Source organism: Paenibacillus tundrae, from assembly GCF_036884255.1.
Classification (GTDB): Bacteria; Bacillota; Bacilli; order Paenibacillales; family Paenibacillaceae; genus Paenibacillus.
The window spans coordinates 2,386,174-2,443,844 of record NZ_CP145605.1; the positions used below are offsets into that span (position 1 = coordinate 2,386,174).

Below are 57,671 nucleotides of genomic sequence, written 5' to 3' on the forward strand. Positions count from 1 at the left end.
AGTCCAGGAACGATGGTACGCGTAGGTAAAGCTGATTACAGTGCAGATCCAAATGCCAAATCAATCGGTTTATCCAACGATGGTGGAACGACATGGTATAAAGCCAATGCTGAGCCTGCCGGCACAGCAGGGGGTGGCACTGTAGCGATCTCAGCAGATGGAAATCGTCTGGTCTGGAGCACGTCAGATAAAGGTGTGTATTACTCTGCGACGAGTGGTAACTCATGGATCGCAAGCTCTGGCATACCTGCACAGGCTAAAGTCATATCCGACCGTGTCAATCCAAATAAGTTTTATGCATTTGCCGCAGGTAAAATCTACGTAAGTGTCAATGGTGGAGCATCGTTCACGACTTCGGCAGCAACGGGTCTTCCTGTGGATGGTAATTCAGATCTGGATGCCGTTCCAGGCATTGAGGGAGAAATCTGGTTTGCGGGTGGTAATGAGGAAAGTGGCCCTTATGGACTATGGCGTTCTACAGATTCGGGAGCTAGCTTTAGCAAATTGTCTAATGTGGAGGAAGCTGATAGCATTGGTTTCGGTAAAGCAGCTCCCGGACAGGATGTGGTTGCTCTCTACACAATCGCCCAAATTGATGGTACACGTGGCTTCTTCCGTTCAGATGACGGCGGTGCAAGCTGGGTCCGCATTAACGATGACCAGCACCAGTATGCTCGTGTAACCACCATTACTGGAGACCCTCGAATTTACGGAAGGGTGTACTTGGGAACGAATGGACGTGGCATCCTATACGCTGATCCAGTTGGTGGGAACAATGGTGGAGGTGGAAATCCTCCTGTATCGAATTCTTCCATTCATCCGTTGACAGCTGAATTTGATCTGGCTACAGAACATCAGGCTGATATTTCGATTAACTTGACACTAAACGGAAATACGTTAAGTTCGATCCGTGTAGGCAACAGTACACTGACCGAAGGTACAGATTATACCTTTACAGGCAGCCAAGTGATTTTAAGCAAAACGTATCTAGCCACACTACCTGTGGGCAAGACCGCATTCCGTTTTGTGTTTAGTGCAGGTAACGATGCCAATTTCAATCTGAATGTTAAAAAAACAACTACACCTCATCCAGAGCCAACGGGTACTGTGCGAATCGAAATGTATAATGCGTCAACAGCCGCAACAGGCAGTTCGATTAATCCTAAATTTAAGTTAACCAATACAGGTACCACAGCGCTTAATCTGGCAGACGTAAAGATCCGTTATTATTACACCATTAACGGTAATGAACCGCAGAACTTTTTCTGTGATTGGGCAACCGTTGGTGGCGCGAATGTGACGGGTACCTTCAGTGCCCTTCCAACACCGGTAACCGGAGCGGATTCTGTTCTTGAAATCGGATTTACGAGTTCAGCAGGTACACTTGCTCCGGGTCAAAGTACAGAAATTCAAACACGCTTCTCCAAAAACAATTGGACTAATTATACGCAGACCGATGACTATTCCTTCGCTAGTAGCCATTCCACATATGAGGATTGGTCTAAAGTAACTGGTTATATTGCTGGAAATCTGCAATGGGGGATTGAACCTTAGTAGGTAATCAAGGTAATATAAGAAGTCCTGAGACGCCAAAATGCTTCAACTTGGCCGGGGCTTCTTTTTTTGTCGAAAAATAGTGTAATATAGGTATATACTATAGGGATCTCTGTTACTTTTGACCTCAGAGCCAAAAGAAAATTATGGAAGCTTCATAGGATATAAAAAGAGGTGTAAATACACTGATTTTTGTGTAACCGCTAACACGTAACTGCGGCATACACGATATGAATAAGGTATAATTTGTAGAGATATAGAGGGAACACTAGATAAGGGGGTCGCGATCATGAACCGGTTGTGTAAGGTATTGATTGTTGACGATGAATTTCTTGTAAGACAAGGGATTAAGCATCATATGAATTGGGAGGCCGAAGGCTTTCAGATCGTAGGCGAAGCCTCCAATGGTGAAGAAGGACTTGAGCAGGTTCGTATGCTGAATCCGGATATTGTTATTACCGACATTGTGATGCCTGTCATGGATGGTGAGATGTTTGTTCGTACATTAAAAGCACGTCATCCACAGATCGAAGTAATCGTACTTAGCAGCTTCAGTGAATTTGAATATGTTCGCTCGACCCTTCAGCATGGAGCGGCAGATTATATTTTGAAACCCAAATTGGATACGAATGAATTGTTAGAGGTGCTTCAGCGCACGGCGGGCAAAATTCCCGAACTGCAGTTTGAACCTTCGCATGATGGTTGGCGTCTTGGACAATTAATGGAGAAAATGCTCTCAGGCTTCACCCTCGGTGAGGATGAAGAGATGGATGTCGTGCAAGAGACGTTTCCGCACACGTGCTTCCGTCTGCTTGTGTTCCGACTCAAGGATTCCACTACGAAGCAGCATACGCTTATAGACAAAGAATCGATGGCATTGGCGCTGAAGAAACATCTGCCAGATGTAGAGTACGCGCTTGTACCTACTCAAGGTGAGCTACCTGTCGTATTGTTTAATGTTGATCCTGTGAAGGATGATTGGATAGTTGACCGGATCAAACATCTAGCTGTTGACCATGAAGCAGGAGAACCCGGTTCTTCGTGGGCGCTGAGCGATAGCTTTAGTTCTTTTGAAGCGATGGGTGAAGTGTATCGGAATCATCTGGTCAAACTGATGGAGTATCGTTTTTATTTTGAGGATCGTCCTCTCCTGGTGTACAGTGAGCTTCCACCTCTGCATCCAGCTGGTTATCAGTTTAATGTGAATATGTTCTTGCAGCATATTAAACGCAATCGCACAGAGGCAGCGAGAGAATATTTGCAGGATCATGCGAAGACTCTTGGCAGAGACTATATTGCAGATGTGTTTGGCATTAAGTCATTCCTCGGTAATCTCATCTTCAACGTGACGATCACTCTCTCTGATATGGATGTTCAGTCGAGCGCGTTAGAAGAGAGCAAGTACACGTATTTCAAAAATGTAGACGGGTCAACCACGCTTCGTGAAGCGATTGATGTACTGGATTCATTCATGAGAGAAGTGCAAGCTTGTACTTCTGGTGAAGGTAGTCGTAGAAGTGATCCCAACATGAAGATGTTGTTGGAATATATGCATGAGCATTTTGACAGGCCCCTTGGTCTTGCTGACGTAGCGAAGCATTTTCATTTTAATCCATCTTACTTATCCAGTTATTTCTCTTCTCACAAAAAAGAAGGTTTTAACGAATATCTGAACAAAATTCGAATTGAAAAGGCAGAGGAGCTCCTACGATCGGATGATGTGACGATCTCTGAGATCAGCAGCATGGTAGGTTATTCGGATCATAGTTACTTTTGCAAAGTGTTCAAAAAATTTACCGGACTATCACCAAGCCGATACCGGCGCAAATTCTGGGCTTAAAGTCAGAAGGATTAGATCATGAAGAAATGGATGAATCGTTTATCGAGCCTGGGATTATTCCCTAAATTATTTCTAGTAATGGTCGTCAGCATCGTTCTGGTCTCTGTGCTTATTCTGTGGACGACCATTCATATGTCAACCAACTTATTTACAGATACGTTTAGCATAACGAACTCGAAGGTGCTTAGTCAGATTAAAACGAATTTTGAATCGTTTAATGATGCAGTTGCTGCTGTTACCAACAATGTAGCGCAGAGTGGAGCCATTCGTGGTTTCCTGTCGGAAGGCGATGCAGATTCCATCTCCATGGCAAAATCCTTCTATAATATGAGGGAAACGATGAATCGCGTTCAGACCATAACCGAATCATATGAAGTAGGGATTACGATTGTTGGGATCAATGGACGGAGCTATTCCACCAACCGGGCTCATCTTCAGATGTCAGTGGATGAATTGAAGCAGCAGCCGATTACTGTTCAAGCGGCCGAGTCCCCGAGTCGTCTTATCATTGATGATTTTCATAATGAGACTGATACGGGCAAACTTCAGATGATCTCTGCAACTAAAGCGCTGACAGATCGAATGCGTAGCCGAATATACGGAACAGTGTATGTCACCATGAGAGAAGATGCATTCCGGCAGTTCTATACCAGCTTTACAAGTCGAGGTAATGATGTCGTCATCATGAACGAAAAGGGCGAGATCGTGTCTTCTAATCGGGAGGATTGGATTGGAACAACACAGCAGGAGTTGCTGTCCTACGCCCAGGAGATGAACGGAAGTTCCTCCAAAAACATTAATGCACGTGTAATGGGACAGGATAGCATCATTTTGTCCGAGTATCTGCCTTTCTATCGATTCTACCTGGTTAATGTGGTGGATAAAGAGCTCGCTATGGGTCAACTCATCGATATGAAGACCGTAGCTCTTATCTGTGCAGCTATTGTAGTAGGTGCCTTAATTCTGGTATTCCTGATTACAAGTCAGATTACCAAGTCACTGCGTAGATTGGTGAAGCAGATGTCCAACATTACGAAGAGTGATCTCGACAACTATATCCCGGTAAGTGGTAGTTACGAGAGCAAGCAACTAGGTCATGCTTATAACTACATGCTTGATGAACTCCATGATTACGTGGATCAGTTAGTACAGACACAACGAGATCAGCGTAATGCAGAGCTTGCGGCCTTACAGAGCCAGATTAACCCACACTTTTTGTACAACACACTCGCTTCTGTCAAAGTCCTAGTGCAGCAGGGCAATAAGGATCGCGCAGCAGAAACGATTAATGCACTTATTGGACTGCTACAGAATACGATCAGCGATGTAAGTGAGACGGTCACAGTCGAACAAGAAGTGGAGAATCTGAAGAATTACGTCTTCATCAATCACGTTAGATATGGAGGGCGGATCAAAGCAGCCTTCTATGTGGCTCCTGATTGTAATCACTATCATGTACCTAAGCTCGTCATTCAGCCTTTTATCGAGAATGCCTTTTTCCATGGATTTATCAAAAAGGAAACGGGTACAATTCATGTCTTGGTCTCTAGAGCAGGCGAATCCCTTATCTGCGAAATCATGGACAATGGTGACGGGATTGAAGGGCTTAATATGGGCGAGACGTTACCTAACCCGAAAAACAACCGTCAACTATTCAGTGGTATTGGTATTCGTAATGTACACGACCGGATCGAGCTGTTATATGGGGCACCCTATGGTGTCACGATTATGAGTAATGTGGGAGAAGGAACACGAGTTACCGTTACGCTTCCTTTGATTACGAACTGAATAAAATGGCGTGTAACCAATAGAAACATTGCTATATCGCAGTGTTGTCTGAAGCCCCTCGTTCTCTGGAAGTGTCAGAGAACGAGGGGCTTTTATATGCTTTATTTAAAATGAAAATGCACATTTGTAATATATCTAGATTGAGAAATTACAAAATCAAAAGAAATTACAAAAAACTAAATTTAGTGCAAGCGGTTTCTGTAAAGGTTTTCATTGTGGCAATAAGATGACAAATCCGTACAAAATTATTACTAACGAATGAAGATATGGGAATGATAAGATGAATACATCGGAAGCAACCGCTTTCAGAAAACGTAAACAAATTTACACACAAAGAGGTCGAAGGGGAGTTGAATGATTTGAAAAAAATGTGGGTATTGATGCTCGCTACAGTATTGTTATTGTCCGCATGTTCATCCGGCGGTGACGGAGGTTCTGCAGCTGGTGGTGGTGACGAGAAAGCGAACGAAATCACAATTTGGGCTTGGGACAAAGCATTTAACGTTGCAGCAATGGAAACTGCAAAAGAAGCATATGCAAAAGAAAATCCTGATTTGAAAGTAAATATCATTGAGTACGCGCAAGCGGACATCATTCAAAAGCTGAACACTGGACTTAACTCCGGAACAAGCAGCGGTCTTCCAAACATCGTTCTGATTGAAGACTACCGTGCGCAAAGCTTCCTGAATGCATACCCTGATGCGTTCAAAGATTTGTCTTCCAACATCACAGCTTCCGATTTTGCAGATTACAAACTCGGACCAACAGCTTTTGATGGCAAACAATACGGAGTTCCATTTGACTCTGGTGTTGCAGGTCTTTACTACAGAACAGACTTGCTTGAGCAAGCAGGTTACAAAGCTGCTGACTTGCAAGACATCACTTGGGATGACTACATCGAAATTGGTAAAGCTGTAAAAGAAAAAACAGGTAAAGAACTTCTTTCTCTTGATCCAAATGACCTCGGAATCATTCGTATGATGATTCAAACAGCAGGCAAATGGTATTCAGCAGAAGATGGTAAAACACCTGACCTGGCAAACAATGCTGCTCTGAAAGAAGCTTTCACGACTTACAAAGCGATGATGGATGCAAACATTGTTAAATTGCACTCTGACTGGAGCCAATTCATTGCAAACATGAATAATGGTAGCGTAGCTTCCGTTCCTACTGGTAACTGGATTTCACCATCTATCCGTCAAGAAGCTTCCCAATCTGGCCAATGGGCTGTAGCACCTATGCCGAAAATGGCTGGTCAACCAAACTCTGTACATGCAACAAACTTGGGTGGTAGCTCATGGTATGTAATGGACGTTCCTGGTGCAGATCAAGCAGCTGACTTTGTGGCAAAAACATTTGGTTCTGACAAACAATTGTATCAAGATTTGTTGAACAACATCGGTGCAATCGGTACGTACAAACCAGCAGTTGATGGCGATGCTTATGCTAAAGCAGATGAGTTCTTCGGTGGACAAAAAATCTTCACTGATTTCGCTAAATGGACTACAGAAATTCCAAGCGTAAACTATGGTATCAACACTTATGCAATCGAAGATATCCTAGTTGTTGAAATGCAAAACTTCCTGAACGGCAAAGCAATTGACGACGTTCTGGCTGATGCACAAAAACAAGCTGAAGCACAATTTAACTAAGATATCCAAGGTAACTTAAAGAACCCAATGATACATCGGAGCCATCTCCCATGTCCGGCACAAGTTGAACTGAACCGGACACGGCGAGAGGCTCTGTGGGTTCTACCCATGTTCCATGGAGAGAGAGGAGCCATACTGTGAAAGCCATGAATACAGGAGACAGTCTCCAAAAGAAAAATAATTTGACTGGATGGGCTTTTGTTTTGCTGGCTGTTGTCGGAATTGTTGCATTTTACTTCTATCCGATGGTCCAAGCGCTGCTCTTATCTTTCAAGTCTGGTGTAGGAGCCAATCTTGAATTTACGGGCCTTTCTAACTACAAAAGATTGTTCATTGATACAACGTTCCGTACAGCATTATTCAATACGTTCATTTACTTGATCATTCAAGTTCCTGTAATGATTATTCTCGGTTTGTTTATTTCCGTATTGCTGAATGACAGCACATTGCGCTTCCGGAGCTTCTTCCGTACAGCGATTTTCTTGCCTTGTGTAACTTCACTTGTAGCTTACTCTGTTGTATTCAAATATTTGTTTGCTCCAGACGGTATGGTTAACCAAGCATTAATGGGCTTGCACATTATTGGCGATCCTATTCAATGGATTACAGACCCGTTCTGGGCTAAAATTACGATCATAATCGCCGTTACTTGGCGTTGGACCGGATATAATATGATTTTCTATCTGTCATCTTTGCAAAACATCGATCAATCGATCTATGAAGCAGCAAGAATTGACGGAGCTAATGCATTCACTCAATTCTTCAAAATTACTGTACCTTTGCTCAAACCGATTATCCTCTTCACATCGATCACATCAACGATTGGTACACTGCAAATCTTCGATGAGATTATGAATATTACCAAAGGTGGTCCGGGTAACGCGACCATGTCGATCTCACAATATATCTACAACCTTTCGTTCAAATATTCACCAGACTTCGGTTATGCAGCAACAGTTTCGTATTCCATCGTAATTTTGATCATTATTTTGTCCATTATCCAGTTTAAAGTGGCAGGTGATAATAAAAATGGCTAAAGCTAAAGCAAAACGGATTTTCACATACGTGTTCTTATCCATCGTCGCCTTTGTATCCATTTTCCCATTTTTCTGGATGCTGGTCAGTGCAACAAATGCATCAGTTGATGTAACGAAGGGTAGATTGCTGCCAGGTTCAGCTTTCCTTGATAACTTCAGCAAGCTGCTTGATTCGACAAATCTAGTGCAGGCTCTGGGGAACTCAGCCCTGATATCAATCATTTCCACTGTGCTGGCATTGTTAATCGGCTCCATGGCTGGTTATGGTTTTGAAGTATACCGCACGAAGTCCCGTGATATCGTGTTTAATATTCTATTGTTGTCCATGATGATTCCATTTGCAGCGATCATGGTACCACTATATCGTATGTTCGCAACGATCTCTGGGGTTACTCCAGTTATCGGAATTAACACAATGGCAGCTGTTATCCTGCCAACGATTGCCACAGCGTTCCTGATCTTCTTCTTCCGTCAGAACACCAAAATGTTCCCGAAAGATTTGCTGGAAGCTGGTCGTATTGATGGTCTGAGTGAACTTGGGATCTTCCTGAAGATCTACATGCCAACAATGAAAACAACATATGCAGCAGCTGCAATCATTACATTCATGAGCAGCTGGAATAACTATCTGTGGCCACTCATTGTGTTACAGACACCTGATCAACAGACCATTCCATTGCTGATCTCGAACCTCGGTGCAGGTTATGCTCCGGATTACGGAGTAATCATGACAGCGATTGTTATTGCAACACTGCCTACAGCAATTGTATTCTTCATCATGCAGAAACACTTTGTTGCAGGTATGGTTGGTTCCGTTAAATAATGAAAACAGCATAAACTGTCCAGAATGGACAGAGTGCAAGAGGAGAGAAGAGGACGCCAGAGATGGCGTGCCTCTGTCTTTCTGTTTGTTTAGGGAAATAGTTGCGTCGAGAGTATATAAAACAAGCAAATTTTCGTTCTAAAGGGAGAGAGAGCCGATGAAAGCAACACAAGCAGATATCAATTGGTTGGGAGACGTTAGTGTATTTGAGGTAAATCGTCTTCATGCTTACTCTGATCACCGATACTATAGAACCATGGAAGAGGCTGTTACTTCAGGTCAAATGAACATGCGCTACGATCTGAACGGAACCTGGAAATTTAACTATGCGGTTCGTCCAGACAGCCGTCCTGAGTTTTTCTACAAGTCCGACTTCTCCAGTGAGGGTTGGGACGATATTGAAGTTCCAGGACATATTCAGCTTCAAGGATACGGTCAGATGCAATATGTAAATACTCAGTATCCATGGGATGGATTGAATGAACTGCGTCCACCAGCATTACCACAGGACAAAAATCCAGTCGGAAGTTATATTCGTTCGTTCCACCTGCCAACAGGCTGGCAGAACAACCCTGTATATATTTCGTTCCAAGGCGTAGAGTCTGCATTCTACGTGTGGCTTAACGGGCAATTCGTAGGATACGGTGAGGATAGCTTCACTCCATCGGACTTTGATCTCACGCCATTCCTTCAGGAAGGCGAGAACAAGTTGGCGGTTGAAGTTTATCAACGTAGTACAGGTAGCTGGCTAGAGGATCAAGACTTCTGGCGTTTCTCCGGTATCTTCAGAGATGTGTATCTGTACACAGTACCTGCTGCCCATGTTCGCGATGTACATGTTCGCACTGATCTGGACAAAACGTACACGAATGGTACGTTGCAGGTTAATCTGAAGCTTGAAGGTCAAGCGGCTGCAGGAGCTAAGGTTGAAGCTGAACTACGCGATGCAGAAGGAAACACAGTCAAAACGTTTGCATCCGATGTGAAAGACGGGTTGGTTAGTCTTCGTGAAGAGATCGGTAAAGTAAACCTGTGGAGTGCAGAAATTCCGTACTTGTACCGTCTCTATATTCGTGTATATGATGCCAATGGAGCATTGGTTGAAGTCGTTCCTCAGGCTGTTGGATTCCGTACATTTGAAATGATTGACAAAGTGATGCACATCAATGGTAAACGCATCGTGTTCAAAGGTGTGAATCGCCATGAGTTCAACCCGCGTCGTGGACGTGCTGTAACGAAGGAAGACATGTTATGGGATGTTCGTACGATCAAACAGAACAATATGAACGCTGTACGTACATCACACTATCCGAACCAAAGTCTGTGGTATGAGCTGTGTGATGAATACGGACTGTATGTTATTGACGAAATGAACTTGGAAACACACGGATCTTGGCAGAAGCTGGGTGTGGTTGAGCCTTCTTGGGTTATTCCAGGCGACAAACCAGAGTGGCATGATATCGTTATGGATCGCGCAATCTCCATGGTTGAACGAGATAAAAACCATCCGTCGATTATTATCTGGTCTTGCGGTAACGAATCCCACGGTGGTGAAGTGATCTATAAAGTATCCCAGTACTTTAAATCTGCTGATCCAACACGTCTGGTTCATTATGAAGGTGTCTTCCATGATCGTCGTTTCAACGATACAAGTGATATGGAATCCCGTATGTATGCGAAGCCGGCTGACATTGAGGAGTTCCTCAACGCTAACCCAGATAAGCCATATATTAGCTGTGAGTACATGCATGCTATGGGTAACTCCATTGGTGGTATGCATAAATACACAGAGCTTGAAGACAAGTACCCAATGTATCAAGGTGGCTTCATCTGGGATTACATTGACCAATCCGTATACAAGAAAGACCGTTACGGCAAAGAATTCCTTGCCTACGGCGGAGACTTCGGAGATCGCCCTTCGGATTATTCCTTCTGTGGTAACGGAATTGTGCACGCAGATCGTAAAGTGACTGCTAAAATGCAGGAGGTTAAATTCCTGTATCAAAATATTAAGCTCTTCCCGGATCGTAATGCGGTTAAAATTGTTAATGATAACTTGTTCGCGGATACATCTGAACTTGAACTGGTTTACAGCTTGGAGCGCGAAGGCCATGAAGTCGTTCGCGGTACGCTCGAAGTGAACGTTCAGCCGCAAAGCGAAACAGTGGTGAACCTTCCAATTGATGTGGAAGGGCTGTCCGCAGCTGAATATGCTGTGAATACAGCATTCGTTCTGAAATCTGCTACATTGTGGGCAGACCAAGGAGAAGAGGTTGCATTCGGACAATTTATTTTCAAACAAGAGAATAGTTCAAATGAGACGACTTCCGTTGATGCAAATCAAGTTCATGAGATTCGCGTGGTAGAAGGCGATGTTCACATCGGGGTACGTGTTGGACAGACACATGTCTTGTTCTCCAAAGCTTTCGGAACACTAGTATCCCTTCAATTCTCAGGACGTGAAACGATTGCTCAACCTCCACTGCCATTGTTCTGGCGTGCAACGACAGACAATGACAAAGGAACTGCAATGGGCTTCGAGCTTGGCGCATGGTATGCAGCAAGTTTGATGCCAAGATGTGTAGAATGGAAAGCAGAACAGCAATCCAACGCGTACCGTATTGAATTCACTTATAAGCTGAACATCTCCGCTGATGTGCAAGTGAAGGTTGCTTATACAGTACGTCATGATGGAAGTGTACATGTTCATAACGCATACAAAGGAACAGCAGGATTGCCTGAGCTTCCAATCCATGCACTGTCCTTCAAAACATCACCAGAATTCAGCAACGTCGAGTGGCTTGCACTCGGACCAGAAGAGAACTATGCTGACCGTGCTTTCGGCGCGCGTCTGGGCATCCATGCAAGCACTGTTGCAGATACAGTTGCTCCTTACCTTGTTCCACAGGAGTCTGGTAATCGTACAGGCGTACGCTGGGCAAAAGTAACGGATCATGCGGGACGTGGATTCAAGATCGAGGCAGCTTCTGCTCCGGTTGAACTCAACGTTTCTCCATATACAGCATTTGAGTTGGAAAATGCACAACACGCGTATGAGTTGCCTCCTGTGCACTATACTGTCGTGACTGTTGCTGGTAAACAAATGGGTGTCGGCGGTGACGATAGCTGGGGAGCTCCGGTTCATCCAGAGTACCGAATTGCATCCAATGGTGAATTGGAGTTCGAATTCGTGATTCGTTCACTTTAATAGAAATAAGCAGTAAAGAGGTCTCCATCCGATGGAGGCCTCTTTCTTTTGGTGTAGGCTAATGCGGATGAACATTTTTCCATTGAAACCGTATCCAGACAAACTCGTATTAAATTAGATAGTAGACATCGCATAATGGGGGGATTACATGATGAGTAGAAAAGCGAAAACGGGAGTATGGGTTACCTCTTTAGCTGTACTCGGCATTATCGTGGGGTGCTTCATATGGTATTTCAATACCGCTTCCGGAGAACGTGCACTCAAAACGATGAGATCGAATAATGCGGGTGGTCTTGAACGAGTAGTCAAAGTGTACAGCGATTCTGGTGAGTTGATCCATACGTACGAGGGCAAAATCGATCTACAAGATACGGAGTATGGCAATAAAGTATTATTTGATCTGGACGGTAAACGTATCGTTATCTATAATGCGACGGTGATCAGTGAGGAGAAGTGATGTAATTATTAATGTAACTGATGTAATACCTTCTTCTGAAAAGGAGGCGTTGGTGTGAACACGGGAATAGTGCTGCTTACGATGCTTGGTATGAGTGCCTTTTACGGTCTGATTGGATATTTCCTGATCGGATTTGTGGCTAGGAAAATATGGAGGCATTCCTTAGATCGTTATCAAATTATACAGATTCTCCTCGTTCTATCCATAGTATTTGTCATTGTGCAAGCCATTCGATATCAAAGTTGGGCTCTGGCCTTGCCTATAACAGGCATTCTGGTGCCTATGATTAGTATGATGACAACGTATAGGAGAAAACAAGCAAAAAAACATATGGAATAACCATAAACGCCAAAGCAGATGGTAGAATCTTTATTTTATTGGTAAGATAGGGAAAATAGATGCGGAGTAAAGCGGGGAACTAAGAAATGTATCTTTTGTCTGGATTCATCGTATTGTTAGGTGGAATAGCGATGTTGGTCTTGTGCTGTGTGCTGGTATACTTCTTCATATCTCTTGTTTCTCGCAAAGGCTTCAAGCGGATACTGCAAAAACATGACATTATCGAAATCATGGTGTGGACGGGGTTGATCCTCTTATCGGCGATGTTGATTGTGCAACAATCATGGTTTGTACTTTTACCCATTGTGTTGTTGATGATGACGATGATCAAATTACGACGTACCAATCGGAAACTAAGAGCTATACTTGGCGAGGATACCTAAATATGCCTCCGTATACAATGACACATACTATATAGATTAACGAGTGAAGGTTGACTAAATGACCTATATTAGTCGGCCTTTTTTAATATGGAATTAACGTAGACATATTCTTACATTGAAGAAAAAAAGGTTTACATAATCTACGAAATACTAATCTGGAGGGTATTATGGAATTTCAACCAATCTACATACATGGGAAATTAACGATACCAAAGATCGAGCTCAATCTGGATAGCAATACAGTGGTTGGCATTATAACAGACTTGAAACGAAAGCAGCTTTTGATGGATCAATTGGTCGATCAAGCGCAATATCATTTGCTTCGAGTACAACAAGGCGAATATATGAATCTAAGGGTAGAAGAGCTAATTACGTTTCTAATTCGAGTAACGGAAAGGACGGATCGTGTTGCTAAGTTAATCGATTATTTTGCTTTACAAGGTGAGCGGAAGGTAAAAATGAAGCATCTAAGCCCGTCGAGAAGAATGTATGTGACATTGCTGCGCGTATTTTTTGCACATCAGCCCACCCTTGTATTGGAGGAGCCTTATTTCTATCTGGAAGAAGACGATCGTCGTCATTTCAAGCAGATTTTAGATGATCTTTCAAAAGGCAAACAGATCTTGATTCTAACTTCGAATTTAGAGGATGCGATGATATCGTGTGATACAATTTATCGTCTGAACGAAGCGGGATTTCATCCACTGGACATTCGTGATACAGAAGTTGATGAACAGGGGGTACAGGAACAAGATCAAGCGAATATAACGCTGCAGAAAATTTATACGAAAAAAAATGATAAAGTAATTTTATTTAATCCGCCTGAAATTGATTACATAGAAAGTCTGAATGGTTCGATTCTTGTCCATGTTGGTGGAGAAAGTTTTGACTGTGCTCTGACGTTAACCGAGCTTGAACAGCGATTGTTGAATTTCGGATTTTTTAGATGTCATCGTTCTTACATCGTGAACCTACAAAAAGTTAGAGAGATTATTACCTGGACGAAGAATAGCTATAGCTTGAGACTAGACACAGGCAAAGATGCGGTAGTCCCATTATCGCGTTCCAAATTACAAGAATTAAAAGTACATCTCAACATTTGATTTCCGGGGAAATATCTAGGGTGTGTCTGAACACTCCGGAGGGAGCAGATCTTATTGAATTTTCGTTCCAAGCAAGGAAGTTTTCCGCAGGCGTGTCGGGGCACGTCAAGGGAAAGTGACGTAGCAGGGGGCGAAAAGGCGGTAGAAGATGCACTTCAGCGAGTTTTGGGACACACCCTGATATCCATTCAGTCCATATGGGTACCATTCAGATGCGCACAGCTACATTTCAGCGAGTTTTGATGGTTGATAGCATGTAATCTTAATATGCTGAGAACATCAACGGTAAGGAAGTGATCTGAATGAACATGATTCAAGTCGAGCATATTCGAAAGAGATTTGGTGATAAAGATGCATTATCAGAAGTCTCTTTTTCGATTCCCCGAGGTGAAATTTTTGGTTTTCTTGGCCCGAGTGGTTCAGGAAAAACAACATTAATTAAGATATTAACTGCGCAGTTAACTCCAACGAGTGGAAAGGCTAAGGTGTTTGACCAGTCGGCATCGATGATGTATCAATCGGCTCAGAAGATGCGTTTTGGTATGTTGTCTGATACCAGCGGACTATATGAGAGGTTAACGGTAGAAGAAAATCTAGAGTTATATCGTCAGTTATATGATCTCTCTCCGTCCTCGATTGATAAAGTATTGCAATTCGTGAATTTAGTTGGAGAACGTAAAAAGAAGGTTCATCTCTTGTCGAAAGGAATGCGTCAGCGTGTTCTTTTGGCATGCGCGGTGATCCATGAGCCGGAATTATTATTTTTGGATGAACCTACCTCGGCCTTAGATCCAGTGAACTCTTTACATATCTATAAAGGGCTGCGTTACTTAAACGAGAAAGGAACTACGATTTTCCTAACAACACATGACATGGCAGAAGCTGAATTGTTATGTGACCGTATAGCGATTTTGTATGAAGGGAAAATTCAAACCATTGGAAAGCCCAAGGAGCTAAAAAAACAACATCGGGAAAACATCATATCTGTCGAACTATTTAATGGGGAATCGTACGAGCTTCCGATGAATGCAGAAACAGCTAACCTCATTGCAGATTGGATGAAACAAGGACGAATTGATCGAGTAGAAACAAAAGAGCCGAGTCTTGGCGAGATCTTTATCAAACTGACAGGAAGTGAGTTACTATGAGTATCTCATTAAAGCGTATTCGAGCAATATTTATTAAGGATTACAAAGAATTCTCACGTAATTACGGCATTTCCGTTATTTTAATTATTCCAATTGTCTTTGCCTTTCTATTTCGTGGTGCTGATTCGTCTTCGGGAGCTATTGCTTTTCTTCTCAATTGCTCATTTGTAATTCTGACTTGTCTAGCACAAGCTTGTTTAATAGCTGAAGAAAAGGAACGTAATACATTGCGTTCTTTAATGATGACCCCTGCGACAACCACTGATGTTTTAATTGGAAAAAGTGCTTTGGTGTTTGTCATGTCTGGTGTTGTTCTCGCAATCGTTACATACATATTGGGGTACGAGCCAGCTAGTATGTGGGCGTATGTGGCAGCACTCTTCATATCGACTATCCTATATACTGCAATCGGAACGATATGTGGTCTGTTCTCTAAGACGCTACTTGAGGCATCGTTAACTATACTTCCTGTAGCGACCATATTTGCTGGGGCACCTTGGGGAGCGCAACTTGTGAATGACTATCCGATCTTTAAACTGCTGGAGTACATGCCAAGCAGTCAATTTGTACATTTATTAAGCGTCTCTCCTGCGGGCTATACGATGGGAGAACTATTGAAGCCACTGCTTATTATTTTGGTATGGACGATTGTATTAACAATCGTATCTGTAATTCTATATCAGCGACGGTTAAAGGATGAGTAGATAAATAAACGCTTAGGAAGCGTTCTAATTTAACTTACGTTAGTCATCATCGAATCATTTCGTTTTGCCAAGGGGGGCTGAATGTGCGAAATACCGTCGTGAAGTTGGTACAAGAGTTCAAAGACCGTGATTCCAGACAGAGGCTGGAAGGCTACCGAAGCATCGTTAACTTGATTAGAAAACAGGACTTAGAAGCATGGGACGATGGACAATTACAAGCTGAATTTCTCCGATTGCAAAGAGAGGCTAACTCGGGCACAGCCTTAGAGGAATTACTTGTTGATCTCTATGCATTGGTCTGTGAGGTCGCGAAGAGACAGCTTGATATGCAGCCATATGATGTGCAGATAATAGCTGCGATTGCACTACATGAGAGTGTACTGATCGAGCAGCAAACCGGGGAAGGGAAAACCCTATCTGCTGTGATGACCGCTTGTTTGAATGCATTGACTGGTCACGGGGTTCATGTGCTGACGTTTAACGATTATTTAGCACATCGCGATGCGAAGTGGATGGAGCCAATCTATCGATTTCTAGGCTTAACAGTAAGTTCGGTTCAAGCGGGTATGAGTCTGAGCGAGAAACGTGGAGCCTATGCCAAGGATATAACGTATGTTACGGCTAAAGAAGCCGGATTTGACTACTTGCGGGATACCATTGCATTATCCAAAGACGAACTGGTTCATCGTCCTTTCCATTACGTTATTATCGACGAGGCAGATTCCTTACTACTTGATGAAGCGAGGGTTCCATTAGTTATCAGTGGCGCATCAGGTACTTCTAGCGATGACTTTATTCAATTTGCTGAAGTGGTTCGACAGCTCGTGCCATTAGAGCATTTTCATTTCGACGAATTCCAACGTAACGTATATTTGAATGAAGCAGGCTCAGCAAGAGCAGAGTCATTGCTTGAATGTGGCAATTTATACGACAGCCATAACAGTCATTTGTTAACGTCATTAAATTGTGCGTTACATGCCGAAACGTTGCTAAGAAGAGATGTCGATTACATCGTTAGAGATGGTGGAATAGAGCTGATTGAAGAATTTACGGGTCGTGTGGCAGAGAATCGATACTTACCTGAAGGACTGCAAACGGCACTTATGGCAAAGGAAGGACTGCAATCAAAAGTTGGCGGGAAGATCCTTGGAACGATTACGATTCAACACTTTATTAGTCTGTATCCAAGAATTAGCGGAATGACGGCTACAGCGCTCGCTTCCAGCATGGAATTTAAAAGGATGTATGAACTTGAGGTTGTTGAGATTCCGCCCAACCAAACAAATAAACGAATCGATCATCCACATAGAATATACACACACCAAGAAGCCAAACTCAAAGCACTGGTGCAAGAAATCGTGACTGTTCATGCAACGGGGCGTCCAATGCTTATAGGTACGTCAAGCGTTCAAGAGTCTGACAAGCTAGCGGAGGCACTAACTGTTGCGGGCGTAGATTGCCATATTTTGAATGCAAAGAATGATGCGAAAGAGGCTCAAATGATTGCCAGAGCCGGAGAAATTGGCGCTGTAACGGTGTCGACCAATATGGCAGGACGTGGTGTCGATATTCGACTTGGGGGAGGCGATCTTACTCAAGTAGACCGAGTTTCGAAACTGGGTGGGTTGTATGTCATTGGGACACATATGAACGAAAGTTTGCGGATAGATAACCAGCTACGTGGACGCTCTGGTCGCCAAGGAGACCCTGGGGATTCTGTTTTTTATGTAAGTTTAGAGGATGATTTGTTAGTTCAATTCGGCATTCATGATGCGATTCGGGTGCCTAAGCAAGATGAGGTTCTCGATGCGCCGATAGTACACAACAAATTAGAACATACTCAGCGTGTTATGATGGGGCAAAACTTCGATCTTCAGCAGGAACTGAACCGTTATTCGGATATGATAGAAGATCAGAGACGAATTCTACATAAGGAAAGGTTCTCTATACTGAATGGGGATTTACCGATGAGTCCTTCGGAGCAGCGGGTTCGCCTTTTTTATATCGATGAGTTCTGGGCAGACCATCTAGCATATGCATCTTATATGCGGGAAAGCATCCACCTGGAGAGCCTTACTAACCAGAATCCATTGGATGAATTCCACAGACATATCACCGAAGCATTTGAACAACTTCCGGCTAAAATAGCTAAGGAGTCGGCAAATATGCTAACAAGGCTCGATGGGTCGAATGATCCAGCCAAATGGGAGCAGTTCGGTCTAAAGAGTCCTACCTCCACTAATACCTATATGATCAGCGATCAGTACATGGATTACTTACAGAATCGCAGTTCTTGGAATGCGGGCACTATCGTTGCTTTTTGGATCCGTAGGATGTTAAAGCCAGTATTCGGGTGGTCCAAATTTTGATCAGGTCAACAGCACACGAACAACAAAATAAAAACCTACCAGAAATCGCTCTGATAGGCTTTTATTCGGAGACCTCTTTCGAGGTCTCCTTTCATGGGAGAGGAGAAACCGGACGAAGAGCTTATGGGGAAACGTAAGTCTTCTCCGCGGTTGTCTACGACACTTGTGATGTCGATAATTATAGAATAGCCAGGAGATTTCCTTTTTATACATAATTGTCAATAATGAATCAACAATTCTTTTCGGTTTATTCGTAATCAATAAAAGCGACTATTTTTCAAACTCATCCCGATTGTGGTACGATAGCTGTATCAATAAACTTACATAGAGAGAATAGGTGACTCATTCGTGAGAGTGGTATCTGGAAGTGCAAAAGGTAGACCGTTGAAGGCGGTTCCGGGCACAGGAACGCGGCCGACCACCGACAAGGTGAAGGAAGCGTTATTTAGTATGATAGGCCCTTATTTCGAGGGTGGAACGGCATTGGATCTGTTTGCGGGCAGTGGTGGTCTCGGAATTGAGGCGCTGAGCCGTGGCATGGACAAGGCTGTTTTTGTTGATTTGGAACCAAAAAGTATTGAAGTCATTCGTATGAATCTGACAGCAACGAAGCTGGAGAATCAGGCAGCAATATATCGAAATGATGCAGGGCGTGCGTTAAAGGCTCTTGCTAAGCGGAGCACCACATTTGATCTCGTGTTTCTTGATCCCCCTTATCGAATGAAGAACGGGGATGAACTTATGCTTACGATGCATGAACTGGAGCTGCTTGAACAGGGTGCAACCATCGTGCTTGAATATGAATCTAAACATCTGTACCCTGAACAATTCGGCCCGTTTGAACAAACGCGCAAGGCATTGTACGGGGAAACTGCGGTTTCCATTTATCATTATGCACCTCATGCATCCGAAGATGGAGAATCTAGCACAGCGGAAGAGGAGGATCTCCATGAGTGAAATGATACATCGTCAAGAACGGATTGCCGTTTATCCAGGTAGCTTCGATCCTGTAACGATGGGACATCTGGACATTATCGCAAGAGCATCGAAGCAGTTTGACCGTGTGATTGTGGCGGTGCTGAATAATATGAGCAAAAACCCACTGTTTACGGTGGAGGAGCGCAAGCAATTAATTACGGAAGTGACTCGTCATCTGCCTAATGTTGAGGTGGATAGCTTCCGCGACCTAACGGCCAATTATGTACGCCAAAAGGAAGCGCAAGTTATCGTGCGGGGTATTCGCTCGGTCACTGATTTTGAATATGAATTGCAGCTGGCTTCCACCAATAGTAAATTGAATCCAGATGCAGAGACGATTTTCATGATGACGAATCCGAAGTATTCGTATCTCAGCTCCAGTATTGTAAAAGAAATTGCGCATTACAATGGAGATGTAACAGATCTGGTATCCCCTGAAGTAGAAGCTGCGCTCCGTCAGAAAATTAGCGAGAAAAACGCCCGTTGAACAAGCGAATCAGTCCCGAAAGACTGATCATAACGACGAGCAGCAGAGCAAGACTGAACATGGCTACCGGAATAGCGTACCCAATGAACGCTAGGCTTGAACTGTTGCTGAACAGGGGGAACCACGGCGGTACAGCCGGCAACCCGATGTTCGTATTGGTTTGAAACGTAGTCCAGACCTCTGTACTGTATCGACTAAAAGGTGCCCATAGAACAAGGCTCATGGCAAAAGCGATGAGTCCATGTATCAACCGTATGGAAACAAAGTCAATCATACTCCTTGCCGCAAGCCCGACTGATTTTAGAACGGCAGAGACCTGCAAATGGGAGCATAGCCCACCCCAGCCTAATACGGCTGCAATGAGAGCGATCATGGTTACAGACGCCAAAGGGGCTTGACTTAGATGGTAGATTCCAAGATGTACTTCCAGCAGAGATGGCCATAAGGCAACCGAAGAACCGGGTGTGAGATAAAGGCTTAGCAGTCGAATGAATACCGCAAATACAATCATAAATCCTCCGGTCATCATCAAGGTCTGAACGGCTTGGGAGACCGTGTCACCAAGTAGCTTACCGAATCCTCGTCCGTCACGGCTACGAGCCTCGCGAGCTGCAAGATTCATACGCAGCCAAAGTGTGTGGCGGGGAACGGTAGCCTTGGAAGATAACATGGAATGTATTTCTGTATGTGCTGATTCTGAAGGATGTGGCGATAAATCTGAGGCCGACCTTGTGCCAATGCTTGCTGCCCGACCTACTGGCAATAGGCGAATACCGATCATGGCGGCGATCCATCCGCTAATCCAATGTATACCGAGTAGAAAGTATCCGGCTACAGGCTGGTGAAGAAAAGCTGTACCCAAGACGATGATAATCATCATTGGATTGGAGAAATGAGCAATGGCTGCCAAGACACCCGCCTGTTTGGCGGTTATTTGTCGATCTTGTACAAGTCGTGCGGCTGTATCGGCTCCTGCAGGGAATCCCCCACACATGCCTACAGCTATGGCTAGTCCAGTCTGACCGGGTAACCGAAACAAACGTTGCATGAGTGGTCCTAACAGAACGCCTAGTGCATCGGTAAACCCAAATGCGGTTAGCATCTGGGAAAGCATGAGAAAGGGCAGCATGGCGGGGAAAATAATTTTCCACCAAATATCAAGCCCTTGAATGGAAGCATCGAAGGCTTCTTTGGGAGATAATACAACGGCAACAACGAGCAACATTGCACCACTACTTAGAAAAATGGTTCGTAACAGGCCCGAACGGGTAACCTCGGTCTGCATATTCATCAATTCACCTCATAGGATATAGCGCCGCGTTTACACACAGGCTGCTGGATGGATGTGGACGGCCGAATGGCGTCCGTAGACGGTTCGGCCTTGACCGGATAAGCGGCTGCTCACAGCGGCCTATCCGGCCTGTACCATTGTATGCAAGTTGATGAGAGTGTTAGACTTATAAATATTTAAGAAACGTAAAGAACGGGGGCTCATGCGATGAATCGGATTCGGAAATCTGGAGGTTTCAAAGCGTCGATCTTTGTGATCGTGGTAGCTCTGATTCTCTATGTTGCAGTTTACATGCCAACGCCGTATATCATTTATCTGCCTGGCAGTGCGGATGAGATCAAACCGATGGTAACGGTCAAGGGTGGAGACAAGGAGGAAAAGGGCGTATTTATGATGACGACGGTGTCAGCTACATATGCCAACGTGTTCCTACTTGGAACGTCCTTGTTTAATCGAAATGCTCAAATTGATAAAAAAGAAGATCGCTTACGTGGCAAAAGTGAAGCGGAATACTCTGCAGAGCAAGTATGGTTCATGAGTGACTCCCAATCCTCTGCGATGGAAGCGGCATATGAGAAGGCCGGTATCCAATATTCCATCGTTCCTGAGCATATCTTCGTATTTGGCCTTTCACAGGATCCTAAACCGCAAGGGGACATTAAGCCTGGAGATACCATTTTGGGTGTGGATGGAACAGCAACACCTGATAATACGATATTATCGGCGCAATTAAAGGGAAGAAAACCAGGAGATACGGTTGAAATGCAATTAGAGCGCGGCGGGGAAACAATTAGCCGTGAAGTTCAACTTGTAGAAGTGACGGACAACAAAACGGGGGAAAAGCGTCCAGGCTTAGGGGTAATGATTGGTACGGTTCAAAAAGTGAAGCCGGAAGATCCCGATAAACAGATCACATTTACAAGTACGCAAGTAGGCGGACCGTCTGCAGGGTTAATGTTCACATTGGAGATCTATAACCAATTGACGTCTGGTGATCTGACCAAAGGTCATCGTATCGCAGGTACGGGCACCATTACGAAGGATGGTACGGTTGGTCCAATTGGGGGCGTGATCCACAAAATTGTGGCTGCAGATCGGAAGGACGCGGAGATCTTCTTCGTACCCAAAGATAACTATAAGGAAGCCGAAGCAAAAGCAAAACAGATTGATACAAAAATGAAACTGGTTCCTGTTAGCAACGTTGACGATGCACTGGCTTACCTAAAAACGTTATCTGTGAAATCTTAATTAAGCATAGAGGGTTGTTTACATGAGAGGCTATTGCATAGCCTCTTTTCGTATTATTCGTATTATCAGGTTAGCCAGTAATTAATGGTTGGCCTTTTTTTATAGTCGTTTTACGATGGTGGGAGCCGGGAGAACGTAGCTCTTTTAGGAGGATCAACCCCGTACAAAAGACTGTTCTCCCACGACCTCCAAAAGACCATGTTTTTTTGTGCCTTGATTGGGCGGAATATCGTACCAATGCTCAAGTTTGTAAGTAGATCTGATGGTACGAATGAGCATCTGGATGCGCCAAGAAAGGCAAGAGGTGCTGTAATTCAAACGGTGTGAATAGAAACTGATTAGGGTGTATTGGGGATGGGGATCATTGAAGAGAGCGGTGTCTGATGGGTTTAGTTCCAAGCAAGGGTATACACGTAGGCATTCAGGGGGACGTCAACAAGGGAAAGTGACACGATAGGGTACGGGCGGGGTGGGGCGTAATAGGCGGTGCTCGTGCTCTTAAATGAGTGTGATCTTTGAAGTCGCGACTCTAAATTATGTACTAGTTCTAACGAACTCAGTCAGCGTTATTCACGGAAAAATGGCATTCAGGAGATGCTAACGAATCGTAGACACGCTAATGTACCTTTTGGACGCGAAAATTAGGTTCATTCCGTGGTAATTTGCAATATAACGTTTCTCAGGTTCATTACCATTTCCATTCGTTGTGAAATGGCGGAATAAGGTCTCTCAGATTCGTTAACAGCGATGAGACAGTGTAGGGAGAGAGGCTCCGTTCATGCCCGTTCATGAATAGACTATGCCTGATCAAAAAAACCTTCAATTGAGCAGAATTCACCTGCTACAGTGGAAGGTTTTTTTTGGTTGTTGAGCACAATATGACTCTTTTTTTTGACCAAGGGTTTTCAGGCATGATTATCGTACCGTTAGTTCGTGTAACAACAAGGGTTTAACCAAAGCAAAACGATATTTAGGAACTGAATATCTCTGGTAAGCTCAATCAGTAGTACTTACATATCCTCAATGATAGAATATCCCGCAGTTTCAGTATGTTTATATTCCTAATTTAGTATCGTATCGGTGGATCATAATAATCGCTGTACATCGTTCTTGTATCCTTGTCAGTGTAAGCAAGGGCATATGCTGCCTGAGCCTGTATATCCAGTTCAAGCTGGCTATGATTGAAGGTAGCTGGCTTGATCACGACGGGCAGAGATGCAGAACGTTTCATTTGTTTGAGCAGGCTCTGACCTTTCGAGCTGAAGCCAAGGACTCGAAGGTAACCTGGCCCCTCAGCCAAGATGCTGGGGGATAACTCAGTCTTGGAGTGGTTTAACAGCACATGTGTTAACATCCGTTGCAGCTTGGTACGCGTATATCGCTTGGTCTTCAATGCATGAAGCAAGGCATCGACTGAAGGCTCTGCGAGCTGAGACAGGGTACGAATCAGCCGATGCTCTAGTCCTTCAGTGACCTCGGCGATGCTGGCTAGCTCGGAGGCACGGCGGGTCGCCGCGATGTGCAGCAGCGGATGGACAAAGCGCTCCCAATGCACGGGAGCGCGCCGGGTTTGCCATTCGCGCTGGAGAATGGCAAGGGTTGCCGCCGGCACGTACTGCGCGGCGGCTTCAGGCCCGTCCGCCATCAGCAGGCGGCGGACGGCTGTTGCACTGGCGATCGCCCCCGGCCCGGGCGTCGCCTCGTGATACGCGGCACCGGTACGCGCCGCGGTAAAGGGCTGGATCGCGCTGCCTAACCGTTCCAGCGCGATCAGGTAGTGCAGCCCAAGCGAATTGTTGGGCTGTTCCAGCAGTGCAGCGGCGTCGCGTGCATCGACGCCGCCAGGCGCCAGTGCCGCCGCCGCGCCTGCGTACGCGGCGGGGTAGCTGGCGCCCTCCCGCAGGCGGCGCGCGATATCCTCGCGCAGCCCTGCGGGCTCCACAGCCAGCACGCGCGCAATGCGCTGCAGGCTGTCCAGGTCCCCCGACTCGCTGCCGAAGCAGAGCGAGTTGACAACCCCGGTATGGTGCAGCAATGCCACCGCACCATACGCAAACCACTCCGCCGGTTGCACTGCATAGGCAACCGGCAGTTCAAGCACGAGATCGGCGCCAGCATGAAGCGCCATCTCGGTGCGTGCCCTTTTACCTACGATGGCGGGTTCGCCGCGTTGGAGGAAAGGGCCGCTCATCACAGCAACGACAGCATCCGCCCCGCTAAGCCGCCGAGCTTCGCTTAGATGGTAGACATGCCCGTTATGCAGCGGATTATATTCAACAATGACACCAACGGCCTTCATATGTATGTATGCTCCTTTTCCAGAAAATCTTTTCAACATGCGCCTGTAACGTTTGGCTCAATCACATAGAGGCATTTATCTTCTACCATAATAGGTCAGGTGGGTCTGATGTTCAAATTGCAGGAGTCATACGTACCCAAAAAGGCATCACTCTTGCATCGTAAGATGCTTAAGCATGCCTCTTGAAGGGTTAACCCGTCATTTTATTGTGAAAGCGCAAGTTATACGTTATACACCTTCTGGAGAAGGGGCAAGCTGTGCCTTTGGACCAAAGAATTCATAATGGATCTGGTCAGGCGATACGCCAATTTCATCTAGTGCCGCATAAACGCTCTGCATGAATGGGACAGACCCACACATGTAAAATGTTGCATCCAAGTGATCTACAATCTGACGAAGCCAGTCGGCATCCATGTAACCTTCCTTGTGATAACATGAGATATCGCGATCAGAGCTGCTCGGCTGGGTGTAACAATAGTACGCACGAACATTGTCGTTGTTCTCAGCGAGTTGGTTTACGTGTTCACGGAATGCATGGTTGGCGCTATCTACATTGGCATGTATAAATGTGATTGGACGTTTATCGTTCTTTTGCACAAGGGTATTCAGCATACTAATCATTGGCGTAATACCCACTCCGCCACTAAGGAGTACAATTGGGCGTGGTTCTTCTGCGTGAAGCGTAAAGTCACCGGCCGGAGCGGATAACTCAACAACAGAGCCTTCTGTAACGTGTTCATGAAGATATGTGGAGATTACCCCATCTGGACGATCCGTGGAACCCTGTTCTCTTTTGACGGAAATACGGTAATAAGGTTTATCAGGTGCATCAGAAAGGCTATACTGACGTATCTGGGTAAATGCATGACCCTCTGGATGAATTTTGATACTGATATATTGTCCCGGTTCATGACTGGAAATGGGCAGACCATCCTCTGGATACAAGTAGAAGGAGGTAATGATGTCGCTCTCTTGCACTCTCTTCGCCACTTTGAACGAACGGAAGCCTTCCCATCCACCCGTTTGCTGCTCTGCTGTAGCATACATATCCTGCTCGATTCCAATAAAGGCGTCTGCAATGACTTGGTAGGCTTCGCCCCATGCCGTTATAATTTCATCGGTTGCTGCGTCACCAAGCACGTCTTTAATCGCTTGAAGCAGATACGTGCCAACAATAGCATACTGCTCGGGAACAATGCCAAGGCTACGGTGTTTATGAGCGACTTGACGTACGGCAGGTAAGATGGAGGCAAGATTGTCAATATGCAGGGCGGCTGTATATACCATGTTTGCAAGGGCTGCCTGTTGACGTCCTTGTTTTTGGTTGGCATGGTTGAATATATTCAGCAGTTCTGGATGCGCAGTGAACATGGTTTTATAGAAATGGCGGGTAATGGCTTCACCGTGCACTTCGAGTACAGGTACTGTGGATTTGATGACCTTAATCGTGTTTTCACTTAACATGAAATTCCCTCCCGATATAAGATGAAAATATTAGAGTCTGTTAGCAAAAAAAAGTCTGTCATGTGGTCAGCTAAGCGGCTTCACTAGCGTCGTCGTAAGATTTAGTTGGAAGCGGAAGCGGAGGTGGTCAAAGGAGGTTTCCTTCATCTCCATTAGAAAACGTTCGTTCAATATCTAACGCAGTAGCACGATAATCCGTAGTCTTCATTTTGGCTTCGTTCCATTTCTTTCGTACCGATCGCTAGACTCGTTAAGTTAATAGTAGAATAAATTCGTCTTGGATGCTTAAGGTGTTTCGGTTTACAACAAGTATAGATACGGAGTATGGAGGGGCGTGTGACATAGATCACACTAAATATCAACGAATTGTGACCGATACTTCCTGCAATAGATGCTTGTAGTTAGAGCGAAGTAAGCCTATAATGTTTCAATGTGCGTATTTGGTTGGAGATCATCGATTTTTTAAAATAGGGTGTAAAGTTAAAAGTGTTGACAAACCTCTTGAAAAATCGGTATAATGATTTTTGTTTGTTAAGTCAATTTCATAATAGTTTTAATGATATAGCGTCAGAATACATACAGTCAGGCAATGAAGTAGTTATATCTCAGCTTGATCTGTATACATGTCGTAAAGCGTTTGACAACAATTATGAGATTGGTTTCGTTTGGAGTGATGGAAATGTTAATGCCATTTCGCAAAGTGGCAACCAGTGATCGTCCCGTACAGTTCAATGAACAGTGGGATATTAAGGAACTGGTTTCTAACCGACAAGATATCACAGCCGTTACCCCGCTGACTGCGGATTTATCTGCAGAACAGAGAGAGGGAAGCGTTGTGGATGTTCATGGCAAACTGACAGTAGGAGCGGACATGTTATGCTCCAGATGTCTTAAGCCGATTAATGAACATTTTCATATTGATTTTCATGAGCAATTCAAGCAGGGAAAACAACCAGAGGAATTGCACGAAGACGACGATATTTTCTATGTGGATGAAGATAGCGTTGATCTGAAGGCTTATGCCGAAGGGACTTTTCTGCTACATCTTCCGTTTGTACCACTCTGTAGCGATACATGCAAAGGGTTATGCCCTAAGTGTGGCCACGAGTTGAACGAAGGTGACTGCGGTTGTGATAACGAAGTTATTGACCCGCGGCTTGCAGGGCTCAAGGATTTTTTTAAATGAGCATGATTGAAAATCGAACGTAACAACTACCTGCAAAGGTTGATTTTGATAAGGAGGTGGGAATAATGGCAGTACCTCAACGGAGAACGTCCAAGACGCGTCGCGACAAACGTCGCACTCACTTTAAATTGGCTGTACCGGGCATGGTGAAATGTGAGCAATGTGGCGAACTGAAACTGAGTCACCACGTTTGCAAAGTGTGCGGAACGTACAAAGCAAGAGAGATCATCTCTCAATAATAGCTAGCTAATAAGTAGTACTTCATTTCGGTGGAGTGCTACTTTTTCTTTTTCAATTTCCTTTCTATTCTATATGGATGGAACTCAAACGCTTTGCTGCTTTACGCTATTTCTTTTCTCTGCGTTCTTGAGATGCTAGTTCAATCTATATAGATATTTTCCCGTATAGGCCGCGGGATTTCATATAATACGGGCGAGTGGAGCGAAGGTTGAGAAGTGCGGATTGTTTTTGGTGGATCAGTCTTTCTTTTTGACACGGGATGAGATATACTATAGTTTAGTACCAGGTTCTAAGATTTGACGTTACATAGATATGAGTTATAACTTGTACGAAGAAGTGCCCTGAATTTAGGGCGTAATTATAGATTAATAAGCATCAAGGATAGAACTGACCGGATGGGCGGTTCCGTAAACGATATAGCTGGGGGGTGTCAGGCATCGAACGTGTACCGAAAAGACAGAGGCAGCAACAGTTGACCAAAATGATCGAAGACAACCCGTTTGTAACGGATCAAGAGCTTACACGACAGTTAAAAGTGAGTATTCAGACGATCCGTCTCGACAGGCTGGAGCTTGGCATACCTGAGCTTCGGGAACGGATGAAACTAATGGCAGAGCGCTCATACGATCAGGTTCGCTCTTTGCCTCTGCATGAGATTATCGGTGATATTGTAGACTTGCAGTTGGATAAGAGTGGAATCTCCTTGTTTGAGATTAAGGAGGAGCATGTCTTTTCCAGAACGGGTATTGCTCGGGGTCACTATGTTTTTGCCCAGGCGAACTCCCTTGCTGTAGCGGTGATTAATGATGAGATCGCGTTGACCGCATCGGCAGACATTCGTTTTGTGCGTTCTGTTCATCTGGCTGAGAAATGTATTGCCAAGGCCTATGTCAGATCAATCTCAGGTCAAAAGGGAAAAGCCAAAGTTGAAGTGTTCACTTATGTGGGGGAAGAGATGGTGTTCCAAGGCAACTTTGTTATCTACCGTTCGGGTGGAGAAGACAGCGTAGAGGGAGGTCAACTGGTATGAAGATTGTCATTGATGCTATGGGAGGCGATAATGCCCCTGCGGCAACGGTCGAAGGGGCGATCGCAGCCGCCACAGAATGGACGGATACACAGATCGTTCTGGTTGGCGACGAAGCCCAAATTGAACCGCTTCTGAGTCAAGCTGCGGTTAAGCCTGCGAATCTGTCCATTCGTCATGCTTCTGAAGTTATCGGTTCGGATGATGAACCTGTGAGAGCTGTCCGCCGTAAAAAGGATGCTTCCATGGTCGTAGCCGGAAGGATGCTGAAGGAAGGTGAAGCAGATGCCATGATCTCTGCGGGCAATACCGGAGCACTCATGACAACCGGATTACTAGTTGTAGGTCGCATGGATGGCATCGAGCGTCCAGCACTCGCACCGATGATTCCAACGATTGATGATGTAGGTGTACTTGCATTGGATCTTGGCGCTAACATGGATGCGAAGCCAGAGCATCTTGCGCAGTATGGACTTATGGGTAGTTTGTATAGACAGAAGGTTCAAGGTGTTGACTCACCGCGAGTGGGTTTGTTGAATGTAGGTACAGAGCCTGGTAAAGGAAACGAACTCACGAAGCATGCCTACCCTTTGCTAGAGCAGTTGCCGATTCGCTTCGTAGGTAATGTTGAAGCTCGTGACGTACTGACAGGTGCATGTGATGTGCTTGTCTGCGACGGGTTTGCAGGAAATATATTGTTGAAATCGCTGGAAGGCACAGCAGGTGCCATTTTTACTCTGCTCAAAGAACAGTTCTCATCGTCACTCAAAAGCAAATTGGCTGCTGCTGTGCTTATGCCTGAGCTGAGAGGTCTGAAACGGAAACTGGATTATACCGAGCATGGCGGCGCGCCGCTTCTCGGTTTAAGCAGACTAGTTGTTAAGAGTCATGGGTCGGCCGATGGGAATGCGATCAAAAATGCAGTGCGTCAAGCAAGGATCGCAGTACAGAATCAGCTAGTGGAGAGCATATCTAAGGAAATTAGCGGGAAGTGAGTGACGACATGAATAATTTGCGCCCGGTTGGGGTTATTGGTACGGGGAAATATGTGCCTGAGAAAATTTTGACAAACAGCGATCTTGAAAAAATGGTAGATACAAATGACGAGTGGATCGTCAGTCGAACAGGGATCAAAGAGCGTCACATCGCTGCACCGGATCAAGCCACTTCAGATCTGGCATATGAAGCTGCGATCAAAGCATTGGAATCTGCGGGCATGACAGGCAGCGATTTGGATCTAATCATCGTTGCAACGATTACACCAGATTCTGCGTTCCCTTCTACTGCTTGTATTCTTCAAGATAAATTAGGCGCTAAAGGTGCGGCTGCGTTCGACCTGTCTGCTGCTTGCTCTGGTTTTGTATATGGACTTGCGACAGCAACAAGCTTTATCAAAAGTGGTCTTTACAATAATGCACTTGTTATTGGTGCAGACTGTCTGTCCCGGATTACGGATTACACGGATCGGAATACCTGTGTACTGTTCGGAGATGGCGCAGGCGCAGTAATCGTTGGAGAAGTACCTGAAGGCCGTGGATTCAAATCATTTGATCTAGGTGCTGAAGGTGCGGGCGGCAGCTTGCTTCAACTGGAAGGTGGAGGTTCACGCCTACCGGCTTCTGCAGAGACCATTGAGAACAAAAAGCATTACATCTACATGAATGGTCGGGAAGTATTTAAATTTGCGGTACGTGTTATGGGAACGGCTACGCTAGAAGTGCTGAACAAAGCAGGTCTGGATCGCTCAGACGTAGATTTGTTTGTTCCACATCAAGCTAATATTCGTATCATTCAATCCGCGATGCAACGACTGGATCTTCCAGAAGAAAAAGTAGTTGTGAACGTAGATAAATATGCTAACACATCAGCGGCCTCTATCCCTCTTGCTTTGGTTGAAGCTGCTGAAGAAGGACGCATGAAAGCTGGAGATACCGTACTGATGGTTGGATTCGGCGGCGGACTGACATGGGGAGCATCTGTACTCGTTTGGTAAATTAGATAGCTTGGAGAGATGAATCTGATGAGTAAAATAGCATTTGTATTTCCCGGTCAGGGATCACAGGCGGTAGGTATGGCAAAGGAAGCGTATGAGACGGTTCCAGCGTCAAAAGAAATTTTTGAAGTAGCTGATCAAACGCTTGGCTTTTCGCTGAGCAACCTGATATTTGAAGGACCGGAGACCGAGTTGAAACAGACATCAAATACACAACCGGCTCTGTTGACAGCAAGTATTGCTTGGCTTGAGGCATTTAAAGAAAAAGGGATTCAAGCGGATTACATGGCTGGACATAGCTTGGGAGAATACAGCGCACTAGTGGCGGCAGGCGTATTGTCGTTTGCTGATGCGGTAAGTATTGTCCGAGCACGTGGTCAGTATATGGAGCAGGCTGTGCCTGGTGGACAGGGAGCGATGGCTGCAGTATTGGGTGCGGATCGGGAAGCGCTGGGGGTGCTTTGCCGTGACGTATCTGAAAGTGGACATGTCGTAGAACTGGCGAACATGAACTGCCCAGGTCAAATTGTTATTTCAGGTGTTAAAGAAGGCGTTGCTGCAGTAGCGGAACGTGTGAAAGAAGCGGGCGGCAAACGTGCAATTGCACTGGAAGTCAGTGGACCGTTCCACTCTTCCTTGATGAAGGATGCGGCAGAGAAACTAGCAGATAAACTTAAAACTGTTTCTTTCGCACCAGCTAACGTTCCTGTTGTGGCTAATGTGACTGCACAGCCGGTAGAAGATGGACAAGTTCAACAATTGTTGACAGAACAGGTCTATTCTCCCGTATTATGGGAAGACAGTGTGACATGGCTTATTGAGCAAGGTGTAGACACGTTTATCGAGATTGGTTCGGGAAGTGTACTAACGGGTTTAATTAAAAAGACAGATAAAACCGTGAAATTATACAACGTAAACAGTCTTGAAACGCTTGAAGCAACGGTTGCTGCCTTGCAATAAAAAAAACGTGAAGAAGCGAAGCGTTCGCCTGAAAGCTTTTCTTAAAGAAAGCTACATCGAAAGCATACGCTATCATCCGATTTTCCCTTTGGAAAAGGGGATCAAAAAAATCTAGGGATAACAGCGATCGGAACGTTGTTCTGTCATCAGAGTGGTAAGTGGTAACTCTATATTTGGGAGAGGAGGAACGATTATGTCTAAACCGTTAGAAGGAAAAAATGCATTGGTTACAGGCGCATCCCGTGGAATTGGACGCAGTATCGCGCTTGCTCTGGCGGAAGCGGGTGCCAACGTTGCCGTGAACTATGCAGGCAGCCAAGCGGCTGCTGAGGAGGTAGCGGAAGCGATCCGTGCCAAAGGGGTCAAAGCAATTACCGTTCAGGCTAATGTGGGTCAGATGGACGAGGCTGAACAAATGGTCAAAGCCACGCTTGAAGAGTGGGGTAATGTCGATATTCTTGTTAACAACGCTGGAATTACTCGTGATAACCTGATTATGCGTATGAAAGAAGAAGAGTTTGATCAGGTTATTGAGACGAATCTAAAAGGTGTATTTAACTGCCTGAAGGCAGTTACGCGCCCGATGATGAAGCAGCGGTCAGGAAGAATTATTAATATTTCCTCTGTTGTAGGTGTACTTGGTAATGCAGGTCAAGCTAACTATGTTGCTGCTAAGGCAGGCGTCATTGGTTTGACGAAAGCATCTGCTCGTGAACTCGCTTCACGAGGCATCACAGTGAACTGTGTTGCACCAGGTTTCATTGAAACAGATATGACGAAAGAACTGTCCCAGGAATTGGTTGATGGCATGCTAAGTGGTATTCCATTGTCCCGTCTGGGTCAGCCGGATGAAATTGCTGGCGTCGTAACATTCTTGGCATCAGAAGCTTCATCTTATATGACAGGTCAGACACTTCATGTCGATGGCGGCATGTACATGTAATTCTTTCCTGACGTGAATAATAGTCGGGGAACAGGCGCTGGACGATCCGAAATGCCGGAAAAAGGCCGGATTCCCCGGCCGGGAGCCGCATATGTCTTCTATGGCATTTTGCCTGCGATTCTCGTATAATACCAAGGAGGAGGTGAACCGGATGTCCGATGTATTGGAGCGTGTAAAACGCATCGTCGTCGACCGCTTGGGCGCAGACGAAGCTGAAGTTACACTTGAAGCATCTTTCAAAGAAGATTTGGGTGCTGATTCTTTGGATGTAGTGGAATTGGTCATGGAATTGGAAGATGAATTCGATTTGGAAATCTCTGATGAAGATGCAGAAAAAATCACGACCGTAGGTGAAGTTGTAAACTACATACAATCTCATACCTAAAGTCAATTCAGTCCCGCACCTGTTTTCGAACAGGCGGGACTTCTCATCATTCATTGGTTTTTCTCATTCCGCAGGTAGCGTAGGTTAAGTCAGGAATTCTTCTTGATTTCTTACGTGTCTCCTGCGGATTTTTCACAAAAATACTTGCGTAAAGCAGTCGATATAGAGGTGAGTCGGTTTGAAACAAAGAGTAGTAATTACCGGAATGGGCGTAATGACATCGCTCGGAAAAGATTTAGAGACGTTCTGGGGAAGTTTAATGGCAGGTAAGTCCGGAATCTCTCAGATTGAGGCATTTGATGTAAGTGAATATACTACTCAAATTGCTGCCGAAATCAAGGATTTCAACCCGGAAGAATATATGGATCGTAAGGACGCACGCAAAATGGATCGTTTTGTTCAGTTTGCTGTAGCTGCCGGCTTCAAAGCTGTGGAAGACAGCGGATTAAAAATTGACGAGAACATTGATGCAGAGCGTTTTGGTGTATCGATCGGATCGGGTATCGGTGGATTGGGTACTTGGGAAGATCAGCATAACGCATTGCTGCAAAAAGGCCCTAAACGTGTTAGCCCGTTCTTCATCCCAATGATGATTTCGAATATGGCTTCTGGTCAAATGTCGATCTCTCTTGGTGCAAAAGGACCGAACATTAACGTAGTAACTGCTTGTGCTACAGGAACACACTCCATTGGAGATTCCTTCAAGTTGATTGCTAACGGTGATGCAGATGCAATGATCTGTGGAGGAGCTGAAGCAACGATCCGTCCAACTGGACTTGCTGGTTTCTGTGCAATGCGTGCGATGTCTACACGTAATGATGATCCAGCTCATTCTAGCCGTCCGTTTGATACGGGACGTGATGGATTCGTTATGGGTGAAGGTGCTGGTATTCTGATTTTGGAATCACTGGAACACGCTCAAAAACGTGGTGCACGTATCTATGGTGAAGTCATTGGTTACGGATTGACTGGGGATGCACATCACATGACAGAACCAGATCCAGATGGAGCAGCTCGTTGTATGAAGATGGCGCTTCGCAATGCAGGTATTGAACCTGAAGAAGTGGACTATATCAATGCTCACGGAACATCCACACCTGTAGGTGACCGCTCAGAGACGCTGGCAATCAAGAAAGCGTTTGGAGATCATGCGTACAGGCTGGCTGTGAGTTCCACTAAATCGATGACGGGTCACATGCTTGGTGCTGCTGGTGGGGTTGAAGCGGTAATCTGTGGATTGTCTCTGACACATCAGACACTTGCTCCAACGATCAATCTGGAGAACCAAGATCCAGAATGTGATCTTGACTATGTACCAAATGTTCCGCGTCAAACGAAAGTTAATATTGCAATGTCCAATTCATTTGGATTCGGCGGTCACAATGCCACCATTATTCTCAAAAAATTTGAAGCATAAGGGGCTAGTTCAATTTGAGTGAAGATCTGAAGCAATTACAGCACAAACTTCAAATCAAATTTGACAACAGGCAGCTTTTAAAACAAGCGTTTACCCATGCTTCGTATGTAAACGAACACCGGTTCAGTCAGCATCAGGATAACGAACGCTTGGAGTTTCTAGGCGATGCGGTATTGGAGTTGACTGTTTCGGAATACTTGTATCATTTGTATCCTAACCGTCCGGAAGGTGAACTAACGAAGCTGCGGGCATCTATTGTCTGTGAACCTTCCCTTGTCAAATTTGCTGAAGCATTGGGTTTTGGACAGTATGTACTTCTTGGAAAAGGTGAGGAACTGACTGGAGGACGGACGCGGCCAGCGCTGCTAGCTGATGTGTTTGAATCCTTCATCGGTGCATTATATCTGGATCAGGGACTGGAACCGGTTAGGACGTTTCTGGATCAGCATGTATTTCCGTTAATTGTTCTGGGCGGCAAGTTGCAAATGAGCGATTACAAAACGGAGTTGCAGGAACTCACACAGCATCACAATATGGGATCTTTGGAATATCGAATTGTTGAAGAACGGGGTCCTGCCCATGAAAGGGAGTTTGTCTCCGAGGTCCATATGGGTCAAGAACGGCTTGGCAGAGGTACAGGACGTTCCAAAAAAGAAGCTGAACAGCAGGCTGCATCAGCAGCGCTGGAACGATTGAAGCTTCCGGAAGCCTGAGGCTTTACCGATAGCGCATAGACAAACGAAGAGCAAAGAGCAGCCCCGCGGGTCCGCCCCGGCGGAATGATTAGCCGGACTGCTTTTTGCTCTTTTTTTTGTAAAGAGAGGTTAGGGTGCAGTTTCCCCTAATTCAAGGATATGCGCTGCAACAACTGAAATTTGCAAGAGGAGGTGACGGGAAGCCCTATGTTTCTTAAACGTATTGAACTGGGTGGATTCAAGTCATTCGCCGACAAAACAGAGATGGAATTCGTTCGTGGCATAACTGCGGTTGTGGGCCCGAACGGTAGTGGGAAAAGTAATATATCTGACGGAATTCGCTGGGTATTGGGGGAGCAAAGTGCTAAATCACTACGTGGTGGCAAAATGGAAGATATTATTTTTGCTGGTAGTGATGCGCGAAAAGCCGTCAATTATGGTGAAGTTTCATTAACCCTCGATAACGAGGATCATGCGCTTGCCTTAGATTTTGGTGAGGTGACCGTGACACGTCGTGTACATCGTAGCGGAGATAGTGAATATTTTATTAATAAGCAATCATGTCGTTTGAAAGATATTACAGAATTGTTCATGGATACAGGGATCGGTAAAGAAGCCTACTCGATTATTGGACAGGGACGAATTGAAGAGATTCTAAGTACCCGGTCAGAGGATCGCAGGGGGATCTTCGAAGAGGCATCTGGTATCGTCAAATATAAATCTCGTAAACGGGATGCTACACGCAAGCTGGATGAAACAGAGCAAAATTTGCTGCGGATTCATGACCTCGTTACTGAACTAGAAGATCAGATTGGCCCGCTCAGAGAACAGTCGGAGAAGGCAATTCACTATAAGGAATTACGGAGTCAGTTGAAATCTCAAGAAATTTCGATGTATGTGTATCAGATTGAACAAATCCATGCTTCCTGGAGCAAGGCTAATGAACGTTTACAATCGTTAAAACAGGAAGAGGTTGGTCTCGCTGCAATTGTCTCAACACATGATGCAAAGCTAGAGAGCGATCGTAATGCGTTACGTACGCTCGAAGCTGAGACGGAGCGACTGCAATCGGAGCTCCTACAATTCAGTGAAGCAACCGAGAAGAGTGAAGGACACGGAGAATTATTAAAAGAACGAGCACGCAATCTGCAAACAAACCATGAGCAATTGACCGTGACAGTTGCAGCCAGTGAAGAAAAGCACCGCGAGCGTGAGGCTGAGTTGCTCTCTCTTCGTGAGAAGTTCGCTAAGCTGGAGAAAGAACTTACGGATGTGAGAAACAGCCTGTCCGAGGAAGAGGCGAAGCTCATTGGGGTGACTGGAGGTATCAGTCAACAGCAAGAGGAGAGTCTCAAAGGTAATTTGCTCGAATTAATGAATCAGATGGCGCAGACACGAAACGAAATTCGTTATGTGGATCAGCAAAAGGAAACGCTGGAACGACGCATGAGTCGTGCATCCGAAGAATCTGGCAAATGGGAAGGGCAAAAGGAAACGTTAGAGCAGCGTAAAGCGGAAATCGAGAAAAAGGTTGCACGTCTGGGCAAGGAAATTAGTGAACTTCGCGGTGGATACATTACCGAGAGTGAACGACTTCAATCCTTGCAGAAGCTGCTGGAAGAGAGTCGGGGAACCGTTCGGAAATGGGAGCAAAAGCGTGAAGCTCAAGTTTCCAGACGTGATACGATGAAAGAAATGCAGGATGATTTTGATGGATTTATGCTCGGCGTTAAAGAAGTGCTGAAGGCGTCCCGTAAAGGTACACTGAGCGGGGTTCATGGCGCGGTGGCTGAGCTGATCAAAGTGCCTGAAAAGATTGAACTTGCGGTAGAGACGGCGATGGGTGCGTCTGTGCAACATATCGTCATGGAGAATGAATCGGTCTCCAGGCAGGCGATTTCTTTCCTGAAGCAACGTCAACTAGGTAGAGCTACATTCCTACCCCTTGATGTCATTCGTCCTCGTACCATTGGTGCTAATGAGCGCTCGATGATTGAAGGTATGGATGGATTTGTGGGTATTGGTGCCGATCTGGTTCAGTATGATTCAACGTATGCCTCGATTATCGGTAGCCTACTTGGTAATGTCATCATTGCGGAAACGCTGGAGGTTGCGAATAAGATTGCTGCACGGTGTCAATATCGCTTCCGAGTAGTTACCCTTGAAGGTGACGTGGTTAACGCAGGCGGTTCCATGACAGGGGGAAGCCAGCACAAGAAAAACGGCAGTTTGCTCAGCCGTAAACGGCAACTGGATCAGTTGGATCAAGACATTGTGGATACCGAAAACCAGATCGTCAAATTGCACCGCAGTGTAGAAGATGTCAAAGCACAGTTGGAGCAGTGCCAGGACAAGCTGGATGAGCTGCGACAGTCTGGTGATGATACACGTAATGCGGAACAACAGGCATCAATGGAAATGAAGCAGGTTGAGCATGAGCTTCGTCATGTACTGGAGCAGGTTGCTGTAGCCGGTCAAGAGAAGAGTGGATTCAAAGAAGAGATTCAAGAGATGGACAATGCTCGTGCGGTCGCTGTCCAGAAGCTTGCGCAGCTTGAAGAGGAAGAGAAGGCGACGCATCGTGCTATCCACGCTGCTGAATTCGCGCGTAAGGCCAATGAATCTGCCAAAGAGGAATTGCAGAGCCAATTGACGGAGCTGAAAGTGCGGGAAGGTAAGCTGGATCAAGAGCGTTATTCCAATGAAGAGCAGCTACGTCGTCTGGAACGTGAGGTCGAGTCCCTCGTGAAGGAACTTCGTCAGAATCGTACTTTGCTCGCTTCGATGGAAGCGGATTTGAAGAAAACACAGCTTGAGAGTGTTACGCAGATTGAGAATCTGAATGAGTACAAGCTGAAGAAAACGGAAGCTTCTCAGGAGCTAGATTTCAAGCGAGCTGCTCGAAGTCAGTTGTCGAAGAAGCTAGAGCTTGCGGAAAGTGAAACAAAGGAACAGCGTACACAGCTCAAAGCAGTGGAAGAGCAGATGCGTCAGACCGAGATTTCCGTGAACAGGCTTGATGTTGAGCTAGAAAATATTTTGCGTAAATTGACCGATGAGTATGAGCTCGGATATGAACTGGCTAAAGAGCGTTACCCTGTACCAGAGGATGTAGAAAGCACACAGGCTGAGGTACAGAAGCTCAAACGAAGTATATCTGCACTTGGTGAGGTCAATCTGGGAGCCATTGAAGAATTCCAGCGTGTCAATGAACGATACGAGTTTCTCAGTGAACAGAAGAATGACCTGGTCGAGGCCAAAACAACCTTGTATCAAGTTATCCGTGAGATGGAAGACGAGATGGCTAAGCGTTTCAAATCAACGTTTGATGCGATTCGCCGTGAATTCGGCACCGTATTCTCCAAATTGTTTGGTGGTGGACGCGCGGATCTCGTCCTAATGGATCCTGAGCGAATGTTGGATACGGGAATAGATATCGTAGCTCAGCCACCAGGCAAAAAGCTGCAAAATTTGCAACTATTGTCCGGGGGAGAGCGAGCGCTCACAGCCATGGCATTGCTGTTTGCCATCCTGCATGTTAAACCCGTGCCGTTCTGTGTTCTTGATGAGGTAGAAGCTGCACTGGATGAAGCGAATGTTGTTCGTTTTGCTCAATATCTACGTGAATTCTCCGAACAGACCCAATTTATCGTGGTGACACACCGCAAGGGCACGATGGAGGAGGCTGACGTTCTCTATGGCGTTACGATGGAAGAGGGCGGCGTGTCCAAGCTCGTTTCCGTTAAGCTGGAGGACGAGGAAGCGGAGATCGCATAGACGGTTAAACTAGGTCGTGTCTGAAAACTCGCTGAAGTGCATCTTTTCCCCTTTTCGCCCCCTGCTGCGTCACTTTCCCTTGACGTGCCCCGGCACGCCTGCGGAAAACTTCCTGGCTTGGAACGAAAATTCGGCAAAATCTGCTTCCTTCGGAGTTTTCAGACACTCCCTAAAAAGAGCTCTATGAAGTATAGGCAACATTACAGGTGGTCTATTATAAATGAAGTATGACTATGCACACGATGGAGGGGCTTTATGAGTTTTTTTAAGAAGCTGAGAGATAGCATTGCTAGCAAAACGGAGTCGGTTACGAAACAGTTTAAGGAAGGACTCGAAAAGACACGCAAAGAGTTTGTTGAGAAAGTATCCGACCTTATGGTTAGACGCAAAAAAATCGACGAAGAATTCTACGAAGAATTGGAAGAAATTCTAATTGGAGCCGACGTTGGCGTTAACACCGTCATGAATCTCATTGATGAATTACGCGTTGAGGTCAAAAAGCGTAAGATTGAGGACGCAGCTGAGCTACAACCGGTACTTTCTGAGAAACTAACCGATTTGTTACGTGGGGAACAAAATAATGAATTAAAGCTAAATCCGAATGGGATTACGGTTATTTTATTTGTTGGCGTTAACGGTGTTGGAAAAACAACGACCATTGGTAAACTGGCGCATCGTTACAAACAGCAGGGCAAAAAAGTCATTATGGCAGCAGGGGATACATTCCGTGCTGGTGCAATCGAACAGTTAGAGGTTTGGGGACAACGTGCTGGAGTGGAAGTCATTAAGCAGCAAGCGGGTTCTGATCCGGCGGCAGTTATGTTTGATGCTGTGCAAGCGGCTAAACAACGTAACGCGGATATTTTGCTCTGCGACACAGCTGGTCGACTGCAAAATAAATCCAACCTGATGGAAGAGTTGAACAAAATTTATCGTGTTATTCAGCGTGAAATTCCGGATGCTCCACATGAGGTGTTGATGGTGCTTGATGCAACGACAGGACAAAACGCCCTGAATCAAGCGAAACTGTTTGGAGAGAAAAGTGGCGTGACAGGACTCGTACTAACGAAGCTTGATGGTACAGCTAAGGGAGGGATCGTGGTTGCGATTCGCCAAGAGTTGGACTTGCCCGTGAAAATGGTAGGTTTGGGTGAGAAAATGGAGGATCTGCAGCCATTCGACTCTGAACAGTTTGTACATGCATTGTTTGCTGGGCTGATTCAGGAACAGGTAGAAGAAGGCTCCACTGAAGAGTAAATCTCTATCAACGGATTGGTTAGACAGAAACAACATTTTTGGAACACAAACGTAACGTATACATGACCCTATTGCCGTTGATAAGCGTATGCTCTACATGTTTATCTACGGCAATAGGTGTATAATGGAATAAATGTGAACTTAAAAAAGGGTTAGAAAGGACGGTTGATATGGCCAATACCTATACCTATTCCCGCCGTGAAGAAGTCGCTAACGCAGTAACTCATGGGATCGGTGCTGCGCTTAGTGTGGCTGCATTGGTACTATTAATTGTATTCTCCAGCATGAAAGGTACGGCATGGCATGTGGTTAGTTTCACGATCTATGGAATCACGATGCTTATGCTCTACACCAACTCAACGTTGGTACACGCACTTAAAGAGGGTAAAGCCAAAGATTTATTTGAGTTTTTTGACCACTCCTCTATTTATTTGTTTATCGCAGGAACGTATACGCCCTTCTTATTCGTTGCTGTCCGTGGGACACTTGGGTGGACGTTATTTGGAGTCATTTGGGGTATCGCATTATTCGGCGTAATCTTCAAGGCGTTCTTTACGAAAAAGTTTCTGTTTATGTCCACGATCTTCTATATTGCTATGGGCTGGCTCATCGTCATTGCTTGGCAACCGCTTGTAGCTGCAATTCCTTCAGGAGGAATCGTGTTATTGGTAACGGGTGGACTGATGTACACGCTTGGAACGCTGTTCTATGTGTGGCGTGGATTCCCGTATCATCATGCCATCTGGCATTTGTTTGTACTGGCAGGCAGCATTCTTCACTTCTTCGCCGTACTTTTATATCTTACACCTCTACGATAGTAACAATGAACGAATCAGCTCTTTTTAGATAGTGTTCAAAAAGCCGCCCTTATTGAACACTCATTCTATAAATAGGAGGGGTTCGTTTTTTGTTTGGAGAGTAGTGATGTAAAAGAAGGATATAAGTGGCTTGGATATTGATTATTTCACCTTATTTTTGAGTAGTTTTATGCCTTGAATATAGCAATTTTATTGTGACAAGTATTTTTGCTTGACATCCTGATTTCTTTTCGGTATTATTAGGAACGTTGCAAGAGTGTAAAGTGTTTTTCCTTGACGAAGGGAGTGCCCCGATATGAGTCAAGAAAATCGGCTTGAGAAGACAAACCGAATTAACTTGCTGTTTGCTTTTTATGAACGTTTACTGACAGAGAAGCAACAGACCTTTTTAAAGTATTACTTTCATGATGATTTCTCGCTCGGTGAAATTGCATCCGAGTTCGAGATCAGCCGCCAGGCGGTATACGAGCATATCAAGCGTGCCGAACAAGTGCTTGAAAATTACGAAAGCAAGCTTGGCTTGTTAGAAAAGCATGAGCGTCGCAATCGTAATCTTGAAGATTTGCAAAATGCATTGGAAGACATCGGTGTCTCCATTGATAACAACAAACCAATAAACGATATTGTTCAGCAGCTTAGAGAATAGAACCATTTTGAGCACTGAACGAAACGTAACGATCTTACAAACAGTATTACAGCTTAAGGAGGTGGGATCATGGCATTTGAAGGATTAACGACCCGATTGCAGAATGTGTTCAGTAAACTGCGCGGCAAAGGCAAGGTGTCTGATGAAGATGTTGCCGAAGCGATGCGCGAGGTGCGTCTGGCATTGCTTGAAGCGGATGTAAACTTCAAAGTGGTCAAGGAATTCATCGCCAAGGTGAAAGAAAAGGCTGTCGGTAAAGAAGTGATGGATAGCTTCACACCAGGAATGGTGATTATCGACATCGTAAACAAGGAACTCACGGACTTGATGGGTGGAAGTCAGTCGAAGCTGGCTAAAGCGAATAAGCCTCCAACAGTTCTGATGATGGTTGGTTTACAGGGTGCTGGTAAAACGACAACATCCGGTAAACTCGCTAAAATGCTGCAAAAGCAAAATAGCAGACCATTGCTTGTAGCGGGAGATATTTATCGTCCTGCAGCGATTAAGCAGTTGCAAGTGCTTGGTGAACAGATCAAAGCGCCTGTATTCACACTGGGAGATCAGACAAGCCCTGTAGAGATTGCACGTCAGGGATTGCAGCATGCAAAGGATAACGGCAATGATTATGTTATCATTGATACCGCAGGTCGTTTGCACGTAGATGAAGAACTGATGGAAGAACTTCGTCAGATCCATAGTGTAGTTAACCCGGATGAGGTTCTGCTTGTTGTAGATAGTATGACAGGACAAGATGCTGTTAATGTGGCAGAACACTTTAACAAGCAGCTTGATCTAACCGGTGTTGTACTGACAAAACTGGATGGAGATACTCGTGGTGGTGCGGCGCTTTCTGTCAAAGCCGTTACGGGTTGCCCAATCAAGTTTGCTTCTCTTGGTGAGAAGCTGGATGCACTTGAGCCTTTCCATCCGGAACGGATGGCTTCACGGATTCTCGGCATGGGCGATATGCTCTCTCTAATTGAGAAAGCACAGTCGAACATCGACACAGAGAAGGCCAAGGAAATGGAACGTAAGATGCGTAATGCTGAATTTACGTTTGAGGATTTCCTTGAGCAGATGGATCAAGTGAAAAAGCTTGGACCAATTGATCAGATCATGGATATGATTCCTGGCATGGGCAAGATGAAACAAGCTAAAGATCTGAAGGTTGATGACAAGCAGATGGGTCGAATTGAGGCGATTGTGTACTCGATGACAACAGAAGAGAAACGTAACCCGGACATGATTAATCACAGTCGCCGGAAACGGATTGCTACGGGTAGCGGAACATCTCTGGCTGAAGTTAACCGACTGATCAAGCAGTTTGATGAAATGCGCCGCATGATGAAACAGTTCTCGGATATGATGGGACCTAAAGGCGGCAAAAATAAAGCGATGAAGCAACTCAAAGGATTAGGCAAAGGAATGAAGTTTCCTTTCCGTTGATCTACCTGAGTTGAAGTAATAATCAGATTTCATTGAAGGAGGTGAATTTTCAAATGGCAGTTCGTATTCGTCTGAAACGTATGGGTGCTCACAAAGCTCCTTTCTACCGCGTAGTGGTATCGGATTCCCGTTCCCCACGTGACGGTCGTTTTATCGAGGAGATCGGTTACTACAACCCGGTTGAACAACCGGCTGTTGTTAAGATCGATGAAGATAAAGCATTGCAATGGCTTCAAAATGGTGCGCAAGCATCTGACACTGTCCGCAACTTGCTGAGCAAAGCGGGCGTGATGAAGAAGTTCCACGAGTCTAAACTATCTAAATAAGGTGCTGATTCGGAGGGTCATCTATGGAAGAATTAGTAAGTGTAATTGCTAAGGCTTTGGTCGATCATCCGGAAGATGTGACGGTTCGGACGGTTGAGAAAGACCGGCTTGTCGTGTATGAGTTAACCGTGCATCCTGACGATGTTGGGAAGGTCATTGGTAAACAGGGACGTATCGCAAAGTCTCTCCGTACAGTCGTCACATCAGCAGCAGTTAAGATGGATAAACGGGTTACCGTAGATATCATATCTTAAAGATATACGAAAGGGGGTTAGGATGCATGTCCTAGCCCCTTTTCGTGCATGCTGAACTTAAAGAGGTTGTTCAAAAAGTCCGCTTTTGATTACGAAGGATGCCTGAGGGCATCTCAGCATCGAATATGGGATTCAGCCGAAATGTCCGTTGCTCACGTAGGTTTGCCTACGCTCCGCTACTCCATTTCTAGCTTTATCCCATCTTCTCGGTACTGAAAACCGTCCTTTTTGAACACGCAATTAATGTATATCGGATATTAAATTAAAATATTTTTTGGTATGAGTGACATCGGGAGCAGTGTAGGAGACGGAATCGATTCTGGAGAAGCGTTAGCGTTCACCTTTATCACCACATTTTCACCTTTTTATAATAGTTCAAAAAATGAGGGGATAACAGTGATCGGAAGAACGAACCGTCGCTGGAACGGCCATTCGAGAGTCGAAGTACCTATTTAATTTGATTGAATTTCGTAGGAGGATTGTATGGCAGAATTTATGAACGTAGGTAAAATTGTAAACACTCATGGCATTCGTGGAGAGTTGAAAATTATGCCGTTGACGGATTTCCCGGAAGTACGGTTTGCTAATAATGCAGAACTATATTTCTTTACAGCGGATAATCATCCGAACTTGGTGCATGTAGAATCTGCACGTCTGCATAAAAATATGTATATCGTTCGTTTGAAAGAGTACGGAAACATTAATGAAGTGGAAAAGTTCAAAGGCGGGATGGCTAAAGTATCCAAAGAAGATTTGGCCGAACTCGACGAGAACGAGTATTACTTCCATCAGATTGTAGGATGTACTGTCATTACGGAAGAGGGAGATACGCTCGGAACGATCTCCGAAATCCTAACGCCGGGTGCCAATGACGTATGGGTAGTCAAAACACCAGCAGGCAAAGAAGTTCTAATTCCGGTAATTGATGATGTCGTGCTCCATGTGGATGTGAAGGAGAAACTGGTTAAGATTCACCTTATGGAAGGGCTGCTGTAGCATGAAGGTAGATGTACTAACTTTGTTCCCGGAAATGTTCGACGGTGTATTCGGGACGAGTATTCTCGGTAAAGCTCAGACTAAAGGACTTGTTTCTCTAAATGCGGTTAACTTCCGTAATTATGCTACCAATAAGCATAACACAGTAGATGATACGCCATATGGGGGCGGAGGCGGTATGGTGTTGAAGCCTGATCCGATCTTTGCTGCCGTGGAGGATATCCTTGATCAGCGTGAAGAGGCTACTGTGCCTACGATGAAGGCGCCGCGTATTATTTTGATGTGTCCACAAGGGGAGACGTTCACACAGCAGAAGGCGGAAGAGCTTGTGCAAGAGGATCATCTTATTTTTATATGTGGACATTATGAAGGTTATGATGAGCGTATTCGCGAATTTCTAGTTACAGACGAGTTGTCCATTGGCGACTATGTGTTGACAGGCGGAGAGTTACCAGCCATGGTTGCTATTGATAGTGTGGTACGTTTGATTCCAGGTGTACTCGGCAACGAAACGAGCGCAGTGACTGACTCGTTCAGCACGGGACTGCTGGAGTATCCGCATTATACACGTCCACCAGAGTTTAGAGGCATGAAGGTGCCAGACGTGCTGTTATCAGGTCATCATCTGAATATCGATGCATGGCGCAGGGAGCAGTCTCTGCTACGTACTTTGGAGCGCAGACCTGATATGCTGGAAAGTGCGGAGTTGACGGATAAAGAACGAATTTGGTTAGAAGAGCTTCGTTTGAAAAAAGAGAAATCAGAGTAGGAAAAGGCTCTTTATACCGACTTTAAGATACATTACATTACAGATGTAGTGAAATAGTGAGCGGATAAGTTCATATATGCAGTATATGCATATGATGGTTAAACACCATGGACTTCTACTTTGTGTATGGATAGATATCCAGGCAAAAGGCCTAGTTACAGCCGTAATGGCGGTATAGCTAGGCCTTTATTTGTACACATGCTTCAATGTGTTGACTTTTAGTTCGCCTCAGTAACCGATTCAGCATCTTGACTTGAACCGGATTGCAGCAATGCAGGCAGATCCGTGCCAGTAGTCACGGTAAGACGTGGAAGCCTCATTAAGTCGGCACCAGGCTTCACCATTCCTTGGACAATGGTAAAGGCCATGCGGTAGCCATTTTGCTGCAAATAGTAGATCATCTGTGTACTGGTGTATCCAAAAGGATAAGCGATATAAGGTGTATCAATGCCTGTCTGCTTCATCTGCTGAATATCATCGCTGAGGAGCCTAGTATCGAGACCAGCGGGAACGAGCTGACCACATCGCATGAAACCTTTATGATGCAGATTGTAGGTGTGACTGTTATATTCAAATACATCTGAACCGGCTGTCATCTCTGGTTTGGATAAGAACGTATCTTTGCTTGAGTCAAATACAGAAGGCTGATCCTGAATCTTGTTTCCAATCACAAAAATGGAAGCGTGGAAATCATACTTCTTGAGAACAGGATAGGCAAGTGTATAGTTGTTCTGGTAACCATCATCAAAGGTGATTACGATCGATTTGGAAGGTAATGAAATTCGTCCATTAACGTAGTCTTCCAGCTCTTCAAGTGTGATCGTATGATAACCTTCGTCATGTAAGTATTTCATGTTTTTTTCAAAGTCTTGCAGACTAATCATAGATTTGTTTTGTTTCTTCAGAGCGTCCATATGAGGTTCTATGTAATGATACATCAATACAGGAACTTCTGTGGCAGTACCTGGCGCAACGTGAAATGTAGTGGCATCAAGAGTAGGTGTGCTGTTATATTCGGAGTGGGATAATGAGAACGCTTCGCGTTTCACCATATCCCATGATGTGCAGGCTTTGTGTGCTAAGGCGTTGGAGGGGTGATTAACGGCATAGACATATACCGTGGTCAGACAGGTAAGTACAGCTAGAGTAACAAGCAAACATTTTTTCCATTTCATATGATCGTGGTTCTCCTTATAAAAAATATCAGTATAATTCATGACATAACTAGCCCTATATATCATAGACGAACATGGCCGTGCGGAAGTTACAGTATCTTAGCCGGTTGCAGGGTTGACTTTGTTCGGTGAATCTGATTATTAAGCATTCTAATCTTGAGAATATGTCTATTGATATAGCTGAGCTGTAATAAGGGAGATCATGAGAATCATGAAAAGTCGCCAAAAAGGTATAATTACGGTTGTGTGCTTATTATTATCGGCTGTCACTGGAATTGTTTGTTTTCAATTATCTACGCCAAAGGAAGTGAACCAGTATCACTCAGCGGGGATTATTAAATTAGTGGATAAGAAGGACGGGCCAGTAAAGGTTGATCATTATAAGGTGCAATACATCCTGTTACTGGAAAGCTTGACAGAGGAAGGGCCGACGGAGGTAGCATTTGATGAGCAGACGAGGGTGTATTTGGCGAAAGGACTTGAGCTGGAAGGTGTGACAATTTCTCAATTAAAGTCTGAGCAAAAGATTGATGTCACGTATGAATTTCCAAATGATCATATCATTAGAGCAAGTGAGATTGTCATTCAGCAATAATCAAGATATCGGAATGAGATACGTATAACGAGGAAAGTCTTTTTCAATAAGGATTATAAAAGTAAAGTAATCAATGGATACTTGGTTATATATTTGGGAATAGTTATTGGTTCATAGTCAGAGTACAAATAACCTGATACATTTGTCTTGTTTTTTGATATGCTACATGATACAATAAGTCTGTTGTGTGGAATACGGCGGTCCTCTATGGATAATGAAGGAGACAAGGTGATCTCTGGAAGAAGTATGAACGCCTGTACGGAAGGAGGGAGTCATAGATGAATATCGTTCAAGCGATTACACAAGAACAACTTCGCAAAGATATTCCGAGTTTTCGTCCTGGTGACACTTTGAAAGTGCACGTTAAGGTAATCGAGGGAACTCGTGAGCGTATCCAATTGTTCGAAGGTGTTGTGATTAAACGCCGTGGTGGTGGAATCAGTGAGACTTTTACAGTTCGTAAAATTTCTTACGGTGTAGGTGTGGAAAGAGCTTTCCCGCTTCATTCCCCAAAAATCGATAGAATCGAAGTGGCTCGCCGTGGTAAAGTGCGTCGTGCGAAGCTTTATTATCTTCGTGAACTACGCGGTAAAGCAGCGAGAATTAAAGAAATTCGTTAATATAACGGATACCGGGGAGGGCTTGGAGACAAGCCCTTTTCGTTTTTGTCTGGGAAAAGTTGAACCGGAGGTACACTTCCGAGTAAAATGGTATGGCGGCACACGTAAGAGTTAGTCCGGGAGGTTTGAATTAATCAGTTATTGATGTCATTTAATTGTGGTTTGAATGTACGGAGTTCTTGTGTGAGCATTTTGCATAAATCCAATGAGCGACTTATAATTACCAAAGATTACATTTTTAGTGAGTTGTGAAAAAGATTCATTCGTCTTCACATTGGCTTACACGGGAGTATCTGCCCGTCTGAATTACCGTTTCCGAGAGCAAGTGGAATCGAATTATGCAAAATGCTGGCGTATAGATTACATAACTGATGAGATTATTTTGTATCTGTTTCGATCTGGATGAGAATGGAATGATGCAAAAATCTGGATTTGCAAGCTGCTATAAACATGTACCGTGAAGAGAGGAAGATCAGTGATGGAACATGAAGTTCAACCAAACCAAGGCAATGCTGTCGATGAAAAAGACAGTCGATCCAAAAAAGCTAAAAATGAAATTGTCGAGTGGCTTAAAGCCATTGTTATCGCATTAGTGCTTGTTATTTTGATTCGGTGGTTGTTATTCAAACCATTTGTCGTAGACGGACCGTCTATGCAGCCGAATTTTGAAACAGGTGAACGTGTTATTGTTAATGAAATATTATACGATATTCGCGAGCCGAAGCGTGGCGAAGTTATTGTCTTCCACGTACCGTCCGAAGGTCGAGATTTCATTAAACGAGTTATTGCAGTAGAAGGTGACACGGTAGAGGTAAATGATGATACGGTAACAGTCAATGGTCAAAAAGTCAATGAGACTTATATTCAAGGTGCGATTGATGCCGCAGAAGCAAATGGCGGAACGTATAACGTGAAGGATTTCCCGAATGATCAATTCCCGGATGGTAAAGTGCCACCAGGACATGTGTTTGTAATGGGAGACAATCGTCCTAACAGTACAGATAGCCGTATGATTGGTTATGTATCTCTAGAGGATATCATCGGTCGTGCCGATGTAATATTCTGGCCGATCGGTAAGATTAAATGGATTAACCATTAATAGTGATGCTGGACTTATGGCAGACTATGTAATGTGAATGATAACGAGAATATTAAGGCAGAGCTTATCGTAAGAAGGACTGCCTTAGATTAGAATGATAAAGAGGTGAGGACAAGGTGACGATACAATGGTTTCCAGGTCATATGACCCGAGCCAGACGCCAGATTCAGGATAAGTTGAAGCTCATTGACGTGGTCATCGAACTGTTGGATGCCCGTCTGCCTGTCTCCAGCCGTAATCCGATGATTGACGAAATATTGCAGGGGAAACCCCGTATGATTCTGTTGAATAAGTCCGATTTGGCAGATGCTAAAGTGACGCAAGAATGGATTGACTATTTCAAAAAAGAGGGAATAACTGCTTTTCCTGTAGATGCTTCAACAGGCACGAATGTAAAAGACATTCCTGTACAGGCGAAGCTTCTTCTAAAAGAAAAAATTGATCGCCAGCTAGCTAAAGGGGTTAACCCTCGTGCGGTTCGTGGATTGATTGTAGGTATTCCAAACGTTGGTAAATCGACGCTGATCAATCGACTGGCAGGCCGAAGTATTGCACTGACAGGGGATCGCCCGGGTGTGACGAAGGGACAACAGTGGATCAAGGTAGGCAAAGAGATGGAACTGCTGGATACCCCTGGTATTCTGTGGCCGAAGTTCGAAGATCAGAACGTAGGTTATCGCCTTGCGGTAACCGGTGCCATCAAAGAAGAAATTTTGAATGCCGAGGATATTGCCTATTTTGCGATTAGTTATTTAATGCGTTATTATTGGGATGCTCTTGAAGAACGTTACGGACTTGAGGATTTTTCCAAGGATGCAGATGATTCAGACAGTGTCATTGCAATTATGGAAAAGGTTGGACGCATTCGTGGTTGTATTGTAAGCGGAGGGCGTGTTGACCTTGAAAAGGCATCAAGAGCCTTTTTGCGTGAACTGCGTGCTGGCAAGATGGGACGCTTCTCAATGGAAGCTCCATATTAATCAATATATGATAGGAAGATGAACTGTATACTCAGTCTTCTTCTATGGAACAAGTGCCGAAAGAAGCGGCCGTTACCGGATTACCGGGAGCGGTCGCTTTTTTGTATACAATAGGCGGGAGATCTAATTCACTAAACCATTTACGTGATAATAGGGAGAGGCAAATTAATAGGAAATAGAGGCATGACTTATTTTAAAAAGCTAGACCTATGAGATAACTTCGTCCACAAGCATTTACAAAAGGGCGTTATTTGGAAGATTTTGAGTGAGAACTTGCATTGCTCAGATTGCGTCATATGTATATGAGGACAAAACGAATCATGGTATGATGAATGGTGAAGTAAACGCACAAGGACGGATGCAAAATATCTTCAATTTAAATAAACAAATGCCGATAAAAATATTAAATCTATTTGTTATTTCTATACCATTAATATGTAACAAGTTGTCTACTAAATTAAATGTCGTTGGTGAACATGTATAGTTCAGTAACTGTAATATTTCAATTGAAAATCCAATTTAAATCTGTATGAATCTGATAAATACGTTATTGCAAGCATGGGTAGAGGAGATGAAGGCAAGATGACTCATAACGATAAAGAAGTTGAACTTATTCAGTTAGAAGTCCTGGATAAACCAAAGAAGAAAAAAGAAAAAGTGGCTGCTGAACCACTAGATTTGCTGCGATATGAACGAGAGTATTGGGAGAGTGGATTCGAACATATTGCTGGCATTGATGAAGTCGGTCGGGGATGCTTGTTTGGAGATGTGGTGGCGGCAGCGGTCATTTTACCTCGGGATCTGATTCTAGAAGGTGTGAATGATTCCAAAAAGCTGTCGGAGAAAAAACGCGATATGTTGTTTGAACTCATTATGGAAAAAGCGATATCTGTCGGTGTTGGTTTTGCGGATGCAAAAGAGATTGACCATCTTAATATTAAACAAGCGACTCGTCTGGCAATGAAGCGGGCAGTGGAAGGGCTTGAGGTTCGACCTGACTATCTCTTCGTAGATGCGGAAAAGGTCGATGTGACTATACCTCAGATGTCAATCATTAAAGGAGATGCCAATAGTCAGTCCATTGCTGCAGCATCCATTATCGCGAAGGTGACCCGGGATCGACTGTGCAAGGAAGAATGGGAGACGTTATATCCGGATTATGGTCTGTCGATACATAAAGGCTACGCTACAAAATTTCATCGGGAACAGATCATGGCTTTGGGAGCAACACCTATGCATCGCCGTAGTTTCCTAGGGAATTTGTTAGGGGAGCAACAAACGTTATTTTAATCAACATCAGTTCAACTAACTTTAGTTGAACTGATGTTGTTCAGACGAGAGGAGGGAAAGTCGTGAATATCAGCTCAATGATTCGAGGGCTACTCGGAGACAATAAACCAGGCGAAGCCAAACCTCTTGAATTAAAAGAAGGTCAGGTGGTACGTGGATCTGTTCTTAGTGTGTCAGATGATGGCGGAGATGCCGTTCTGCAAATACAGGGAGTACAGGTGAGGGCTAAGCTTGAGACGCCTCTGCGCCCAGGGGAAACCACGTTGCTTCAGGTACAGCCACAGGGAGAGAATGGCGTCACTGTGATGAAACCGCTGGCTAATACGTTGTCGGAACTGCCTCAAGCATCGTTGAACAACCTGCTTCAAGAAGTAGGTTTGTCTGATACGAAAGGGAATCGTGAATTGTTACTGGCTATGCAGCGCAGTGGATTACCTCTGACCAAGGATAATGTCGCTATGATTCAAAATATGATGACAGCTAAGCCCGCACAGGTTCCGGTGGAGGAATGGGTGCAATCAACGGGAATTGCTTTCCAGCGGGGGCTTCCCATTACGGCGGAGACTGTTAAAGGGTTACATCAGGCAGTGTTTGGTCCACCCTTGCATCAATTGTTAAACGGGCTTGCAGATCAGTTGGAATCCTTTCTCACGCAACAGCCAGGCAAGTCGGCTGCAACCACGGGAGAACAAGCTGGTGCGGCGAAGACAGCGATTAACCAGGGAGTGGCAATGCCCGTGACGGGAAGCCTGCAAGCAGAAGATGCCGCATTGCCTGCTGGTGCAGGGCGTCCTTTGGCAGCAACGAATGGAGCAGGACAGGCACCCGTTGCAATTGGGGGAACCCCTGTTATGACCGATGGCGCAGCAGAAGAGGTGGGAGCCCCATCAAAGGCGACCGGGCAACCGCCAGCAGCAGGCACCGGTAACGCTACGGAGGCTGCTGGCGTGAAAGCGGGAACCAGCCAAGTGGAGACGCCTGGCAAGCAAGGAGCAGGTATTCCGGCGGGAACCGGAATACCTGGGGAGAGCCCGCGTGGTGCTGAAGCGGGCTCTGTGGGTCAGAGCCGCCCAGGTGCAATCGGGGCGGCAGATCTTCAGGCTGCCCGCGCAATCGCGGGACAGCCAGAAGCAGGCGCTGCCGGGCGAACTGCCGGCAGCGCTGAGGGCACGCCTGCGGCTGCGAGTGCAACGCCCGCAGCCGCGCAGGCGGCGCCAGCAGCAGCAAGCGCAGCGGAGCTTGCGCCTAAGCTGCTGGCGCTGCTGGATGCGCTGCGCAGCGCATCCACTGCCGCACCGGCACAGCCGGGTGCGGCAGCCCAGGCCGCCCCTGCATCGCAGGGCGGCCAAGCCGCTGCGGCTGCCGGAGGCGTGCCGCAGCAGGTTGCAGCCGGCGCTGATGCGCCGCCGGCTGGTGGAACTGCCGCAGCTCCTGCAGGTGCTGCGGCAACGCCCGGCACCCACGGGGGAGACCCGTGGGTGGGGCGTGTGTTGAAGCTGCTCGGTGCAGAGCACGAGCAGCAGGCAGTGCACGGCGCAGCTGCGCAAGCGCGCGTGGGCGACGTGGCGAGTCCGGGAACCACGGACACGCTGAAGGGCTTGCTGCTGCAGTTAGCCAGCAGCGACAATGTTCCGGCGGCACTCAAAGATGCCGCCGGGCAGGCTGTGCAATATTTAACGGGTCAGCAATTATTGCTGACAACCGATCGAAGCTCCACCTTTGCCCAGATGCATTGGTTCATTCCAATTACCGGCCCTGATGGGGAGGAGACTGCTTCAGTTCAGATTCAATCTCGCAGAGGCCAGCGCGGCGAACTGGATGCATCCAACTGTCGTTTGTGGTTTGACTTAGATATGAAGAGTCTGGGGCCAACTTTGGTGGATGTGCATGTCGTCAACAATATAGTCAGTCTGCGTGTGCTTAATGATCAGGAAGGTATGGGATCGCTACTCGAAAGTGGGCGTGAAGTCATTCATACGGCTCTTGATAAGCTAGGCTACCAACTGCTTACCTTTAAGACAGAACCTTGGCCGGTAGGCCAGGAACCTGGTGCAGAACGTAAAATTAATGCGTCGGATTATAGCCCTGAACGGTACAAAGGGGTGGACTTTAAAATATGAAAGATGAGCCGCAGCCGGATCTGCTTTCCAAAAAGGCTGTTGCCTTAAAATATGTACCAGGGGAAACAGAAGCGCCTGTTGTCGTGGCCAAAGGTCGTGGCAAAGTGGCAGAAGCCATTCTGGATAAAGCCAAGGAAAATGGTGTGCCTGTTCAAGAAGATGCGGCTCTGGTAGAGGTGCTCTCTAAGCTGGACCTAGATGAACAGATACCGGCGGAATTATATCAGTTAGTAGCAGAGGTATTAACCTACATTTATAAAGCTGATCGAATGGCTTCTGGACGGGAGGAACAAAACGATTGGTAGATCATATACCAGAACATCCATCCACTCCTAAGCTTACACGTCAGCAAAAAGGAAAATTAGGCGAGCAAGCAGCTTGTCGGTGGCTACAAGAGCATGATTACGAGATCGTAGCCCAGAACTGGCGTTGTCGTAGTGGGGAGATCGATATTGTTGCTACGTTTGAAGAACTCGTCATTTTTGTTGAAGTCCGAAGTAGAAGCGGCGTAGGGAGATACGGTACACCACAGGAATCGGTTGATTTCCGTAAGGTGCAGCAGGTTCGTTCAACGGCCGCAGTGTATATGCAAAGGTCTGGAGAGCTCAATCGGCAAATCCGCTTCGATGTTATTGCAGTGATGCAAGATGCGACTGGAGAAGCAATTTCCCTAGAGCATATTGTAAATGCGTTTTAGAGCCGCTTTAATCTCACTTAAAGGCATTGCTCACCTGCTTTTCGCTCCTGCTGTGTCACGTTCTCTTGAAGCACTCAGTAAGATGCTTGCGAAAAACTTCTGATCCGATACGTAAATTCGGCAAAATCTATTCCTTTCGGAGTTCTAAGATACAACTAAATAAATGAGGTTAAAAACGGACTTTATTGCCACGAACATCGTCGTGGTAGTGAAGTCTTTTTTTTGTTGATAGACTATACCCCATCTTTCTATTGTTGCCAATTAAAGGGGTCGAATTTTAGATCCGTAATACTTCTATCTGCCTCGGTCTAATTCCAACATCTATCCTGATTGAGGTATTGTTAGAGTTTTGGTTATTTGCAGTAATTCCATATTGTAATTGAATGATACAAATTGTATCATATATCGTGGGAAATGACAGAAAAGAAGATTGAAGATAGGAGGAGAGGAAGATGGAAAAAGAAGCGAATAGAATGGATACCAAAGTTAAGCGTTGTTGGCAAACGCCCAAAATGGATGTGTTGGAGGTGCAACATACCCTGAGTGGTGGTGGTGGAATCTGGCATTATGTATGGGACGGAGAGTTTTGGAAACTTGAATTACTTACAAGCTAACACTGACTGGCTGTTGTATGACAAGACCTATAAATAGACTAATGAGGTGAAACCCATGTTTATGAGTAAGTGTTCTAAATGGATCTCTCGATCATTCATGCTGGGCTTCTTTATGATCTTACTTAGTGTTGTGTACGCTGGAACGTCTTACGCATTGGAGCAAGAAGGGGTCTCCTCCACCGCACAAGAAAACGATGCCCAACCACCAGCCATTATTTATGGGAAAATAACGGATCGAGAAGGCTACAGCGTCCCTTATGCCAAAGTGGATTATGAGCTTTATTATCGGGGCGATACGACCAAACATAGTCTGGTCGCTGATGAAAACGGAAACTATCGTTTTGAAGCAGTCGTTGAAGATTATACAGATCTGACATTGTACGTTGAAGCAGATGGCTTCATTACTTATGCATCCTATAGACAATATCAAAATTATACGTTAAGTCCTGGGGATGAAGTGAACATCAATGTAAGTCTATATGAGCCTTCTACCATTGTGGGTACGGTAACAGATCCAGCGGGTCAGCCGATTCCTGGTGCAGCAATTAAAGTGACAAGTATAACAGATCGTGTAATACAGACGGATGCAAATGGAAGATATACGGTTACGGGCATCGATTACGATTATAACGCGAACATCGCCATCTGGATCGATAGTCCGGATCATCTTCCGTATCTACAAGACCGTCTAGGCATTGATGCTGGTCAAACGTTACGTATCGATGTAGTACTGGAAGATGCTGCTCATGTCAGAGGACAGATTGTTGATGCTAGTGGGAATCCGGTAGCAGGCGTCAAAGTTAGTGGGTACACAGAACGAGCCACAACCGATGCTCAGGGACATTACTTACTTAAACGGATTCCAACAGGATCAATTACAATCGTTGCGGAAGCAGCTGGTTATCCCAAACATAGTAAATTAGCAAATTTAACTCCGGGAGATCATAATACCGTCGATTTTGTATTACGCGTGAACCAAGATATTCAGCCTCCAGTTACCAAGTATCGTCTGGTACCATTAACAGAAACGATTAATGGAAAGCTATATATTGTTGGCTTTACGTTTAGATTGCAAGCCACGGATGAAGCTAACGGATCAGGCGTAAAGATAACGCAATATCGTTACAATAGCGGAGAATGGATGACCTATAATGGTCCTGTTAAATTTTATGCAAATGACGTAAAGTTGGTGGAATACTACAGCACGGATGTGGCAGGGAATGCGGAGAAAATGAATAAAATGGACTTTGTAAATGGTATCTTTGAAGGTGCCGGCTCGTACTAAGTGGCTCTTACTAGAAACCGTAGGAACGTTGACAGTTAAATAGGTGTGAGTAGATCGATGCTTTTAATCTCTGCATTCCTCTCGAGGGGGCAGGATTGAGAGCATCTTTTTTTATGAGAATAGGAGATAGAAGATGAGGAGATCCATAGCGGTCAGCTTTTTTGAATCTGGAGAACAGAACGATGTATAATAAAGAAGCAACTTAACAGGTTGTTTTATATCAAATCATATGCTTGGCTTACAAGCTGTTACACCATAATTTAAACAAGAAAGCCTAGGAGGTTATGTTATGAGCAAATCAATTCAGACAGGAAACGCGGTCATTGAGGCGATTAAAAATCGCCGAACGGTCAAAAAATTCAAAAAAGACGCGGTGCCAACAGATAAAATTATTGAATTATTAGAAGCAGCCGTATGGGCTCCTAATCATAAACTGCGCGAACCTTGGCGGTTCCTTTTATTTACTGGGGATGGCCGCAAAAAGCTAGCTCAGGCAATTGATGCTGAGATGGGAGAGGACAATAAATTCTCAGCTAATATTAAGCAGGTTCCTGCGGTGATGTTGGTTGTACTGGAAGAGGATCCGCGCCAAAATATTTGGGATGAGGATTTTGCTGCGGTTAGCGCGCTCGTACAGAACTTTTTACTTGCAGCCTGGAGTGAAGAGATTGGCACATTCTGGGTAACGAAACCATTTTTATATGCTCCCAAATTTCGTAAACCACTCGGCATTGAAGCAGACGAAAAGATTATTGGCATGATCTATATGGGGTACCCGGATGTTATTCCTTCAGCTAAAGAACGTACATCTGCAAAAGAAAAGCTGACTCTATTTGAATAATCTATTTTCATAACGTACGTTATGTTAAGTTGTAACTATTTTGTCGACGTTTGGTGAAGAATGAGGTGATACGAATCGCCCCAATTTACGCTACATTTCCTTATACATGGGAATGCTACATAGGTTGAACTTATCCGTTTATAGCAGAAACAAGACCCTAAGGACAGTTGTTTGTTTTCTTGGGTTGGGGCCGTAAACGTGTGTTCATTCAATCTATAAGCAAGCGTAAATGGGGCTATTTGTAATGTTTGAGTTAAACCATCTCTAATCACAAAGTGGATTACGGCATTCTTTTTAAAAGATTTTAAGATCCAACTGACGATATTGAATGGCTTCAGCCACATGCGCAGTGACCACTTCACCCTCATTTTCAAGGTCAGCTATTGTTTGTGCCATCTTCATGATTCGATCATGTGCACGCATGCTTAGGTTCATGGCCTGTAATGTATTTTGCAGCAATTGCTCTGCCTCCTGAGGTAGAACAATCATGCGGCGTAGCAATGCTCCAGAAAGCTGGCTATTCCAGTGAACACGTGTATGTGCGTAACGTTTGGCTTGAAGCTGATGAGCGTGCATGACTTTGGTTTGCATCTCATTAGAGCCAAGAGATGGGGCAGCCTTACGCCATTCACCTGGAGGTGGAACTTCGACTTGAAGGTCGATTCGATCAAGCAAGGGACCTGATATCTTGGCACGATATGCTGCGACACGGGAAGGACTACAGATACAGCTAAGGTCATCGGTTTGTGCGGATAAATATCCACATGGACACGGGTTCATAGAACAGGCAAGCATAAACTGCGCAGGAAACGTGAATACAGCCCTGGCTCGGCTAATCGTCACCGTTCGATCCTCCAAAGGCTGACGCAATACCTCTAACACTTGACGTTGGAATTCGGGGAGCTCATCCAAAAACAAAATTCCACGATGTGCCAGACTTACTTCACCAGGCTTCGGAATACTGCCGCCACCGATTAACCCTGAAGTTGAGATGGTGTGATGAGGAGAACGGAATGGCCTTTGGCTGACGAGTCCTTGTGATATTTCT

At 45.1% G+C, this 57,671-nt stretch carries 52 protein-coding genes (2 of these 52 only partly in view); 47 read left to right on the forward strand and 5 right to left on the reverse strand.

What is annotated here, in order from left to right:
* The 16 genes from V6W81_RS10735 to coaD form a co-directional block, all read left to right on the forward strand.
* Positions 1–1,554: the 3' portion of a X2-like carbohydrate binding domain-containing protein gene (locus V6W81_RS10735; RefSeq protein WP_338543099.1), read on the forward strand. Its footprint begins 1,533 nt before the window's first position; 1,554 of the gene's 3,087 nt are visible here — the last part of the coding sequence; the start codon falls outside the window, past its left edge; it ends in the stop codon at positions 1,552–1,554.
* A 289-nt stretch (positions 1,555–1,843) separates the two neighbouring features.
* Positions 1,844–3,394: a response regulator transcription factor gene (locus V6W81_RS10740; protein WP_338543101.1), complete on the forward strand. Its 1,551-nt coding sequence runs from the start codon at positions 1,844–1,846 to the stop codon at positions 3,392–3,394.
* 18 nt (positions 3,395–3,412) lie between these two features.
* Positions 3,413–5,182 (forward strand): sensor histidine kinase, encoded by a 1,770-nt coding sequence (locus V6W81_RS10745; RefSeq protein WP_145046217.1) that lies wholly within the window; start codon positions 3,413–3,415, stop codon positions 5,180–5,182.
* Between the two features lie 359 nt (positions 5,183–5,541).
* A complete protein-coding gene (locus V6W81_RS10750; protein ID WP_145046528.1) occupies positions 5,542–6,834 on the forward strand; it encodes an ABC transporter substrate-binding protein in 1,293 nt (430 codons plus the stop codon).
* Between the two features lie 146 nt (positions 6,835–6,980).
* Positions 6,981–7,871: a carbohydrate ABC transporter permease gene (locus V6W81_RS10755; RefSeq protein ID WP_056701149.1), complete on the forward strand. Its 891-nt coding sequence runs from the start codon at positions 6,981–6,983 to the stop codon at positions 7,869–7,871.
* The gene (locus V6W81_RS10760) at positions 7,864–8,694 is read left to right on the forward strand and encodes a carbohydrate ABC transporter permease (protein WP_145046219.1); all 831 of its coding nucleotides are present in this window, start codon (positions 7,864–7,866) and stop codon (positions 8,692–8,694) included. Before V6W81_RS10755 ends, V6W81_RS10760 begins: the two co-directional genes overlap by 8 nt.
* A 157-nt stretch (positions 8,695–8,851) precedes the next feature.
* Positions 8,852–11,902 carry a glycoside hydrolase family 2 TIM barrel-domain containing protein gene (locus tag V6W81_RS10765; protein WP_338543104.1) on the forward strand — a complete coding sequence of 1,017 codons (3,051 nt, stop codon included), beginning with the start codon at positions 8,852–8,854 and terminating at the stop codon, positions 11,900–11,902.
* Positions 11,903–12,050: 148 nt separating this feature from the next.
* Positions 12,051–12,359, forward strand: a complete 309-nt coding sequence (locus V6W81_RS10770; protein ID WP_239289586.1) for a hypothetical protein — start codon at positions 12,051–12,053, stop codon at positions 12,357–12,359.
* 54 nt (positions 12,360–12,413) lie between these two features.
* On the forward strand, positions 12,414–12,698 hold the full coding sequence (locus V6W81_RS10775) for a hypothetical protein (protein WP_338543107.1): 285 nt from the start codon (positions 12,414–12,416) through the stop codon (positions 12,696–12,698).
* Between the two features lie 86 nt (positions 12,699–12,784).
* On the forward strand, positions 12,785–13,081 hold the full coding sequence (locus V6W81_RS10780) for a hypothetical protein (RefSeq protein ID WP_338543108.1): 297 nt from the start codon (positions 12,785–12,787) through the stop codon (positions 13,079–13,081).
* A gap of 167 nt (positions 13,082–13,248) precedes the next feature.
* A complete protein-coding gene (locus tag V6W81_RS10785) occupies positions 13,249–14,184 on the forward strand; it encodes a LytTR family transcriptional regulator DNA-binding domain-containing protein (RefSeq protein ID WP_338543109.1) in 936 nt (311 codons plus the stop codon).
* Between the two features lie 302 nt (positions 14,185–14,486).
* On the forward strand, positions 14,487–15,332 hold the full coding sequence (locus V6W81_RS10790; RefSeq protein WP_338543111.1) for an ABC transporter ATP-binding protein: 846 nt from the start codon (positions 14,487–14,489) through the stop codon (positions 15,330–15,332).
* A complete protein-coding gene (locus V6W81_RS10795) occupies positions 15,329–16,036 on the forward strand; it encodes an ABC transporter permease (RefSeq protein WP_338543112.1) in 708 nt (235 codons plus the stop codon). The genes V6W81_RS10790 and V6W81_RS10795 overlap by 4 nt, the downstream gene beginning before the upstream one ends.
* A gap of 83 nt (positions 16,037–16,119) precedes the next feature.
* A complete protein-coding gene (gene secA2 / locus V6W81_RS10800; protein WP_338543113.1) occupies positions 16,120–18,405 on the forward strand; it encodes an accessory Sec system translocase SecA2 in 2,286 nt (761 codons plus the stop codon).
* Between the two features lie 348 nt (positions 18,406–18,753).
* Positions 18,754–19,362 carry a 16S rRNA (guanine(966)-N(2))-methyltransferase RsmD gene (rsmD, locus tag V6W81_RS10805; RefSeq protein WP_338543115.1) on the forward strand — a complete coding sequence of 203 codons (609 nt, stop codon included), beginning with the start codon at positions 18,754–18,756 and terminating at the stop codon, positions 19,360–19,362.
* A gap of 1 nt (position 19,363) precedes the next feature.
* Entirely contained in the window at positions 19,364–19,870 is a 507-nt protein-coding gene (gene coaD, locus V6W81_RS10810) for a pantetheine-phosphate adenylyltransferase (RefSeq protein WP_056701152.1), read from the forward strand.
* Here the strand turns inward: coaD and V6W81_RS10815 are convergent.
* Positions 19,848–21,161 carry a nucleoside recognition domain-containing protein gene (locus V6W81_RS10815; protein WP_338543117.1) on the reverse strand — a complete coding sequence of 438 codons (1,314 nt, stop codon included), beginning with the start codon at positions 21,159–21,161 and terminating at the stop codon, positions 19,848–19,850. The genes coaD and V6W81_RS10815 overlap by 23 nt on opposite strands.
* 207 nt (positions 21,162–21,368) lie before the next feature.
* Between V6W81_RS10815 and V6W81_RS10820 the strand changes: the two genes are divergently transcribed.
* Positions 21,369–22,409, forward strand: a complete 1,041-nt coding sequence (locus tag V6W81_RS10820; protein WP_056700501.1) for a SepM family pheromone-processing serine protease — start codon at positions 21,369–21,371, stop codon at positions 22,407–22,409.
* A gap of 1,066 nt (positions 22,410–23,475) precedes the next feature.
* Here the strand turns inward: V6W81_RS10820 and V6W81_RS10825 are convergent.
* On the reverse strand, positions 23,476–24,708 hold the full coding sequence (locus V6W81_RS10825; RefSeq protein WP_338543120.1) for a nucleotidyltransferase: 1,233 nt from the start codon (positions 24,706–24,708) through the stop codon (positions 23,476–23,478).
* 228 nt (positions 24,709–24,936) lie between these two features.
* Entirely contained in the window at positions 24,937–26,172 is a 1,236-nt protein-coding gene (hmpA, locus tag V6W81_RS10830) for an NO-inducible flavohemoprotein (protein WP_145046242.1), read from the reverse strand.
* 679 nt (positions 26,173–26,851) lie between these two features.
* On the opposite strand from hmpA, the gene V6W81_RS10835 reads away from it, so the two are divergent.
* The 19 genes from V6W81_RS10835 to trmD all read left to right on the forward strand — a co-directional run bounded on the left by V6W81_RS10835 (position 26,852) and on the right by trmD (position 45,307).
* A complete protein-coding gene (locus V6W81_RS10835; RefSeq protein ID WP_145046244.1) occupies positions 26,852–27,358 on the forward strand; it encodes a YceD family protein in 507 nt (168 codons plus the stop codon).
* A 65-nt stretch (positions 27,359–27,423) separates the two neighbouring features.
* Positions 27,424–27,597 carry a 50S ribosomal protein L32 gene (gene rpmF / locus V6W81_RS10840; protein WP_017689233.1) on the forward strand — a complete coding sequence of 58 codons (174 nt, stop codon included), beginning with the start codon at positions 27,424–27,426 and terminating at the stop codon, positions 27,595–27,597.
* 437 nt (positions 27,598–28,034) lie between these two features.
* Complete coding sequence (gene fapR, locus V6W81_RS10845; protein WP_174715340.1) at positions 28,035–28,628, forward strand: transcription factor FapR; 594 nt, start codon at positions 28,035–28,037, stop codon at positions 28,626–28,628.
* Positions 28,625–29,620, forward strand: coding sequence for a phosphate acyltransferase PlsX (plsX, locus tag V6W81_RS10850; protein ID WP_128101370.1), 996 nt, complete (start codon positions 28,625–28,627; stop codon positions 29,618–29,620). Before fapR ends, plsX begins: the two co-directional genes overlap by 4 nt.
* Before the next feature lie 8 nt (positions 29,621–29,628).
* The gene (locus V6W81_RS10855; RefSeq protein WP_145046248.1) at positions 29,629–30,618 is read left to right on the forward strand and encodes a beta-ketoacyl-ACP synthase III; all 990 of its coding nucleotides are present in this window, start codon (positions 29,629–29,631) and stop codon (positions 30,616–30,618) included.
* Positions 30,619–30,645: 27 nt separating this feature from the next.
* Complete coding sequence (gene fabD, locus V6W81_RS10860; RefSeq protein ID WP_338543133.1) at positions 30,646–31,578, forward strand: ACP S-malonyltransferase; 933 nt, start codon at positions 30,646–30,648, stop codon at positions 31,576–31,578.
* 193 nt (positions 31,579–31,771) lie between these two features.
* Positions 31,772–32,521 carry a 3-oxoacyl-[acyl-carrier-protein] reductase gene (fabG, locus tag V6W81_RS10865; protein WP_145046252.1) on the forward strand — a complete coding sequence of 250 codons (750 nt, stop codon included), beginning with the start codon at positions 31,772–31,774 and terminating at the stop codon, positions 32,519–32,521.
* 151 nt (positions 32,522–32,672) lie between these two features.
* Positions 32,673–32,906 carry an acyl carrier protein gene (gene acpP / locus V6W81_RS10870; RefSeq protein WP_024630176.1) on the forward strand — a complete coding sequence of 78 codons (234 nt, stop codon included), beginning with the start codon at positions 32,673–32,675 and terminating at the stop codon, positions 32,904–32,906.
* A 178-nt stretch (positions 32,907–33,084) separates the two neighbouring features.
* Positions 33,085–34,323 (forward strand): beta-ketoacyl-ACP synthase II, encoded by a 1,239-nt coding sequence (fabF, locus tag V6W81_RS10875; RefSeq protein ID WP_338543137.1) that lies wholly within the window; start codon positions 33,085–33,087, stop codon positions 34,321–34,323.
* Between the two features lie 14 nt (positions 34,324–34,337).
* Entirely contained in the window at positions 34,338–35,036 is a 699-nt protein-coding gene (gene rnc / locus V6W81_RS10880; protein ID WP_056700517.1) for a ribonuclease III, read from the forward strand.
* Between the two features lie 189 nt (positions 35,037–35,225).
* On the forward strand, positions 35,226–38,795 hold the full coding sequence (smc, locus tag V6W81_RS10885) for a chromosome segregation protein SMC (RefSeq protein WP_338543140.1): 3,570 nt from the start codon (positions 35,226–35,228) through the stop codon (positions 38,793–38,795).
* Positions 38,796–39,050: 255 nt separating this feature from the next.
* Positions 39,051–40,052, forward strand: a complete 1,002-nt coding sequence (gene ftsY / locus V6W81_RS10890) for a signal recognition particle-docking protein FtsY (protein WP_128101375.1) — start codon at positions 39,051–39,053, stop codon at positions 40,050–40,052.
* Positions 40,053–40,222: 170 nt separating this feature from the next.
* Positions 40,223–40,870 (forward strand): PAQR family membrane homeostasis protein TrhA, encoded by a 648-nt coding sequence (trhA, locus tag V6W81_RS10895; RefSeq protein WP_145046258.1) that lies wholly within the window; start codon positions 40,223–40,225, stop codon positions 40,868–40,870.
* A gap of 295 nt (positions 40,871–41,165) precedes the next feature.
* Complete coding sequence (locus V6W81_RS10900) at positions 41,166–41,516, forward strand: putative DNA-binding protein (protein ID WP_307214219.1); 351 nt, start codon at positions 41,166–41,168, stop codon at positions 41,514–41,516.
* 69 nt (positions 41,517–41,585) lie between these two features.
* On the forward strand, positions 41,586–42,962 hold the full coding sequence (gene ffh / locus V6W81_RS10905; protein ID WP_128101377.1) for a signal recognition particle protein: 1,377 nt from the start codon (positions 41,586–41,588) through the stop codon (positions 42,960–42,962).
* 53 nt (positions 42,963–43,015) lie between these two features.
* The gene (gene rpsP, locus V6W81_RS10910) at positions 43,016–43,288 is read left to right on the forward strand and encodes a 30S ribosomal protein S16 (RefSeq protein WP_056700527.1); all 273 of its coding nucleotides are present in this window, start codon (positions 43,016–43,018) and stop codon (positions 43,286–43,288) included.
* 23 nt (positions 43,289–43,311) lie between these two features.
* Positions 43,312–43,542: a KH domain-containing protein gene (locus V6W81_RS10915; RefSeq protein ID WP_056700529.1), complete on the forward strand. Its 231-nt coding sequence runs from the start codon at positions 43,312–43,314 to the stop codon at positions 43,540–43,542.
* 483 nt (positions 43,543–44,025) lie between these two features.
* Positions 44,026–44,538, forward strand: coding sequence for a ribosome maturation factor RimM (rimM, locus tag V6W81_RS10920; protein WP_145046262.1), 513 nt, complete (start codon positions 44,026–44,028; stop codon positions 44,536–44,538).
* Between the two features lies 1 nt (position 44,539).
* Entirely contained in the window at positions 44,540–45,307 is a 768-nt protein-coding gene (gene trmD, locus V6W81_RS10925; RefSeq protein WP_338543148.1) for a tRNA (guanosine(37)-N1)-methyltransferase TrmD, read from the forward strand.
* Positions 45,308–45,525: 218 nt separating this feature from the next.
* Here the strand turns inward: trmD and V6W81_RS10930 are convergent, their stop codons facing one another.
* Positions 45,526–46,482: a polysaccharide deacetylase family protein gene (locus tag V6W81_RS10930; RefSeq protein ID WP_338543150.1), complete on the reverse strand. Its 957-nt coding sequence runs from the start codon at positions 46,480–46,482 to the stop codon at positions 45,526–45,528.
* Between the two features lie 211 nt (positions 46,483–46,693).
* Between V6W81_RS10930 and V6W81_RS10935 the strand changes: the two genes are divergently transcribed.
* The 11 genes from V6W81_RS10935 to V6W81_RS10985 all read left to right on the forward strand — a co-directional run bounded on the left by V6W81_RS10935 (position 46,694) and on the right by V6W81_RS10985 (position 56,623).
* A complete protein-coding gene (locus V6W81_RS10935) occupies positions 46,694–47,077 on the forward strand; it encodes a hypothetical protein (RefSeq protein ID WP_338543152.1) in 384 nt (127 codons plus the stop codon).
* A 278-nt stretch (positions 47,078–47,355) separates the two neighbouring features.
* The gene (gene rplS / locus V6W81_RS10940; RefSeq protein ID WP_024630190.1) at positions 47,356–47,697 is read left to right on the forward strand and encodes a 50S ribosomal protein L19; all 342 of its coding nucleotides are present in this window, start codon (positions 47,356–47,358) and stop codon (positions 47,695–47,697) included.
* Between the two features lie 478 nt (positions 47,698–48,175).
* The gene (lepB, locus tag V6W81_RS10945; RefSeq protein ID WP_145046268.1) at positions 48,176–48,796 is read left to right on the forward strand and encodes a signal peptidase I; all 621 of its coding nucleotides are present in this window, start codon (positions 48,176–48,178) and stop codon (positions 48,794–48,796) included.
* A gap of 116 nt (positions 48,797–48,912) precedes the next feature.
* Complete coding sequence (gene ylqF / locus V6W81_RS10950; protein ID WP_145046271.1) at positions 48,913–49,776, forward strand: ribosome biogenesis GTPase YlqF; 864 nt, start codon at positions 48,913–48,915, stop codon at positions 49,774–49,776.
* A gap of 582 nt (positions 49,777–50,358) precedes the next feature.
* A complete protein-coding gene (locus V6W81_RS10955; RefSeq protein ID WP_145046273.1) occupies positions 50,359–51,066 on the forward strand; it encodes a ribonuclease HII in 708 nt (235 codons plus the stop codon).
* Between the two features lie 62 nt (positions 51,067–51,128).
* Positions 51,129–53,186, forward strand: coding sequence for a DNA ligase (locus tag V6W81_RS10960; protein ID WP_338543153.1), 2,058 nt, complete (start codon positions 51,129–51,131; stop codon positions 53,184–53,186).
* Positions 53,183–53,491, forward strand: a complete 309-nt coding sequence (locus V6W81_RS10965) for an EscU/YscU/HrcU family type III secretion system export apparatus switch protein (protein ID WP_056700545.1) — start codon at positions 53,183–53,185, stop codon at positions 53,489–53,491. Before V6W81_RS10960 ends, V6W81_RS10965 begins: the two co-directional genes overlap by 4 nt.
* A complete protein-coding gene (locus tag V6W81_RS10970; RefSeq protein WP_260985315.1) occupies positions 53,485–53,883 on the forward strand; it encodes a YraN family protein in 399 nt (132 codons plus the stop codon). Before V6W81_RS10965 ends, V6W81_RS10970 begins: the two co-directional genes overlap by 7 nt.
* Before the next feature lie 452 nt (positions 53,884–54,335).
* Complete coding sequence (locus V6W81_RS10975) at positions 54,336–54,497, forward strand: hypothetical protein (protein ID WP_338543156.1); 162 nt, start codon at positions 54,336–54,338, stop codon at positions 54,495–54,497.
* A gap of 55 nt (positions 54,498–54,552) precedes the next feature.
* On the forward strand, positions 54,553–55,782 hold the full coding sequence (locus V6W81_RS10980; RefSeq protein WP_338543158.1) for a carboxypeptidase-like regulatory domain-containing protein: 1,230 nt from the start codon (positions 54,553–54,555) through the stop codon (positions 55,780–55,782).
* 289 nt (positions 55,783–56,071) lie between these two features.
* Positions 56,072–56,623, forward strand: coding sequence for a nitroreductase family protein (locus V6W81_RS10985; protein ID WP_338543160.1), 552 nt, complete (start codon positions 56,072–56,074; stop codon positions 56,621–56,623).
* Between the two features lie 294 nt (positions 56,624–56,917).
* Here the strand turns inward: V6W81_RS10985 and V6W81_RS10990 are convergent, their stop codons facing one another.
* Positions 56,918–57,671, reverse strand: the 3' end of a protein-coding gene (locus V6W81_RS10990; RefSeq protein ID WP_338543161.1) for a YifB family Mg chelatase-like AAA ATPase. Its footprint extends 851 nt past the window's final position; 754 of the gene's 1,605 nt are visible here — the last part of the coding sequence; its start codon lies beyond the right edge, outside the window — the gene reads right to left on this strand; the stop codon is at positions 56,918–56,920.

Bases quoted from the DNA above. Each gene is read 5' to 3' on its own strand.
- V6W81_RS10855 (WP_145046248.1), top strand. From the start codon at position 29,629: ATGAATAATTTGCGCCCGGTTGGGGTTATTGGTACGGGGAAATATGTG.
- V6W81_RS10795 (WP_338543112.1), top strand. From the start codon at position 15,329: ATGAGTATCTCATTAAAGCGTATTCGAGCAATATTTATTAAGGATTAC.
- V6W81_RS10740 (WP_338543101.1), top strand. From the start codon at position 1,844: ATGAACCGGTTGTGTAAGGTATTGATTGTTGACGATGAATTTCTTGTA.
- trhA (WP_145046258.1), top strand. From the start codon at position 40,223: ATGGCCAATACCTATACCTATTCCCGCCGTGAAGAAGTCGCTAACGCA.
- V6W81_RS10745 (WP_145046217.1), top strand. From the start codon at position 3,413: ATGAAGAAATGGATGAATCGTTTATCGAGCCTGGGATTATTCCCTAAA.
- V6W81_RS10900 (WP_307214219.1), top strand. From the start codon at position 41,166: ATGAGTCAAGAAAATCGGCTTGAGAAGACAAACCGAATTAACTTGCTG.
- V6W81_RS10835 (WP_145046244.1), top strand. From the start codon at position 26,852: ATGTTAATGCCATTTCGCAAAGTGGCAACCAGTGATCGTCCCGTACAG.
- V6W81_RS10785 (WP_338543109.1), top strand. From the start codon at position 13,249: ATGGAATTTCAACCAATCTACATACATGGGAAATTAACGATACCAAAG.
- lepB (WP_145046268.1), top strand. From the start codon at position 48,176: ATGGAACATGAAGTTCAACCAAACCAAGGCAATGCTGTCGATGAAAAA.
- plsX (WP_128101370.1), top strand. From the start codon at position 28,625: ATGAAGATTGTCATTGATGCTATGGGAGGCGATAATGCCCCTGCGGCA.
- smc (WP_338543140.1), top strand. From the start codon at position 35,226: ATGTTTCTTAAACGTATTGAACTGGGTGGATTCAAGTCATTCGCCGAC.
- V6W81_RS10825 (WP_338543120.1), bottom strand. From the start codon at position 24,708: ATGAAGGCCGTTGGTGTCATTGTTGAATATAATCCGCTGCATAACGGG.
- V6W81_RS10965 (WP_056700545.1), top strand. From the start codon at position 53,183: ATGAAAGATGAGCCGCAGCCGGATCTGCTTTCCAAAAAGGCTGTTGCC.
- V6W81_RS10985 (WP_338543160.1), top strand. From the start codon at position 56,072: ATGAGCAAATCAATTCAGACAGGAAACGCGGTCATTGAGGCGATTAAA.
- fabD (WP_338543133.1), top strand. From the start codon at position 30,646: ATGAGTAAAATAGCATTTGTATTTCCCGGTCAGGGATCACAGGCGGTA.
- V6W81_RS10780 (WP_338543108.1), top strand. From the start codon at position 12,785: ATGTATCTTTTGTCTGGATTCATCGTATTGTTAGGTGGAATAGCGATG.
- V6W81_RS10765 (WP_338543104.1), top strand. From the start codon at position 8,852: ATGAAAGCAACACAAGCAGATATCAATTGGTTGGGAGACGTTAGTGTA.
- ftsY (WP_128101375.1), top strand. From the start codon at position 39,051: ATGAGTTTTTTTAAGAAGCTGAGAGATAGCATTGCTAGCAAAACGGAG.
- rpmF (WP_017689233.1), top strand. From the start codon at position 27,424: ATGGCAGTACCTCAACGGAGAACGTCCAAGACGCGTCGCGACAAACGT.
- V6W81_RS10935 (WP_338543152.1), top strand. From the start codon at position 46,694: ATGAAAAGTCGCCAAAAAGGTATAATTACGGTTGTGTGCTTATTATTA.
- V6W81_RS10755 (WP_056701149.1), top strand. From the start codon at position 6,981: ATGAATACAGGAGACAGTCTCCAAAAGAAAAATAATTTGACTGGATGG.
- V6W81_RS10820 (WP_056700501.1), top strand. From the start codon at position 21,369: ATGAATCGGATTCGGAAATCTGGAGGTTTCAAAGCGTCGATCTTTGTG.
- rplS (WP_024630190.1), top strand. From the start codon at position 47,356: ATGAATATCGTTCAAGCGATTACACAAGAACAACTTCGCAAAGATATT.
- acpP (WP_024630176.1), top strand. From the start codon at position 32,673: ATGTCCGATGTATTGGAGCGTGTAAAACGCATCGTCGTCGACCGCTTG.
- rimM (WP_145046262.1), top strand. From the start codon at position 44,026: ATGGCAGAATTTATGAACGTAGGTAAAATTGTAAACACTCATGGCATT.
- V6W81_RS10815 (WP_338543117.1), bottom strand. From the start codon at position 21,161: ATGAATATGCAGACCGAGGTTACCCGTTCGGGCCTGTTACGAACCATT.
- V6W81_RS10760 (WP_145046219.1), top strand. From the start codon at position 7,864: ATGGCTAAAGCTAAAGCAAAACGGATTTTCACATACGTGTTCTTATCC.
- hmpA (WP_145046242.1), bottom strand. From the start codon at position 26,172: ATGTTAAGTGAAAACACGATTAAGGTCATCAAATCCACAGTACCTGTA.
- trmD (WP_338543148.1), top strand. From the start codon at position 44,540: ATGAAGGTAGATGTACTAACTTTGTTCCCGGAAATGTTCGACGGTGTA.
- V6W81_RS10770 (WP_239289586.1), top strand. From the start codon at position 12,051: ATGATGAGTAGAAAAGCGAAAACGGGAGTATGGGTTACCTCTTTAGCT.
- V6W81_RS10790 (WP_338543111.1), top strand. From the start codon at position 14,487: ATGAACATGATTCAAGTCGAGCATATTCGAAAGAGATTTGGTGATAAA.
- coaD (WP_056701152.1), top strand. From the start codon at position 19,364: ATGATACATCGTCAAGAACGGATTGCCGTTTATCCAGGTAGCTTCGAT.
- V6W81_RS10980 (WP_338543158.1), top strand. From the start codon at position 54,553: ATGTTTATGAGTAAGTGTTCTAAATGGATCTCTCGATCATTCATGCTG.
- fabG (WP_145046252.1), top strand. From the start codon at position 31,772: ATGTCTAAACCGTTAGAAGGAAAAAATGCATTGGTTACAGGCGCATCC.
- rpsP (WP_056700527.1), top strand. From the start codon at position 43,016: ATGGCAGTTCGTATTCGTCTGAAACGTATGGGTGCTCACAAAGCTCCT.
- V6W81_RS10975 (WP_338543156.1), top strand. From the start codon at position 54,336: ATGGAAAAAGAAGCGAATAGAATGGATACCAAAGTTAAGCGTTGTTGG.
- ffh (WP_128101377.1), top strand. From the start codon at position 41,586: ATGGCATTTGAAGGATTAACGACCCGATTGCAGAATGTGTTCAGTAAA.
- V6W81_RS10915 (WP_056700529.1), top strand. From the start codon at position 43,312: ATGGAAGAATTAGTAAGTGTAATTGCTAAGGCTTTGGTCGATCATCCG.
- V6W81_RS10930 (WP_338543150.1), bottom strand. From the start codon at position 46,482: ATGAAATGGAAAAAATGTTTGCTTGTTACTCTAGCTGTACTTACCTGT.
- V6W81_RS10955 (WP_145046273.1), top strand. From the start codon at position 50,359: ATGACTCATAACGATAAAGAAGTTGAACTTATTCAGTTAGAAGTCCTG.